60 protein-coding genes are annotated in these 50,100 nt (G+C 53.2%); 7 read left to right on the forward strand and 53 right to left on the reverse strand.

The window, feature by feature from the left end; all coding sequences use genetic code 11:
• Window positions 1-95 precede the first annotated feature (95 nt).
• Window positions 96-491, reverse strand: coding sequence for a relaxosome component, NikC family protein (locus AB9L16_RS00005; RefSeq protein ID WP_375122184.1), 396 nt, complete (start codon window positions 489-491; stop codon window positions 96-98).
• Window positions 492-1,480: 989 nt separating this feature from the next.
• Complete coding sequence (locus AB9L16_RS00010) at window positions 1,481-1,930, reverse strand: molybdopterin-guanine dinucleotide biosynthesis protein MobC (RefSeq protein WP_375122185.1); 450 nt, start codon at window positions 1,928-1,930, stop codon at window positions 1,481-1,483.
• Between the two features lie 143 nt (window positions 1,931-2,073).
• Here AB9L16_RS00010 and AB9L16_RS00015 point away from each other — a divergent pair, with 143 nt between their 5' ends.
• Window positions 2,074-2,451, forward strand: a complete 378-nt coding sequence (locus AB9L16_RS00015) for a hypothetical protein (protein ID WP_375122186.1) — start codon at window positions 2,074-2,076, stop codon at window positions 2,449-2,451.
• A gap of 37 nt (window positions 2,452-2,488) precedes the next feature.
• Here the strand turns inward: AB9L16_RS00015 and AB9L16_RS00020 are convergent, their stop codons facing one another.
• The 24 genes from AB9L16_RS00020 to AB9L16_RS00135 all read right to left on the reverse strand — a co-directional run bounded on the left by AB9L16_RS00020 (window position 2,489) and on the right by AB9L16_RS00135 (window position 24,863).
• Window positions 2,489-3,148 (reverse strand): hypothetical protein, encoded by a 660-nt coding sequence (locus AB9L16_RS00020; protein ID WP_375122187.1) that lies wholly within the window; start codon window positions 3,146-3,148, stop codon window positions 2,489-2,491.
• 2 nt (window positions 3,149-3,150) lie between these two features.
• Window positions 3,151-3,930, reverse strand: a complete 780-nt coding sequence (locus AB9L16_RS00025) for a conjugal transfer protein, TraL family (protein ID WP_375122188.1) — start codon at window positions 3,928-3,930, stop codon at window positions 3,151-3,153.
• 282 nt (window positions 3,931-4,212) lie between these two features.
• Window positions 4,213-4,728, reverse strand: coding sequence for a single-stranded DNA-binding protein (locus AB9L16_RS00030; protein ID WP_375122189.1), 516 nt, complete (start codon window positions 4,726-4,728; stop codon window positions 4,213-4,215).
• A gap of 26 nt (window positions 4,729-4,754) precedes the next feature.
• Entirely contained in the window at window positions 4,755-6,893 is a 2,139-nt protein-coding gene (locus AB9L16_RS00035; protein ID WP_375122190.1) for a DNA topoisomerase, read from the reverse strand.
• Window positions 6,894-6,917: 24 nt separating this feature from the next.
• Window positions 6,918-7,253, reverse strand: coding sequence for a TrbM/KikA/MpfK family conjugal transfer protein (locus AB9L16_RS00040; RefSeq protein ID WP_375122191.1), 336 nt, complete (start codon window positions 7,251-7,253; stop codon window positions 6,918-6,920).
• Window positions 7,254-7,304: 51 nt separating this feature from the next.
• Entirely contained in the window at window positions 7,305-8,837 is a 1,533-nt protein-coding gene (locus tag AB9L16_RS00045; protein ID WP_375122192.1) for a type IV secretory system conjugative DNA transfer family protein, read from the reverse strand.
• Window positions 8,824-9,102 (reverse strand): hypothetical protein, encoded by a 279-nt coding sequence (locus AB9L16_RS00050; RefSeq protein WP_375122193.1) that lies wholly within the window; start codon window positions 9,100-9,102, stop codon window positions 8,824-8,826. Before AB9L16_RS00050 ends, AB9L16_RS00045 begins: the two co-directional genes overlap by 14 nt.
• Window positions 9,103-9,113: 11 nt before the next feature.
• The gene (locus tag AB9L16_RS00055) at window positions 9,114-10,040 is read right to left on the reverse strand and encodes a DUF6012 family protein (protein ID WP_375122194.1); all 927 of its coding nucleotides are present in this window, start codon (window positions 10,038-10,040) and stop codon (window positions 9,114-9,116) included.
• A 184-nt stretch (window positions 10,041-10,224) separates the two neighbouring features.
• A complete protein-coding gene (locus AB9L16_RS00060) occupies window positions 10,225-10,566 on the reverse strand; it encodes a hypothetical protein (protein ID WP_375122195.1) in 342 nt (113 codons plus the stop codon).
• A gap of 8 nt (window positions 10,567-10,574) precedes the next feature.
• Window positions 10,575-11,627 (reverse strand): P-type DNA transfer ATPase VirB11, encoded by a 1,053-nt coding sequence (gene virB11, locus AB9L16_RS00065; protein ID WP_375122196.1) that lies wholly within the window; start codon window positions 11,625-11,627, stop codon window positions 10,575-10,577.
• Window positions 11,628-11,636: 9 nt separating this feature from the next.
• Window positions 11,637-12,926 carry a TrbI/VirB10 family protein gene (locus AB9L16_RS00070; RefSeq protein WP_375122197.1) on the reverse strand — a complete coding sequence of 430 codons (1,290 nt, stop codon included), beginning with the start codon at window positions 12,924-12,926 and terminating at the stop codon, window positions 11,637-11,639.
• Window positions 12,913-13,704 (reverse strand): TrbG/VirB9 family P-type conjugative transfer protein, encoded by a 792-nt coding sequence (locus AB9L16_RS00075; RefSeq protein ID WP_375122198.1) that lies wholly within the window; start codon window positions 13,702-13,704, stop codon window positions 12,913-12,915. Before AB9L16_RS00075 ends, AB9L16_RS00070 begins: the two co-directional genes overlap by 14 nt.
• On the reverse strand, window positions 13,697-14,485 hold the full coding sequence (locus tag AB9L16_RS00080; protein ID WP_375122199.1) for a virB8 family protein: 789 nt from the start codon (window positions 14,483-14,485) through the stop codon (window positions 13,697-13,699). Before AB9L16_RS00080 ends, AB9L16_RS00075 begins: the two co-directional genes overlap by 8 nt.
• An 89-nt stretch (window positions 14,486-14,574) precedes the next feature.
• Complete coding sequence (locus AB9L16_RS00085) at window positions 14,575-15,099, reverse strand: Soluble lytic murein transglycosylase (protein WP_375122200.1); 525 nt, start codon at window positions 15,097-15,099, stop codon at window positions 14,575-14,577.
• Window positions 15,096-15,533 (reverse strand): type IV pilus biogenesis protein PilM, encoded by a 438-nt coding sequence (gene pilM / locus AB9L16_RS00090; RefSeq protein ID WP_375122201.1) that lies wholly within the window; start codon window positions 15,531-15,533, stop codon window positions 15,096-15,098. Before pilM ends, AB9L16_RS00085 begins: the two co-directional genes overlap by 4 nt.
• Window positions 15,534-15,576: 43 nt before the next feature.
• Entirely contained in the window at window positions 15,577-16,881 is a 1,305-nt protein-coding gene (pilV, locus tag AB9L16_RS00095; RefSeq protein ID WP_375122202.1) for a shufflon system plasmid conjugative transfer pilus tip adhesin PilV, read from the reverse strand.
• Window positions 16,882-16,891: 10 nt separating this feature from the next.
• Window positions 16,892-17,869 carry an ATPase, T2SS/T4P/T4SS family gene (locus tag AB9L16_RS00100; RefSeq protein WP_375122203.1) on the reverse strand — a complete coding sequence of 326 codons (978 nt, stop codon included), beginning with the start codon at window positions 17,867-17,869 and terminating at the stop codon, window positions 16,892-16,894.
• Entirely contained in the window at window positions 17,869-18,456 is a 588-nt protein-coding gene (locus AB9L16_RS00105) for a type 4 pilus major pilin (RefSeq protein ID WP_375122204.1), read from the reverse strand. Before AB9L16_RS00105 ends, AB9L16_RS00100 begins: the two co-directional genes overlap by 1 nt.
• 11 nt (window positions 18,457-18,467) lie before the next feature.
• Window positions 18,468-19,565 (reverse strand): type II secretion system F family protein, encoded by a 1,098-nt coding sequence (locus AB9L16_RS00110; protein WP_375122205.1) that lies wholly within the window; start codon window positions 19,563-19,565, stop codon window positions 18,468-18,470.
• The gene (locus tag AB9L16_RS00115; RefSeq protein ID WP_375122206.1) at window positions 19,562-21,085 is read right to left on the reverse strand and encodes a GspE/PulE family protein; all 1,524 of its coding nucleotides are present in this window, start codon (window positions 21,083-21,085) and stop codon (window positions 19,562-19,564) included. Before AB9L16_RS00115 ends, AB9L16_RS00110 begins: the two co-directional genes overlap by 4 nt.
• A 10-nt stretch (window positions 21,086-21,095) precedes the next feature.
• On the reverse strand, window positions 21,096-21,620 hold the full coding sequence (gene pilP, locus AB9L16_RS00120) for a type IV pilus biogenesis protein PilP (protein ID WP_375122207.1): 525 nt from the start codon (window positions 21,618-21,620) through the stop codon (window positions 21,096-21,098).
• Window positions 21,610-22,923 carry a type 4b pilus protein PilO2 gene (gene pilO2 / locus AB9L16_RS00125; RefSeq protein WP_375122208.1) on the reverse strand — a complete coding sequence of 438 codons (1,314 nt, stop codon included), beginning with the start codon at window positions 22,921-22,923 and terminating at the stop codon, window positions 21,610-21,612. Before pilO2 ends, pilP begins: the two co-directional genes overlap by 11 nt.
• 3 nt (window positions 22,924-22,926) lie before the next feature.
• On the reverse strand, window positions 22,927-24,627 hold the full coding sequence (locus AB9L16_RS00130) for a PilN family type IVB pilus formation outer membrane protein (RefSeq protein ID WP_375122209.1): 1,701 nt from the start codon (window positions 24,625-24,627) through the stop codon (window positions 22,927-22,929).
• Window positions 24,627-24,863, reverse strand: coding sequence for a TcpQ domain-containing protein (locus tag AB9L16_RS00135; RefSeq protein WP_375122210.1), 237 nt, complete (start codon window positions 24,861-24,863; stop codon window positions 24,627-24,629). Before AB9L16_RS00135 ends, AB9L16_RS00130 begins: the two co-directional genes overlap by 1 nt.
• 58 nt (window positions 24,864-24,921) lie before the next feature.
• Here AB9L16_RS00135 and AB9L16_RS00140 point away from each other — a divergent pair, with 58 nt between their 5' ends.
• Complete coding sequence (locus AB9L16_RS00140; protein WP_375122211.1) at window positions 24,922-25,062, forward strand: hypothetical protein; 141 nt, start codon at window positions 24,922-24,924, stop codon at window positions 25,060-25,062.
• Window positions 25,063-25,451: 389 nt separating this feature from the next.
• On the opposite strand, the gene AB9L16_RS00145 is transcribed toward AB9L16_RS00140, so the two are convergent.
• The 9 genes from AB9L16_RS00145 to AB9L16_RS00185 form a co-directional block, all read right to left on the reverse strand.
• Window positions 25,452-26,390 (reverse strand): type IV secretion system protein, encoded by a 939-nt coding sequence (locus tag AB9L16_RS00145; protein ID WP_375122154.1) that lies wholly within the window; start codon window positions 26,388-26,390, stop codon window positions 25,452-25,454.
• A gap of 10 nt (window positions 26,391-26,400) precedes the next feature.
• Window positions 26,401-26,727, reverse strand: a complete 327-nt coding sequence (locus AB9L16_RS00150; protein WP_375122155.1) for a hypothetical protein — start codon at window positions 26,725-26,727, stop codon at window positions 26,401-26,403.
• Window positions 26,728-26,776: 49 nt separating this feature from the next.
• Window positions 26,777-27,454, reverse strand: a complete 678-nt coding sequence (gene virB5 / locus AB9L16_RS00155) for a P-type DNA transfer protein VirB5 (protein WP_375122156.1) — start codon at window positions 27,452-27,454, stop codon at window positions 26,777-26,779.
• Window positions 27,455-27,462: 8 nt separating this feature from the next.
• Window positions 27,463-29,796 carry a VirB4 family type IV secretion system protein gene (locus AB9L16_RS00160; RefSeq protein WP_375122157.1) on the reverse strand — a complete coding sequence of 778 codons (2,334 nt, stop codon included), beginning with the start codon at window positions 29,794-29,796 and terminating at the stop codon, window positions 27,463-27,465.
• Window positions 29,765-30,202 (reverse strand): VirB3 family type IV secretion system protein, encoded by a 438-nt coding sequence (locus AB9L16_RS00165; protein WP_375122158.1) that lies wholly within the window; start codon window positions 30,200-30,202, stop codon window positions 29,765-29,767. Before AB9L16_RS00165 ends, AB9L16_RS00160 begins: the two co-directional genes overlap by 32 nt.
• A gap of 21 nt (window positions 30,203-30,223) precedes the next feature.
• On the reverse strand, window positions 30,224-30,559 hold the full coding sequence (locus AB9L16_RS00170) for a type IV secretion system protein VirB2 (RefSeq protein WP_375122159.1): 336 nt from the start codon (window positions 30,557-30,559) through the stop codon (window positions 30,224-30,226).
• Entirely contained in the window at window positions 30,531-30,881 is a 351-nt protein-coding gene (locus tag AB9L16_RS00175; RefSeq protein ID WP_375122160.1) for a hypothetical protein, read from the reverse strand. Before AB9L16_RS00175 ends, AB9L16_RS00170 begins: the two co-directional genes overlap by 29 nt.
• 16 nt (window positions 30,882-30,897) lie before the next feature.
• Window positions 30,898-31,122 (reverse strand): hypothetical protein, encoded by a 225-nt coding sequence (locus tag AB9L16_RS00180; protein WP_375122161.1) that lies wholly within the window; start codon window positions 31,120-31,122, stop codon window positions 30,898-30,900.
• 84 nt (window positions 31,123-31,206) lie between these two features.
• Complete coding sequence (locus tag AB9L16_RS00185) at window positions 31,207-31,740, reverse strand: transcription termination/antitermination NusG family protein (protein WP_375122162.1); 534 nt, start codon at window positions 31,738-31,740, stop codon at window positions 31,207-31,209.
• A 260-nt stretch (window positions 31,741-32,000) separates the two neighbouring features.
• Between AB9L16_RS00185 and AB9L16_RS00190 the strand changes: the two genes are divergently transcribed.
• Both AB9L16_RS00190 and AB9L16_RS00195 read left to right on the forward strand, forming a co-directional pair.
• Window positions 32,001-32,348: a helix-turn-helix domain-containing protein gene (locus AB9L16_RS00190; RefSeq protein WP_375122163.1), complete on the forward strand. Its 348-nt coding sequence runs from the start codon at window positions 32,001-32,003 to the stop codon at window positions 32,346-32,348.
• A 163-nt stretch (window positions 32,349-32,511) separates the two neighbouring features.
• Window positions 32,512-32,958 carry a DUF6392 family protein gene (locus tag AB9L16_RS00195; protein ID WP_375122164.1) on the forward strand — a complete coding sequence of 149 codons (447 nt, stop codon included), beginning with the start codon at window positions 32,512-32,514 and terminating at the stop codon, window positions 32,956-32,958.
• Window positions 32,959-33,091: 133 nt separating this feature from the next.
• Here AB9L16_RS00195 and AB9L16_RS00200 read toward each other — a convergent pair whose 3' ends face one another.
• The 4 genes from AB9L16_RS00200 to AB9L16_RS00215 form a co-directional block, all read right to left on the reverse strand.
• Complete coding sequence (locus AB9L16_RS00200) at window positions 33,092-33,454, reverse strand: hypothetical protein (protein ID WP_375122165.1); 363 nt, start codon at window positions 33,452-33,454, stop codon at window positions 33,092-33,094.
• A gap of 87 nt (window positions 33,455-33,541) precedes the next feature.
• Window positions 33,542-33,781, reverse strand: a complete 240-nt coding sequence (locus AB9L16_RS00205; protein WP_375122166.1) for a hypothetical protein — start codon at window positions 33,779-33,781, stop codon at window positions 33,542-33,544.
• A gap of 86 nt (window positions 33,782-33,867) precedes the next feature.
• Entirely contained in the window at window positions 33,868-34,338 is a 471-nt protein-coding gene (locus tag AB9L16_RS00210) for a hypothetical protein (protein WP_375122167.1), read from the reverse strand.
• A gap of 856 nt (window positions 34,339-35,194) precedes the next feature.
• Window positions 35,195-35,830 carry an SOS response-associated peptidase gene (locus tag AB9L16_RS00215; protein ID WP_375122168.1) on the reverse strand — a complete coding sequence of 212 codons (636 nt, stop codon included), beginning with the start codon at window positions 35,828-35,830 and terminating at the stop codon, window positions 35,195-35,197.
• Between the two features lie 158 nt (window positions 35,831-35,988).
• Here AB9L16_RS00215 and AB9L16_RS00220 point away from each other — a divergent pair, with 158 nt between their 5' ends.
• Window positions 35,989-36,417 carry a LexA family protein gene (locus AB9L16_RS00220; protein ID WP_375122169.1) on the forward strand — a complete coding sequence of 143 codons (429 nt, stop codon included), beginning with the start codon at window positions 35,989-35,991 and terminating at the stop codon, window positions 36,415-36,417.
• Window positions 36,407-37,690, forward strand: coding sequence for a Y-family DNA polymerase (locus tag AB9L16_RS00225; protein ID WP_375122170.1), 1,284 nt, complete (start codon window positions 36,407-36,409; stop codon window positions 37,688-37,690). Before AB9L16_RS00220 ends, AB9L16_RS00225 begins: the two co-directional genes overlap by 11 nt.
• Before the next feature lie 44 nt (window positions 37,691-37,734).
• Here AB9L16_RS00225 and AB9L16_RS00230 read toward each other — a convergent pair whose 3' ends face one another.
• The 8 genes from AB9L16_RS00230 to AB9L16_RS00265 all read right to left on the reverse strand — a co-directional run bounded on the left by AB9L16_RS00230 (window position 37,735) and on the right by AB9L16_RS00265 (window position 42,259).
• On the reverse strand, window positions 37,735-38,073 hold the full coding sequence (locus AB9L16_RS00230) for a stability/partitioning determinant (RefSeq protein WP_375122171.1): 339 nt from the start codon (window positions 38,071-38,073) through the stop codon (window positions 37,735-37,737).
• A gap of 2 nt (window positions 38,074-38,075) precedes the next feature.
• On the reverse strand, window positions 38,076-38,759 hold the full coding sequence (locus tag AB9L16_RS00235) for an AAA family ATPase (RefSeq protein WP_375122172.1): 684 nt from the start codon (window positions 38,757-38,759) through the stop codon (window positions 38,076-38,078).
• Between the two features lie 315 nt (window positions 38,760-39,074).
• The gene (locus AB9L16_RS00240) at window positions 39,075-39,500 is read right to left on the reverse strand and encodes a type II toxin-antitoxin system HicB family antitoxin (protein WP_375122173.1); all 426 of its coding nucleotides are present in this window, start codon (window positions 39,498-39,500) and stop codon (window positions 39,075-39,077) included.
• A 52-nt stretch (window positions 39,501-39,552) separates the two neighbouring features.
• Window positions 39,553-39,732 (reverse strand): type II toxin-antitoxin system HicA family toxin, encoded by a 180-nt coding sequence (locus AB9L16_RS00245; protein ID WP_003229979.1) that lies wholly within the window; start codon window positions 39,730-39,732, stop codon window positions 39,553-39,555.
• Between the two features lie 120 nt (window positions 39,733-39,852).
• Window positions 39,853-40,956: an acyltransferase family protein gene (locus AB9L16_RS00250; protein ID WP_375122174.1), complete on the reverse strand. Its 1,104-nt coding sequence runs from the start codon at window positions 40,954-40,956 to the stop codon at window positions 39,853-39,855.
• A gap of 180 nt (window positions 40,957-41,136) precedes the next feature.
• Window positions 41,137-41,418, reverse strand: coding sequence for a hypothetical protein (locus AB9L16_RS00255; RefSeq protein WP_375122175.1), 282 nt, complete (start codon window positions 41,416-41,418; stop codon window positions 41,137-41,139).
• 89 nt (window positions 41,419-41,507) lie between these two features.
• Window positions 41,508-41,918, reverse strand: a complete 411-nt coding sequence (locus tag AB9L16_RS00260; RefSeq protein ID WP_375122176.1) for a hypothetical protein — start codon at window positions 41,916-41,918, stop codon at window positions 41,508-41,510.
• Window positions 41,919-41,971: 53 nt separating this feature from the next.
• Window positions 41,972-42,259 (reverse strand): hypothetical protein, encoded by a 288-nt coding sequence (locus AB9L16_RS00265; RefSeq protein WP_375122177.1) that lies wholly within the window; start codon window positions 42,257-42,259, stop codon window positions 41,972-41,974.
• A gap of 255 nt (window positions 42,260-42,514) precedes the next feature.
• Between AB9L16_RS00265 and AB9L16_RS00270 the strand changes: the two genes are divergently transcribed.
• Window positions 42,515-43,114, forward strand: coding sequence for a recombinase family protein (locus AB9L16_RS00270; protein ID WP_375122178.1), 600 nt, complete (start codon window positions 42,515-42,517; stop codon window positions 43,112-43,114).
• A 1,653-nt stretch (window positions 43,115-44,767) separates the two neighbouring features.
• On the opposite strand, the gene AB9L16_RS00275 is transcribed toward AB9L16_RS00270, so the two are convergent.
• The 6 genes from AB9L16_RS00275 to AB9L16_RS00300 form a co-directional block, all read right to left on the reverse strand.
• A complete protein-coding gene (locus tag AB9L16_RS00275; RefSeq protein ID WP_375122179.1) occupies window positions 44,768-45,121 on the reverse strand; it encodes a hypothetical protein in 354 nt (117 codons plus the stop codon).
• A 33-nt stretch (window positions 45,122-45,154) separates the two neighbouring features.
• A complete protein-coding gene (locus AB9L16_RS00280) occupies window positions 45,155-45,334 on the reverse strand; it encodes a hypothetical protein (RefSeq protein WP_375122180.1) in 180 nt (59 codons plus the stop codon).
• Between the two features lie 181 nt (window positions 45,335-45,515).
• A complete protein-coding gene (locus AB9L16_RS00285) occupies window positions 45,516-46,787 on the reverse strand; it encodes a replication initiation protein (protein ID WP_375122181.1) in 1,272 nt (423 codons plus the stop codon).
• A gap of 222 nt (window positions 46,788-47,009) precedes the next feature.
• Window positions 47,010-47,231, reverse strand: a complete 222-nt coding sequence (locus AB9L16_RS00290) for a ribbon-helix-helix domain-containing protein (RefSeq protein ID WP_375122182.1) — start codon at window positions 47,229-47,231, stop codon at window positions 47,010-47,012.
• 106 nt (window positions 47,232-47,337) lie between these two features.
• Window positions 47,338-47,781, reverse strand: coding sequence for a hypothetical protein (locus tag AB9L16_RS00295; protein WP_375122183.1), 444 nt, complete (start codon window positions 47,779-47,781; stop codon window positions 47,338-47,340).
• Window positions 47,782-47,844: 63 nt separating this feature from the next.
• A complete protein-coding gene (locus AB9L16_RS00300; protein WP_375122212.1) occupies window positions 47,845-49,746 on the reverse strand; it encodes an LPD7 domain-containing protein in 1,902 nt (633 codons plus the stop codon).
• Between the last annotated feature and the right edge of the window lie 354 nt (window positions 49,747-50,100).

Here is a 50,100-nt window from a genome sequence, read left to right on the forward strand (position 1 = left end):
GCCCGAACGCTTCAAGGGATCGAACAAGCGTCGCCCGTAGTCCTCGATGTCATTGATGCTGCGCACCCGGTTAAGGTTGCGAACAAAGGGAGGCGCTACGTCACCAGTTCGTCCTCGAACTGATCGGGATCGCTTTCTGCCGGATCCAGAACGGGCTGCGCTTGTTCCTGTGCCTGCTCCAGACGTTGCTGTCTCAGAAACGGCGGAACGTCCTCCTCGTCCTCCAGTTCCTCCTCGTCCTCCTTCTCGTACAGGCGGTCGCAGTCCAGGATCTCCTCCCGGGTTTTGCTGTCCCAGGTGAACGTATGCATTGCCTGGCAATAGTTGCGCACCGTCAACTTGTCCGGTTGGTCGGGCTTGCCCGTGATCTGCCACATCGCTGAAGGACAGGTCTTGCAAGCCATCGGTAGTTGATCCAGATCTTTCGGCGTCAGCTTCAGCAGAACTTCGCTGACGACCACCCGACCGCCCAGGGGTTCGATGTTCGACATTTTTTGGCTCTCCATATTTCTCATAGAATGCTTGTTCACAACGAACTAGCAGTTTTGCTTTTTCTTGAACTGACGCCTCTTTGTAGCGCTCCCTAAACTTTGGTGAAGCCTTGTGTACGTATTTAATTTCTCGAGCACGTGTAGGCCAATCCGCTAACCGCTCCTGTATTAGATGCTTCTCCAAAGGCGGTCTACTAAGCTCACGCCTGACAATGAAGTCATCTTGAAATATCGTGTCCTTGAGATTTGTGTACTTCGCATCTCCCGGCAACTTAACAGCGATGTATTCAGTGGGCTTACCGGCGTTTCGGATTCGAGTTTCACCATGCGTTTCAACTAAGGAGTAGAAATCCTGTCGCGTCGTAACGTTTTGCTCGACCACCTGTTTCACCAGGTCTTGCTTAAACTCACGGTTTTTCCCATAAAAGTCGTCGCCCTTGTAACGCGATAAAACACTGGCTGCGTCCTGCGGGTTGACTCGGATGTGTTCGCGAGGTGAAGCCAAGTCGTATTTCTGATTTAAATACTCCTGAAAAGCCTCGAAGTATTTTTCGTGGTGTAGATAAACACCGACCGGATTTGCTTCATTGCCGCTCAATAGGTTTTTGCGAGGAATAATCACATGAATGTGTGGTTTCCGCTCGATCATCGCTCCTGTCTTCTTGTCGCGCACCTGCTTTATTTTTGGAAGATGAGCCTCAGCGTAGAAGTTGAATTCTTCTTCCTTATAGGCGTACATGAGGAACTGCTTGAACTCCAATGTAACTGCTTGCAATGTTTCATCAGAAACGTTGTCCTCACGAAAACCCATCGTAAAGGTTAAATACCGATCTTGGCCTCGATCCGGAATGCTCTCGTAAATCATCCGGGTTAGGTCTAAATCGCCGTCGATAATTACGCGCTCGTCCAGTTCATCCCGAGAAAATTCACGCCCTGCTTTAGCACCTTTCTCAAGATACTCTTGGGCACCAGTGTTATAGCCGCCGGATCTAATCAGCATGATTAACCCCGGCGCTAAGCAACTCACGAATTAAAACCAACTCGTTGATCGCCCTGATATATAATGATTCGGAGATGATTCCAGACTTACGATACGCGCTGTTAACCTTGTAAGCCAATTGGTTTAAGTTATTGCTCGACTTGTTATACAGAAATAACAGGCGCTCATAGTCTCTAGATGGCGCCTGAAAAGTTGCGTTCGAGTTAAATAAAACTTCGCGGAGGAACTGCGATTTTTTCACGCCTGAATCTTTTAGCTTCCTCTCGTATTCCGCGAATACCTCCTCGGAGACCCGGAAGGACACGACGCGGGTTTTGTCTTTCGCCATGCCATCACCTCCTAACCAACCATCAACAACCGACAACATCAAGGGCCGGCAGGCCCCCGCTGTGCGGGGTTTCAAAGGGGATTCCCCTTTGGCACGGACGATTGTTTTCAAAAGGCGAAGCTCTTTTGTAAACAATCGGTAACGTGCCTGTTTTTAAAAGCGACTTGCTCTGTTCGGCTCTAAATTGCTCTGATTTGCTCTAAAGGCCCCGATTTGCTCTAATTTGCTCAAACCTGCTCTGTGAGGCCGAAGAAATGAACGAATGGCGAAAAAAGCCCAGGATCGGAAAAAGCGAGTTCATGCCACTTCTTCCGGAGATACTGAAACGGCTCGAAATGGGTGAAACCTACAAACAGATGCATGACGATCTGACGGCGAGCAAACGCTTGAAAATCGGTTACGACCAATTTGCGAGATACATACGCAAGCATCTGCAAAAGCAACCTGCGAAAAGAACTAGCCAGATAACCCCGCCTGTTCCGAAGGAAAGGCCGGTAAATAAAGCGCATCCGTTTTTCATGGGGGATCAGAAACCAGGTGACGGAGAACGTCGTCGTAACGCAGATAGCGAACTACATAGTTCCGTTCCCAACCGTGAAAGGATCTACGGCACTGCAACCAACAAGGAATAGGCAGCACCACTGCAAGAGTGGTGCGCCTTTTGCGGATTTAGCCGGCCTTTTGATTTATCTCAAACTGCTTTTTGAGCGCCGGCGGCAGCGTGTTGATTATTCGCTGTTGTTGACTGTACTCGTCGCGCCAGAAATCAGCGGCTTTGCGGTTATCATCACCAGCCTTGTACAACATATACAGGCCCACGCCGAAAAAGCTCATCAACACAACAAGGCCGGTAGCGAGCGCAATACAAAGAGTCATCGCACGTTTGTCACGATAACCGCTTGCCACAGACTTAACCTTTCCCTCAATGGCGCTGAGTTCCGATTTAAGCCGCACTACAGACTTGCCTAGGGCTTCGTCCACACTTTTCTCAATCGCTGCTCCAATGCGCTGATGAACGCCCTCAAGTTCGAGTTTCGCGAGAGCGAACATATTGCTTTTGGTTTCAGCAACGAGCTTGCCCGTTGTGTTCTCTGCTTCCTCAACTGCCTCCGCGATTATCTCAACGCTTTTTTCAAGCGCACTCGGCAATGATTCAATCGCGTCAGAAACCGGCTTTGAAAACGTGCGCATGGCTATTTGGTTTGCAATAACCATTGCGAACAATGGATCTAGATCCGAAACTTTGACACCAAGTTGGCTGAAGATTTCGAGCTTTATTTGCTGAAACAGCTCGACGTTTTGCACTTCATCATCAGCGGATTCTTCCATAGTTAAGCCGCCTTCTTGATATCAAACACACGATCAAGCTCAGTGTAAATATCATCAAACACACGATTGATACGCGACTTAGCCATAAATCCGAACTCGTCGGATTCTTTGACCTGCTTAAGCGTCATATGTTTTTCGTTCATCAAACGGATATCCGTACTGAACGCATCGCTGTTGCGATCAACGATAGGAACAATCCCCTGAATGATTGAACTGTTCTCCTGAATCCACGGCATATCTGATAGAGGCGTGCCGTTGAATTCGGGGATCCCCCAAAACTCATTTTGCCATACGACAATTTTGGTATTGGTGTTCGACTTCTTAACGATGTCGATCATCGACAGCAGGCCTGTAACAGTATCGTCTTTGGCCTGTCCACCAGTAACGATAGAGTGGATATATACCTGCTTACCATGTTCCTGCATCGCTTCGAGAATAAAGTTCGAACTGATGAATTTGGCGATCGGCAGGAACGTCGAAGCGCCGTTATCAACAACCGATACACGCTCTGTACTTAGAATCGACTCGAAAAGAGGGTCAAACAACCGCTGCAATACTGTTCCGCCTTCAGTAATTGGAACCAGCATAACGTCGAGTTCTTCCATTCGGTAAAACGTGCTGTTCACAGGATCGGTGTCAGCACACGCCGGCTCGTAACCGCGAGAATGGAAATACTGCGCAAGAATTGTCGATAAAAACGACTTACCGACACCGCCCTTACCTTGGAGCGTCCAGTGAGTGGTATTCAACAACTGATTCAAAATGCTGAGAGTAGCTTTCATAAATTAATACCTCTGATGTTCGCGCACGTAAAAGCCGCGAACAAATGAAAGTTCGGTGGAGTTAGTTCGATCTAAACACCAAGGGCGCTGCCCTTGTCATCCTGCAACGGCCGCGTTGACCTCAGGAGCGTGGGGGAAAAGCACCCCCACACTCCCGAGGTAAGCCTTTCTTTGTCCGTGTGCCGTCAAGTGTTCGCTTCGCCCGTGCTTCCGTTCGCCGGAACGGTGAGGCTGTTCCGACGAGCCGGGAGCGCGGCACCTGACGGATCCGCTACGACGTTTTCAGACCATCATCCAGATGAAGCGGTAGGGATCCATGAAGGGGATGTCGTCATCGAAACTGTCAAAGTCCGGAGCAGGCTGTGGGGCCGACTGCGGCGCGGCCTGCTGAGGGGCTGGCGTCTGCTGCTGCGATCGAGGACTGGACGCTGGGCGAGGCTGCTGGTCGCCCTGCTCACGCTTGCCGAGCAACTGCATGGTGCCTTGCATATCCACTACGATTTCCGTGGTGTAGCGCTTGATCCCGTCCTTTTCCCACTCGCGGGTTTGCAACTTGCCTTCGATGTAGACCTGGGAGCCTTTGCGCAGGTATTCGCCGGCGATTTCCGCGACCTTGCCGAACATCGATACCCGGTGCCATTCGGTTTTCTCAACCTTTTGTCCAGTCTGTTTGTCTGTCCACTGCTCACTGGTCGCCAGACTGAGGTTAGTTACTGCGTTGCCGTTGGGCAGGTAGCGAACCTCTGGATCTTGCCCACAGGTGCCGACCAGGATCACTTTGTTTACTCCACGAGCCATGTTGTTACCCCTTTGTCATTCGGAAATTAACGGTTAAAAACCATCTTCACTTTGCCTTCGCCATCGAGCTTCAGCGCCGCATCGAAGGACTTGCCGGCACCACTCTTGAATCCTTTGATAACGCCCGTTTTCCCCTTCGTAAGCAGGGCTTGGAGCTGGGTAGAGGTGAGTGTTTTGCTGCTGATCTCAGGCCAGAGCTTGAAGGTGCAGCTGAGGCACCCAATCACCCGCTGCGTCACTTTGAGTTCCCCGCCATCCATAGGGCACTTGGCGTCGATCTGGAAGGCGGCTTGCTGCTGAATGTTGCCCACGTCCACGTTGCGGATCTGGTCGGCGATGAACACCTCCAGTTCGTCCAGGAATTCGTTAACCGTCAGTTCACCGCGCTCGATCCTTTGCTGTTGTTCATGCCATAGCGCCGTCATGTCAGGAGTTGTCGCGATTTCCGGAAGTGCCGCAATGAACTCCAATCCCAGCGGCGTGGGAACGAGCTTTTTCTTTTCGACGGTGTAGAACTTGCGATCCTGCAGCTTGGCGAGCATGGCGCCCCGGGTTGCCGGCGTTCCGATCCCACCGTTTTCGCCGGCCGCCTTGCCCTGGTCGCGATCGAGGAGCAGTTGTTTGATACGAGGATCTTTGACGTACTTGGCGACTCGCTGCAGATCCTTGAGCAGCGTAGGCTCGGTATAGAGTGGAAGTGGTCGTGTTTTCTCTTTGGTAACGGTGACGGCCTCGCACAATCCACTTGTTCCGATCGCGAGCGCTGTCAGTAACTCGAATGGGCTTTCGTCCTGCGCGCCGTCTTCGCCATCCTCCTCTTCGTTCACTTCAGCCGAGATTGCGATCGTCCAGCCCGGTACGGTTACTTTGGTGGATCTGGCGACAAACTCGTTGCCGGCAACGTCAAAACGAACCTCGGCGGCCAGATGGCGTTTTTCGGGCATGAACTGAGCCAGGTACCGCTTCACGATCGCCAGATAAACCTTCAGCTCGTCAGCGGTGAGCTGGGCGACATCGAAGTTGGCTGCCGTTGGAATGATCCCGGTGTGCGCCGAAACCTTGCTGTTGTTGAACGCCCGACTTTTGCGCTCGGACTTGACGTCGGCAAACACGTAGCTCAGATCCGGCAGTAACCGGGCCAATGCGGCAAGTGTCGCCGGCGCTTCCTCGAACTGCTCGTCAGTCAGATAACTGCAGTCGGATCGGTTGTAGGTAATGGCTTTGTATTTCTCGCGCAGCGCCTGAGTGATCGCGAGAGTTTTTTCGGCGTCGATCCCATGCTCACGGCTGATTTGTACCTGCAGATCCAACAGGGAAAACGGTAGAGGCGCAGCGGTCGTCTTTTCGGTCACGTCCGCCAGTTTCACTACTGCTGCAGCATTGCGGCAGCGTGCAGCCAGGCTCTCGGCGTACTGCTCCTCGATGATCCGCCCTTTGTCATCTACTGGAGCGTCCGCCGGCACGACCAGGCGCGCTCCGATCCGACTTGCGGCAAAGGCGAGCGTCGAAGTCACGCTATGAAAATGCGCTGCAGCATGGCTCCTGTTCGCGAGGTAACGGTTGACGATCAAACCGAGAATTACTGTCTGTACACGGCCCACCGACAGCACACCTTTGATGCCCTTTGCCTGCGCTGCCAAGGTGTAAGCCCGGGTCATGTTGAAGCCGTAAAGCTGGTCGCCAATGCTGCGGCCCAGGGCTTTTTGGGACAAACCATAAAACTCAGTGTTGTCCCTGAGATTTTCCAGCGCTTTGCGCGCAGCGTTGGCGTTCAGGTCGTTGATCAGCACTCGCTTGACCGGACTACGGTTGCCGTAATACAGCAACACCTCGTCCACCAGTAGTTGCCCCTCATCGTCAGGATCGCCGGCGTGTACGATTTCTGTAGCCTTGCCGATCAGCTCACCCACAATCTTGAGCTGGTCTTGCGTGGCCGGGATCGGCAGGTATTTTTCCGGTCGCAGCTTCAGCGGCAGATCTGCCGCGTTCCACTTCGCATAGGCAGGGTTGTGTACCTCCGGGCCAGCCAATGCCAACAAGTGGCCGACGCACCAGGTCACGATGTCTGGCCCGCACTCGATAAAGCCGCCTCGGCTGCGACCGTTGCCCAGGGCTTCGGCGATCACCTTGCCGAGCTGTGGTTTTTCCGCAATGAAAACTCGCATAACAGTGTCCTCTCAGGTGATTTTTCAGCCGCTCGACTTGCCGTACTTGTCGTTGATCAGCTTGTTGTGGCCTTTGTCAGATCCGGGACAACTGTTGGTGAAGCTCAGCCGCTGTTTGGCGGTTGAGTTCCAGTCGATCCGTTTTTTCTTCTTGTAAACAACAATGTCGAAATGCTCCTGGATCGCCTCATCGCATCCGGGTTGCTTCTTGCCGCTGTACAGTCCCCACATACAGAGCGCGCTCTTGCAGGGGTCTTTCGCGAAAACTGGTGTAGGTACGAGGACAGCCACTGCCAACAAGCAGGCAACGGTGTATTTGCGGGCACGCGAAAACGTCGCCGCATCAACGGTGTATTTCATGTCTGATTCCCTTGGTTCACGCCGATCGGCGCTGGTGTGCTGCAGGAGGCGTTACGGGGTGAGGCGCTTTTGCTGGGCGTCGCGCAACTGCTGGTCATGCGGAGCGGCTACGGCGACCTTTGGCTCGGCGGTACGGACTGGCACAGTCAAAGAGTCGATTTTCGAGGCATCGCCGATCGGCAACGCCGGCGTTTTCATAAATGCCCGCTCCTTGAACACTTCTTCTTCGTACCAGAAGATTTTCCGCGCGCGGATGTTCATAGGCGGTGTCGTCTTGGTGCCCTGGACGAAAACCACCTCCTCGCCGTACGGCAGTTCGTTGATTTCCTGAGGCAGCATCAACGCCCGGGGCTGCTCGGTGTAGCTGTCTGTTTTGGTGCGTTTCTCACCGCCACTGTTCACAGACAGGTTTTTGACCAGAACCGTTTTGTTGCCCAGACGCCGGCTGTACTCCTCGGCCAGTGTGATATCGCCGGTTCCGTAGACAACCTCGATGTGAAACGCCTTCATGATCCCGTTACCGGCCTGTTCACCGTAGGTACGCTCTGCGCGCATCTGATCCTTGCCTTGGAAGATGATCAAGTAGCGCAGCCCTGCACCGCGTGTCAGTGCCGGCGCGGTTTCCATAACCTTCATGCGGCCCATGATCGCGATCTCATCGATCAGGAAAAGTACCTGGTGCTTGAGCCTGAGCGAGCCATCAGCACAGTGCCCGCCCTGTTCCGGCAGGATCTTGGAGTTTTGCTGAATGGCTTGGGTAAAAAACAGGTTCATCAATGGGCCGAACTTGACCAGCGACGGCTCGGTGACACAGAAGTAGATGCTCGTTTTTTCCTCGCGCAGCTTGGAAAAGTCGATGTCATCAGCGGAAACAGCCCACGCGACCGTCTTCTCGCCATACATCGCCAATGTGTCTCGAACAATGTCCGCCGTGGTAGACCAGCCACTGCTTTTGTTCTTCGAGGCTTCGTAAACGCCGTTCATTTCACGCATGCATTCATCAGAAAGCGGTGCGCTGCCGGCGCTGCGTTCTTCCATCGCCTGCTGTGCCCAAACACCCATCGCGCTCCCCAGGGCGGCAACTTCGTAGACCTGAGGCAACGTGCAGGGCAGCTCCGGTGTTTCCATCAGGTACAGCACAATCGCCGAAAACACGTTCGCGGCTTTGTTGTACCACTCTTGGTTCTTGGGGTTGTCCGACACGAACAACACACTCGCGATGGTGCGGATCTCGCCGAGGCGGTACAGAGGATCACGGCTTAGCCTGGCTAACGGGTTCCAGCGGTGCGTTTCCAACCGCTCTGGCGAAAAACGTTTGACCTGGTGCCCCGCAGCCGCACGAAATCCTGCTGTGGTGTCGTAGTTTTCGAACTTCGGATCATTGACCACCACCGAGTCCGGGTAGCTGAGCAAGTTAGGGATCACGATACCAACACCCTTGCCGCTGCCGGGCGGCGCCGCGAGCATCATGAAGGTCTGACCGTAGGAGGCTAGAAGCGTGTCCTTCGTCGGGTGTTTCCCGAACAACAACGGCGGATACTCCTCGATGCGTTTCTGAGGGTTTTCGGGGCTATAAGCTGCCATGCGACCTCCGTTTTGTTGCTTGAGGGTTCAGTTTGTTGAGGTAATAAGCGTGGTACTGCATAGGTGTCATGCCCAGGGCCAAGCGCCGCTGATCTTCTTCCACAACGCCGATTTCGTATTGCTGCAGCGCTTCGGAGTCTTCCTTGAACACCCTGTTGAAGTCAGCGCGAACTCGCTGTGAGTCTGACTCTCTGACAAAGGCGTGCCCGAACTGGCGAGCCAGAAGCAGTTCCGCTTCGCGTGATTGCTGTGCTTCCGATTTCATCTGCCGGCACCTCAGTTTTCCCAGAATGGTGTCATGGGTATCCGCTCGCACCTGACGAGTTGCCTTTCGTGCGCTTCGTGGAATGCCTGGTAGTGAGCGATGTTCTGTTCGCAGAACAGCTCAAGCTCTGCCCGGGGCAGCTTAGGGGAGTAGATGTGTACGGGATCGGCATCGTCATCAACGAACTGCTCCATGCCGTCGGGGTACATCACCCGCCCTACACCACCCAGAAGGATTTCTACCTCGGTGGTGCAGGGGAAGTCCGCAGCCTCTTCCGGATTGAAGATCCAGATCCGGTGCTGTGGATTTGCGGCCGGAGCATCATCGACTGAGCTTCTCGCCGGGAATGCCGCCTCGATTCCGGGGATCCGCTCATTGTTCGAACAGTAATGACCATGCAAGCGCTCACGCTCGAGCGTATGCATTACAAAAGTCTCTGAGCGCTCAACGAGACAACCATGTTCATCCAAGTTGTCCACGGTCGCATCGTTGCGTTCCCTGCCCGGCCTGACATCCATTCGCGGCTGGACAACTACATGCGCGACCCCGAGGTAAAGGTCTGGAATCCGTGATTTCCAACGCTCATCACCATGGATCGCATGCCACAGCATCATGTTGTCGCTGATAGCATCAAGCTCGTCATCGAGTACCAGGTAACGAACTCGATGGGTTGCAATGTGGCTACCTTCCACGTTCCAGCGGGTCACCACAGTGAAGTCGCGGACTAACTGCGGTGTGTCAATGAGGATGCCCTGTATGGCTTTTTGACCGACCTTGCGACAGGCAACCAGATAATTCTTGTTTAAGTACGGGCGGCGAGCCGTGAGATCCGTACCGCCGATCAAGGACAGACCCAACTCAGCACAGGTCAGGTCGATCAACGTACAAGGCTCGGCAGTGCGGTGCGCGAAAATGCGTGGCGTCAGATGAATTAGCATTGCTGCCTCCAAGGGATAGTTTTTCAGTGAGCCGTGAACACCCCCCCTTTCTAAAAGGCGTGCGCTCGTAGGCCGCTACGCCTATACCGGCGCGGCACACATAAGGAATTGAGAATCAGACTGCGAGGGTGCTGCTGGTTGGATCAGATGGCGCCCGATGAGGATTAACGCGAGTTACCGCTACTCACTGATACGGCCCCTTGTATTCGAAAATGCGCAGCTCGGCGTTGTTGGCAAACCGTGCATTGCCATGCAGGTTCGAGGTTGGTTTGCGCGAGAACAGGGCCAACAATGTCAGCGCGAGGGGGAAAAAGGTGAGAGCGATCGTCGCGCACCACGCCCAAGGCAAATACATTGTGCCTCGATCGTTTAACGTCATCGACGACACATCGATTAGCGTGTGCCAAGTTACCGCGTCGATCGCCTGTCCCGTAACCAACAAGAAAAAGACACCGCCGACGTACAGCCCGGCCACGAAGAAAAAGGCCATCAAGACCAAGACTATTAACGAGATTTTCCACCACATATCGCCTCCTAGGCCGCATGGCCGTTCATTAATCGCAGCCTGTTCTCAGGCTCGTAGTGCACTTCAAGAACTTGTGTCTTCTCCATGTAAATCATGATGTCGAATGAGGTTTTCACCAGGCGCTCGATGTAGCTGTAATCCAGCCCTTTACCGACTTCCGACTGTTTAACCAACCCGCACACACGGGCGATCCCCGATACACAGTCATTGGCATGAGCTGTGGTAACGGTGCCAGGTACACCGGTGTTGAGGATCTCCATGTAATGCCATGCCTCATCGCCCGTCAGTTCGGCGAGAAACAGATGATCAGGCTTCATCCGCATGGTGCTTGCTACAAGCGCCTTTGGCGTAACCGTAGGCCCGTACAGCAGGTGAACTCGATTAGGGTGACGTGGAAGAAGCAGTTCGTTGATTGCTTCGATCGTGATCATTCGCCGATCAGTAGGAAACAGATCCACCAAAGCCTTAGCCAGCGTCGTTTTCCCTGAGCCGGGCCCTCCGAAAAGGATGATGTTCTGCTTATGCTCAATCGCCAGTTCGAAGAACTTCACCCAATCGCGCAGGCCATGCGCGGCCTTGATCTCTTGCTGCCAATTCGTGAGTTCAAGCACGGATGAGGCGAGCGCTTGCGTGGCGTCGAACCGACCAGAACGAATGTAGTCCTCCAGAGAAAATCGCTTTATCGAAGGAATCCGGATGGTCATCGAGATTGTCCCTTTCTCGACTGCCGGCGGAATCACCACTTGAGCGCGTACCCCATCAGGGAAAACATCAGGGAATTTCAGGGTGTGGATCGGCGTCTCAGGCGTCAACTGAACGTTGTTGAACACAGCGAGACTGTTAGCCACCCGCCAACACATACCGAAGTCCAGCGTAGGCACTTCTTCACGTTGGCCGCTGGGGTAGTCATCATTTGCAGTCCAGATCTCGAATGGCCGGTTTATTTTTACCTCTGTGGTGCCAGGCCGGCTCATACGATCGGTGAGGCCTGCCTGGTTAAGAAAGTCCTGCAGTAGCGTCGAATCGACCAGTTCATCAACAGCAATTGCTGAGTCTTGCATAGTGACTCCTTAACGATTCTCGAAAACCGAAGAAAAATCCACGTCGCGGGCCACGATCACAGTAATCACTGTGCCAGGCAGCAAATGCCCAGTCGGTGCAATGTTTATCGTGTTGTCCAGAGACTTTTCCGCCATGCTTTCGAAGTTCTGCTCGGTGTTGTTGATTGTGTAGCCGCCGGATCCGCTGCTGGGCTGCGTCGAGTTCGTGGCTGCTGTCAGCACGTCCTTGAAAAGCGACAGAACAAGAGCACCGCCGTAGCGTTCCTTGAGATGGTTATCGACCCAAGCTTCTGTACCGCTTGCTCCCATTGGGCCAGCACCAAGACTGTCTAGCTTGGCTCGCCCGTATTTCGTTTCCAGGTCATTCCAGGTCGTGAACACCCGAACTCGACCTTGACCCATCTGGACAGTCTGCACTCCACGAAGCCGGGCCATCGCTTCGGCCAGCACCGTCGAACCATCAGCCGAGTACAGCGGCTCTGTAAGGCGGCAATCCACGGGGCCGGGTTGTTCGGTGATGATCTCCGAGTAGAGCGCGCAGCGCGCATATGTGCCATTTCCGAGGAGATACTTTCGCGAAGGTGCCAACGTCGCTTTCGTCGGAGTGAAATCAGGGCCAGATAGATTATTCAGGTTGCCTCGCGTCGATAATCCACCGGCTCCCAGAAGCCCTTCGCCGGGATCCGCAGCATCCCCCGGGGTAGGTAGAGGTTGGCCTACTGCTGGCCGACTTGGTTTCGATTCACCACGTGCACCAGCCTGATAGCCAGAAACGTCGTTGACGGTTGCCAGCAACATGACGCCCCCGCCCAGCTTCCGTTGCGCAGCCGTTTCCACCGCAGAGGCAGTGTTAGATCCGGAGTTCGCCGGTGTTGTTTTGACGCTTGACGTAGTGGGATTTTGCTTTGCCGGCGCGCTACTGCTTTCTGCCTGTTTTTTTGCGTCCTCGGCTTTGCGCTTATTCTCCTCCTCGATCTCCTTCAGCTTCTCCGCCTTGAGCCTGGCCATGGAGTCATCAGAGGAAGTACTGGTCTTCAACGTGGCGTCCGCTACAACCGTGCTTTCGTCGACCTTGGAGGAGCCACCTCGTATTTCACCGATAACCCACGACCATATGCCGAACACAACAACCAGCAGGAACACGATTAGCAAGCCGATATAAACCCAGAATTTTGCTTTCGGCGGGCCGCTCCGTTTGCTACGGATGTCGAACGCTCCCCTAGCCTTTTCTGCCGACATTTCCACCGGCGGATCAGTAACCACGGCGCCGGCGGTATTCTCGTTGTCATTTGTCTGCACGTTTCACCTCCCGCACTTCCCCTGTAGTGGTTCCGCTGTAGTTGTAGGTGGTGCTAAGTTGCTGGGTCGGTCTTGCCTCCATGACCAAGGCATTCAAACGCAGTCGGAACAGCTTGCTCACGCCATGCACCACAAGAATGTCGTCCTCTGGCCGGGTATTCGCGACCGTTTCAGTTCCGTCAGGAAGCACCTGGTAAACATTGGGACGTGGAACGTTGTTTGGAAATCGGAAGCAAGTGAACGTGCCGTTATCCCAGATCTCCAGCGGCGCCAGGGATTTGTCCCCACGCACTTGATAAGGCCCACTGCGCAAGCCGTTGCAAGGGTCGAAAGGAACCTTTGCGATCGCGACCGGTTTCGGCACCTCTGGATGCTTGAAGCGCAGTGCGTAAGTCATCTCTGTGACAGATTTCACCAGCTTCAACTCCAGCAGATAGGTGTGCTTGCTGGTGTTAATGATCAAGTTGGTGTTCGGATCGTCGGCAGTCTGCGGCTTGATAGCAATCATGTTGCCGGAACGGTTTACACCGATTGACCAAGCTTTCGGATCACCAGCGATGATCAACCCCGATTCACCGTTAACCGTCTCGTTCTGCGGAAACTGAATCAGGGTGGTTCGTCCAATCACTGACTGGATTCTGAACACGTTGTCTGGTGAATACACTGCGGTTTGAACCCGCCGATCGAGAACTGAGCTGTCGCCCATGCTTTCCGCCGAGGCGCTTCCTACGCCGGCGAGCATCAGCACAAGCGGGAGTGCCAGAATTCGCTTATCCATTGTTTGTGCCCGCCTCTTGCACTTTGGAATAGCTCTTGATTCCTAACCCACGCGGGTTGATCCAGTCCTGCTCGCGCTTTTTGGGTGGGTTTTTGTAGTCATAGGTGATAGTTGTCTGCCATGTAGCAGGTTTAACGTTTGGATCAGGTACGCCGTTACGATCGACGACTGTCTTGATAATCCGAACCTGGGCTGTACCAGTACCGGCTTTCTCATCGCGTGCCAGGAAACCCACACCACGAATTTCCACCTTCATCTGTCGGTTGTTTCCGAGCGTTTCGGTATAGCCTTTTTTCGACATCTGGAAGTTCTTGTATTCAGTAAATGCGTCCGCGTACGACATCAACTCAACCGTTGCGTACATGGCGTCACTGTCCGCAAAGTTATATCCCTCTCGAAAGCGTACGTAGTTCGAAAGGTAGTATTCGTCATCAACTTGCTTTTGGGTCTTTGCCTGTCCGCCTGGCCTGACGATATCGGTGGCACCGGTCGCGTTATCAACACGAACAACATACGGCTCCACCGTTTTCAACGGCGTAAGCATCATCACAGCGCCGATAGCCATAAATGCCAGCATGCCGAAAAAATAGGAAAGCAGTTTCGCGCTTTTGGCTTTTTTCTGATACTCGGCAGCTACGTTTGCCTCAAACCATTTAGCCGCATTGGTGTAGGCGGCTTGTGCCAGAGAAATGTTCCGCGCAAGCTCAGGATCCAACACCAAACCGGCAGCCAACTCTTGTTCCTGTTCAATAATTTTTTGTTTACTTAGACGAAATTTCATTAAGATTCTCTCTTAAATAAATGCGCACTCAGCCCACCGGTCAATCTGAACAAGATCCCGAGGGGCGAAATAAATTGGTTATCGTTTACTTAAGTTGAGCCAACAACTTGCTTGTATTTCTTGCTGAATTTTTCCCTGTAAATCCGCGCTGGTTCACCACCAGCCGGTCGGTGATAGCATCCAGCAGCCCAGACCCAATTCTTTTCCCGTTCGTAGCACTTGCGCAGTTCGATAGCGGCAGTGTTCAAGTTGTCGCTGGGAGCTAGGGAATCACAAGGGTGAGCGTAGTGCTGTGAACCCACCCACCCCCAATTCTGTTGGGTAAGTCCGATATCAACTCCATACTTACCGTATTTCTGCAACCCCTCCAGAGCAGCGTTACAGGCTTCGGCGCGAGTAGCGAAGTATCTACCTTCGCCCTTGATATTCAGCGTCCAGGGCCAAGGGTAATAACCAATCTTGATTTTGTAATTGCTTTCGATTTTAGCAATCGTCCAAAGCACTTCAGGCGGAACAGCTTGAGCTTGAGCTGCTCGCTGATAGGCAGGGGGAGGTGTTTCGGCCTGCACATAAGCCGTTGCCACTAATGAGAGAGCAAATAGAATATTTTTCATTGCACGAGTACCACCGCACCATTCGGAATCTGCGCTGGCAGAAGAATTCCCGAATTAATTTTGTTCGGGGCTATTAACACACCATTTTGATTAACACCTACGTTCGTTGACTCTGTACGTTTAGCAAGGTGGCCCACAAGCCCCGGCAAAGACTGAGCGTAAAACACGTAACTACTGCCGGGGGAAATATAGTTTCCAAACCCCGGATTCCTAATATACCAATTTGGCAAGCTTAATGACGCATCACTAACGCTACCGGTTTGAGTTGGATTGGCTACAGCATACGAAGCCACAAAATTCCGATATAGCATCAAGCTGTCGGATACCGCTTTAACTTCGGCAGCTGTCATTCCTCGGTTTTTATATGTCTTCTCTGCTTGCGAAGAAACACTAAGTGAAAACATGAGGGCGAGCAAAAGATACAAAAGAGGCATGACAGCACCCTAAGTTGTCGTGAATGGAAGGTTGAATCGGTTTTTATTGATCGGTGAAACAGGTCGCGGCGATGGAACTGGTCACCGGCGCATTGAGCTGTATGAGCCACTGATACCGGCCCAAAATGTCCGGGCCTGCAACCGGCGTGACTTGCCCCAAAGTCATACGGTTGGGTTCGCCCTGGGCATCACCGAAACGGCTCAGGTAGCATTCAGTGTGCCAGCCAAGATCCATCGCATAATCCTGTCCTGTCACGAAGGAAGTGATACCGCCACCGGAAGGGCTCAGGGTCATTACCCTGTTCTTGCCGACGTTTAACCAGTAGCCGCCCTGGCATGAAAGCGGTCGGCCGGATGCATCACGACCAACCAGCCCGATCGGAGAACACGTTCCCCAAAGTGTCGCGACACCATTCATCTGCAGAAACTCACCGACCTCTGTACGCCCGGTCGACGTCAGTTTTCCTGCGCGCATTTCGCCTCCGGTGTACACATTCTTGTCAGCGTAGGAGCGCACCCACGCTGGATCACTCATATACCACCCGCCGCCATGCTTTTCGTTGTACCAGCCAGTGTCTCCCGTCGATCTGAACCAGCCTCCCGTGTAGGTTTCACCCGCCGTCCTGGTGTTGCCACTGATGTTGGCCGACGCTGCGTTCACGGTGCCGGCGTTGTTCAGGTTGTTGGTGTTCATATCAATGGCCGCGTGCATCGTCTGCAGCTCGGGCTGTCCTGGTACTGCATGGCGGTACAGATAGTCATTGACCAAAGCGCCGTCTTCGAAGAACAGCGCTGTGGCCAGATGCCCCGCACCAGGTGCTACGCCGTACGGCGCCAATGAGGTTTGCCACCCGCCGAAACTGCCGGTCGCGATGCCTGTATTGGATAAGGGCACATACCCCCCTTTCCCCCCCAGTTGCTTCGCGATCTCGATCAGGTGTAGTTCCTTAATCGTTTCTCCGTTCACCGTGACGATCAGTGACTGAAGCTTATTCGGAGTCGGCTCTAGGACAAGCACACGATAATCCTGCCCATATGCGTTCTGGTCAGTAAAACCCGCTTGCAGGTACCCAGTAGAGCGAAGCATTGCGGTTGTTATCACTGCAGGCGCTGTAGGCCCCGCTGCAGCCGTTACGGCCGCGTAGTTGTCTTTGATATATGCGGCCGCGGCATCGGCCACCACGCTCATTTGATCGGCAGTCACCAGGTTGGTTTGACGATCGATATAGCGTCCGTAAACCGCTGTCCCCCCTGCGGCCATGACCACCATGACCATCAGGACGATCATCGTTTCGAGCGCTGTAAACCCTCGCTGCTTGCCTCTGAAATTGCTGCGTCGTTGTTTCACGATGATCCCTCTATGTTTGTTTACTGGCTCCCCAAAATGCCCGGGCCGCTTGTTGTTCAACCTCTTGCGCAATTGCTGAAATCTGACCGCTGCGGATCTTCTCCCTGACGCCGGCAGCGACATCACCACCCACCAGCAATGTTTCGATGGTTAGCCGCTTGAAGTCCTGACCGCCCTGCCCTTTCGTGATGGTCAAGTCCTGCCAGGAGACGCCCAAGAGACTTTCCGCGAGCAACTTTGCGGCCGACGTGGTGTGTGGTTCTGCGAGTGAAATCAAACGTTCAAGGGCTTGCGGGATGCTGCCGGCGTGCATGGTGGCCGCTATCAGCTCACCGTTCGAACCGGCCTTCAGCACCTCGTAAGCCGTATCGGAATCGCGGATCTCGCCCAAGAAAATGAAGTCGACTCCCGATCGGAGTCCACGGATCAGATGTTCCCGGTACCCGCCCTTGTGACGGGATGCGTTGATCGCGATACAGCGGCCATTACCATGCAATCCATCAATGGCCGTTTCGATGGGGTCTTCGATAGCCAGTGATACACCGCCATGCAACTTGTGCCGCTCAACAAGCCAGGAAGCGCCTGTGGACGTTTTACCGACACCGAACCCTCCGCAGATCAGCATCAAACCGCACGCTTTCGGATCAAGCATCGCTTCGGCGTAATGGGCAGGTATGCCCAAACCCCGATAGTTCCTGATTTGTGCTTTGGAGCGGCGCAAAACGTACGTGCCGCCTGGCTCAGTGCTATCCAGATGCGTGACCCGGTACACCGACTTTTCATGCAGAATCGAAAACTCAGGCCCACCGGCGTCCAACTGACCTTTCTGGCACAGCACCAGGATTTCTTGAATGTCGTTTTTCCAGCTTTCCGGAACCGGCACGCGGGAGTTTGCGGCTCCCGCGAGGTCGGTTACGTCTGCAAAGCTGTTACTGACATACAGATCCAGCCAATCGCTTGTCGATATGACGCTTTGCAGACCAGTCATCAGCGACCAGACCAGGACAACGTGTTGGTTCCGGAGGTGCAGGCGGACGTCGCGGCGATTGCGGTGACTTCACCGGTAATCGCTGTTCCGCCATTGATACGCACACTCATGGAGTTGCTGTTGGCAGACTTGGAGGCGAGGAAAATGCAATTCGAGTCCGGCACGCCGGCGTAAGTCATGGTGTAACCAGTGCCGGTCGAAACGTTCGTCACGGCGCCGCCCCATACGTTAGAGACGGTGCCACCACTTTTCTGCATGTTTTCCGGAATCCCCTCGCCGGCGATCAATACCGGAATCAGGTTGGTTCCTGTCGGCCCGTAGCCGCTTTGGGTTTTGAGTTGACGGGTGTTGGTGATGATGCTGGAAATGTTCTGCAGCTCCTCGTTGTTGTTCGAGGTGTTCGTCAGTTTGGAGTACCAGGCAATCGCCCCGATGATGGCGAAAAGTCCAACAACGATCGCGATCATTACTTCCAGCGCGCCGAATCCCCCTTGTTTGGGGCTTCGATGCCCCAACTTGCGCGCATGTGGCAAATCAGAGACAGCCGGGTTCGCGGCGGTGTTTACAGCCGTTGTTTCGGTTTTCATACGTTTTTTCCTTAGGGTTTTACGACTTTGGATGCGGTCTTGTTGACGGACTGTTCGAAGCTGTTCTGCATGTCTTGAGTGCCCACCACAATCAGCGCCATTGCGGCTCCGAGTAGCAAAATGGCAACGGAGAACGAAATTTTCGCCATGCGCTGAATGCTCTTGATGCTCGTTTTAAGCCAGCGCTCTGAGTAGTTGTTGATTGCGCCCGAGAAACCTTCTCTGGCAGCGAGGATCCGGATGAACTGGATGGCTTTCTTGTCCGGAAAGTTGTGTCCTGCGTCATCCAGGGCCACGCCGAGATTGCTCCCCATCCGGATGCCGTACAGCGCACCGCGAATCCTTTCCTTCAGCCACGGGTTGGCGTATTCACCGAGCATTTCCAGCGCAACGTAAGGGGCGATGTTGGCTCGCATCATCACAGCCAGGTTCAATAAAAACGTTGAGCCGTGAACCATGCGGTACGTTGAGTAAAAAGGCCCTCTGTCGAACACCATCCGAACAGATCCAGTCCAGCGCGGAAGACTCCATACGAACGCGACAATCAAGACCAGGAGCGCCACGACAGTGACTGCACCGTAGCCCGTCACGAAGTTCGCAAGCTGGTATAGCGTCGCGGCGGCGCCCGTCCAGTTTTCCGGCGGAGAAACGCGGGCCATCGGCGGAACAAGCTTTGTGGCGACCAGCCACAAGACCATCGACAAAGGCACGCTGAGAAACGCCGGGTAGACAACCGCAGAGGTAACGGCGCCGAAGATCTGCTGCTTAGCGGTGATGACCCGAACGATGTCATCGCAGGACTGAACCAGCCTTGCGCCTTGTTCGCCGGCAGCCAGAAGGGATGCTTCCTCGTATGGCACCCATCGAGATAGCGCCCGACTTAGCGGCGTCCCGTTGCTGAGCTGAATCATCAGGTCACGGGTAACGATAGCCAGTGGCTCACCGTTTTTCTTCCCCCCAACGCTCCAGATCTTGTGCAGCTCCTTGAGCGAATCGTTGACGCTCATGCCGTTCTCGACAAGGTTCTGAAATCCCTCGTAGAAATCGATGCGAGTTCCGCCGGAATACTTCATAACGAGTGCAGCCCATGCTGCGCCGAAAGCATTCATGACCTGACTCCGACAATTGCCACGTCCTCGTCCAGCGCGCAGATGTCCCGCTCGCCATGCGAGGGGTCGACCATTCCTTCGTTGATGCGCTTCAGCAAATGGGCGTTTTTGGTGACGCCGCCTTGTTCATTCACCCAAAATGCCTGTGCTTCGGCTTTGCCGTGGTCGCGAAACTTCCGCATGAACGCAAGATCCGGCTGGATGATTTCAGCGATTGCTGTTCGACCGACAACGCCACGCCCGTTGCACTCTGAACACCCGTCGCCCTTCATGAAGACCTGTTCGACAATGCAGTGCGTCTGAATGCGTGTTTTCAAGTCCGCTGAAATAGGCCCTTTGAAGCGTTCGAATGGCACTTTGCAGGCTTTGCAAAGCACCCGAGTAAGCGACTGATTGACCAATCCCTTCACCAAGCTCGGGTCGTACGCCAGACTATCCTCGACGCCCAGGTCATGAAGCCGCTGAAGGCTTGCCGTCGCCGAGTTGACGTGGAGCGTCGACCAAAGGCCGTGCCCCGTTAGGGCCGCTTGGAACGCAGCCAGTGCAGAGGCCGTATCACGCATTTCGCCGATCAAAGCCACGTCGGGATCGAGGCGCATCAAGTTCGCGATCGCTTCGGCCCACTCCTCCTTGGGGCCTTTGGGCGTTTGGTTCGCTCCCTTGATTCGATACTCCACCGGGTCTTCAAGCGTGACCAGGTTGATCGTGTAGTTCACCGACTCAAGCAACATGCTCAGAAGTGTCTGAATGCTCGTCGACTTGCCAGAGCCAGTGGTGCCGGTCAGCAACACCATTCCGTCAATGCGATGTACTAGACGGGTCAGCGCCTCGATCTGCGTCGGCAGGTAACCCATTTGATCCAAGGTGAGGATCATGCCGCTGTCGTACAGCAAACGCATCGCCATCCAAGGGCCATTCAGTGTCGGACGTGTCTCCAAACGCGCACCGAACAGACCGCATTCCGTGACGAACTCGCTACGCAACCGGCCGCCTTGGCTTTCACCAGGGCGATAGTTGGTGCCCGTCGATTCGCTCATGGTTTCGTAAATGGTGGACAACATCGCCTCACCATCACGTCCAGCGAATGACGCCGCTGGCTCAAGCTCACCGTGAACCCGAAAGCTCAATTGATGACCTTTGGGCGTAGCGAAAAAATGAATGTCACTAGCACCGGCCTCTGTCGCTGAGCGCAGTATTTTCACGACATCATCCTGCTTGCCGCCGGAGGCTTCATTGCCAACGTATTGCTGGCCTTGTCGACTGCCGACAACAGCACCGCCATAGCCTCGATAGAGCGCCTGCAGGTGTTCAGGTTTGACATACTCCGTCGAGTGGTTGAAACGCGCCCGACGCAAGCGCTCAACGAACGCCATGACGAAGTGATTGCCGCCGTAGCCGTCTACGACATGCAGAACACCGTCATTTGTCAGACACAGCTTCTCGCGCAGTTCTGCATCGACTTCCCAGGTCTGACCTGGCGCAGTGAGCGGCACGGGAGTCAATATCGCAAGTGAAGTCATGGCTCGTTCCTCAACGTAACGGGAGTGTTGCCGGCAATGAGGCCGGGGCACTGAAGCCCGGTAATTGCACGGGCATTGGTTGTTGCACCGGCGCGGCGGAAACACCAAATTGCAGCGGAATTCGCCGGTCACCGCGGGTTAACACCACGCGATCAATGCCAACCTCGGCAACACGAAATCCGCCGGCGATTGACTCGCCCGATTTGGATGTGACCGTTGTGCCGTTTGCGTAGCGAAAGGTGGCGTATAGACGGCCAGCAGCACCGGAGATACCTGTCACTGTTGGCAGATCGGCAGCCACCACTGCCACGGGCGCACCGGATTGGGCCTTTTCGAACTGGGGATCATCACCGGCCTTCGCCGATAGCTCCTGCATTTTCGCCTTGGATTCGGCGCGTTTTGCCTGAGCATCGAAGATGATGGTTTCACTCTGGATCTCAGATAAATCGCCGACCGTGGCGAGCGGTTTAACTGCGGCACAGACAGCGAATGACTGCAAAGCAAGTGCGGCAAACAGTAATGGGCTAACGCGCATAAATTTCTCCCTTGATACTCCAGCTGAGCTGGTGCCCTTCGCGAACGACGGTCATTTCCACCAGGCGTACACCTGGCAGATTCAGGCCAGCGAAAATGAATTTCGGTGTGTAGGGCGAGGTCAGCGAAAAGCTGTACGTCTTCCAGTCGGGCAACGGAGGCGGTGGTGCATGCTCCTGACCTGGTAGATTTGCAGGTAGCGGCGTAGCCGGTACCTCAACCAATTCCGCCTTCAGATCCAGCTTCTGCATGTGGGATGTAAAGTTCGCCTGAACAACGGCGAAGCCCGACAGCTCGTCATCCCCCCCCACACCCAACTTGATTTCATCACCAAAGCGCGCCCGTTCTCCGCCCTCCATCAAAACAGGTGGAGCAGGAAAACGGCCTTGACCTGCAGCGATAAGGTCGTTGAATGTCGTACCGGATCGCTTGTAAACAGGCTCGATGATCGCCGTGTTGCATAACGCTGACTCAAAAGGCCAGCCACCCAATGAAAGTGCCTGTGAGTCAATCGCCCCTTGGCATGCATTGAGAAAGTCCTCGATGCCAGGAATGGATGCCCACGGGTGTTGCAATGCCTGAAAAGTCTGCTCAGCACCGGCGAGAGCATTAAGCTCGGCGAGTTTCGCTAGGCGCTCTGCTTCTAGGCGTGCGGCCTCTTTGATTGCTTCCTGACGTTGGTAGTCCGTCCATTGGGAGTACCCGATCAGCGCAATGACCAGGGCCAAGGTCGTGCAACCGATGGTGATGATTTCCCGTTTGGTTAACCCGAAGGTCAAAGGCTTGAGCGCGTAGTCCTTCAGCTTTGCGCCGCTCGGTAGCACCTCCTCGATGTCAAGGGGGGCGCCGCGATAACCGAAGTCCTCAGGGTGATAAACCTTGTCGAACTCCATGATTCGGCGCTGGCTGTCCTTCTCAACCAGCAGATTGAAAATCTGGTCTTTTCCGCCGATGACATCGCAGCCAGGGACGATCAGCCCACCATGGACAGCAACGAGCGCGTACAAACCGTTGGGGAGCAAGAAGGCGCCAATCCACGATTGCTCGCGGATCTGTCCAGCCAGTGCGGACGCCAGGGAAAACATCCCTTTGGTGACGCCATTGCCCTTTTGAACGAACCCGGCCTGAATCATGCTCAGGCCCAGCCGGATCGCAACAATGTCCATTGAGTCGCGTTTGCCGATCTCCCGAGCCTCAGCCATGTATGACCTTGGTCGAGACAGCGGCTGCCACATTAGCCCTGATACGAAGTCCTTGCCGTTGATCTTGACGATGCTGATGTCACTGATTGGGATAGGTGGCATAGGTCACCCCAGAATGATCGGAGTGAGCAATAGCACCAGTACCTCACGATTTGTCTCACGAGTACCGCCGCCTCCAAAGAACCAGTTCCAAGCGGCTCCAACGCCTGACTTGCTTGCGTTCTCGGTCGTTTGATCGAAGCCGCTCAACACTAAGGTCTGACCAGATTCAAGCTTGACGGTCTGGTCGAAGATCTGCAGGTCATAGCTCGGCACCTGAGCTTTTGCATCGCCACTGGTGAAGTTCACCAGCTCAGGCTCGGTACTCATGTTGATCGCGATCTTCATCAACAACTCGTCAGCCGGCATAACAATTGGCGAAAGCGCCATGTTGAAGCCGGAAGTGATCGCAGCCGGTACCAGTGAGCTTGTAGTGCCCACGTTGGCTGTTTGTGTGGATCCGCTGGAGGCGATATAGCCTTTCACCCTGCCCACCTGAACCGGCGCTGTCTGCAGGTTCAACGTCGTCACAGAAGGCGCTCGCACTGTCGAAACTCGCCCCTGCTGGGTCAATGCTTGAACGATCGCTTTGGATCCCGCGAATGGTGAGCTTGCAGTGTCAAGAATGCTGATGGAGCCACCGACCGCGCTTCCATCGATCCCCGGAAACTTATTGCCTAGACCGAACCCCCAATTACCGCTGACCGACTTGTAGACCAGGCTCCAATCAATGCCGTATTGATCTTTATCTGAGAGCTTCACCGAGATCACTTCGATGTTGATCAGGATCTGCTGGGTAATCCGGTGGTTCTCTTTGTCCAGGTACGCCTGCACAGCATCGAGAACGTCGGGGCGGTCAGTGATGTTGATCACGCCAGTCGCACGAGAAAACGACATTTGATCCATCGTCAGCATGTTCCTGACGTTTTTTTCAATGTCGTTCAGCACTGACGAAACCATATCGGTCTGAGTATTTTGGCTACTTCCGGACTCGCCACTCATCCCGGTAGAGCTGCTTCCTTGCCCTGCACCGCCGGATGTACCCGCCGTCGACGACATACCAGACTTAACCTCAGACTTGAAGGTCGAGGTCGTGTTGAAGGCATAGATCGGGAATTGCCGCGTTTCCAAGTAATAGATTTTGATCGCGCCGGCGGAGGTGTCGTACCGCCAAGAGAGGCCCAAGCTTCCGGTAACAGAGTCCAGCAAGGCCGATAGGCGTCCCTCGTAACGCTGAGCGCTCACGTACCGATTACCGAACGACGATGCGCTGCTAGTCGCAGCGGCGCCGAAGGAGGTGGTAGGGCTTCCAGGGAACAGATCGGAAATTGAATCGTTCGAAGCCATCGGCGCCGGCCCGGTAGTTCGAGTACCACCCTTGTTTTTCATAAAGGACGCGCCGCCGTCCAATGCGTCCGGCATGACCTGGACAGGAGTCGGGGCTTTTTCGCAAACATGGCTGGCCCACTGCGCGAACTCCTGCAGTGTTCGCGACTCGTTGTAGCCGACCTCACAGTCCCGGGTCGCCGGCAGGCCCTTCTTCAACTGCAGCGGTTGCGTGTTCACCCATTGTTCATTGGTGAACATCACCGATTTGCGGGCGTTTCCGGACTGTTGACGCAGCGACCCTGCCAAAGCGTTTGCTTTGCCCGCCGTTGAGTCGACACGATCCATCGACTCACCTACTCGCTTGGTTTCGCAGCCAGTCAACCCGACCGCGAACGTGAGCAACATCGTTAGGGCAACTGCCCTAGGACGGGTTTTCATTATGGCGCCCTCTTGCTTTTCGACTTGACGGAGTTTTCAGATACGTTCAAACGATGCTGCGCACGCCGCCCATCAACAACGAATGACCGCTCAGCTTTTTCGTACAGTTGGAAGATGCCGGCGACTGCTTCCTCGTAGCTGCCTTCAAAGCGCAGCGGAGCATCGATCGGGTAATCAAGGTCTTCCGCATCCCAGGCAACTTCATAGTTGGCTCGCTGGCTCCAGGTCTTGATCACACCGCGCAGGCTATCCCCGGGTTTCGCTTCCCAAACCGGCTTGGGGATAGGAGCGGGCTTGATTGGTTTTGCAACTGGAGCGATGACCGGTACCGGCGGCACCGGTGGGGCTGCAAAGACTTTGAGCGGCAAGGTGACCGGTTTCGCCGGTTCCGCTGTAGCGACGACAGTAGGTGGCTTCAACGGCATCACCAGCTGAGCGACAGCGGGTTTGCCTGGCGAAGTTGTTGACGGTGAGGATCCCAGCGATCCCGGGACAGTCGCAGCTAGCGGAGGCTGTGAGGCTGTATTCGCTGGCACAGTAGCCGGCCCGAAAACGATGGGCGCTCGTGCTGTTGATATTGGTGCAACCGGCATCGGCGGAGGACTAGGAGGAAGCGGTGGAACTGCTGCCCTGGGCGGTACTGGAAACGCTGGCTGATTAACTTCAACCCAGTCACCCGAGGGCAACGTTAATTTCGGCGCACTGCATCCCAAAAGCAAGGCAGCACAAAGCAGCTCACTCGCAACGAGTTTGCAATTCATGGCTAGTACCTTTTTTAAAAACGATGAAACAAGAAGGGAAACGAAGCTGTTATCGAGCGGGGATTATTTGATTTGGTTTCGATTTCTTAAACGGAGTAATTGTTTTCCAGCAGCGCCGGCCATCGAGCGCGCTGCACTGAGTCCGGATGTTTTACCAATTAACGATCCAATACCGCTGACGCCACCGGAAGGTGTACCTCCCATGATGGAGGCGGCGTAACCGGGTAACTCAGTAATCAGCATAGTAAAAGAGCCGAAAACGAGGAGAATCTTAAAAGCAGTCTTCAGCGTAATTTCCAATCCGCCATCTTTTACAATGAACGAATTAATAAAACCCATTTCAATGCCGACTATTACCGCAATCAGGATCTGCGTAAGCATGAAGCCCCCTACTACAGAAACCCACCCCCAAAACCATTGACGCGTTTGCTCAAACAGAGCGAAGGCAATAAATAGCGGCCCGATTATAAGGATAATAGTCGAGGCGCCTTTCAAAGTGATCATTGTCCCAACGCAGACTGATAGAAAAGGAACGCCGCCAATCAGATAAAACAAGACAACTACAACAGCATAAAACATTACAGACCAATCTTCTGTAAACCCGAACTTCATCAAAGAAATCAGCTTATCCAGAGAATCGATATAACTGATAATCAGCGTGTCCACCTGATTGGTCTGGTTGCCCTCTTGGCCTGACAGAATTCCGCCCATCCAAACGGGGAACCCGGTGGCGAACGGCACAATTGTTTGGATGTACCAAGACACGTTAAAAGCGAAGTACGCAATGAATGCCATCTTCCCGATGCTGATAACGATGTCTTGGAAGATGCCATCAATCCCTTGAAACAACCAGTAGATGCTCTTGACCACAAAGTGCGTAATCCAGACTGTCCCGAACAACGCACTAACACCCAGCATGACCTTAGCCATGCCACTTCCTAAGGTGCCTTTAAGTGCATCGTCTATGGCCTGAAATAGCTCGCCCGCGACCTGAAAATCCATTGAGCCTCCTTCACGATGATTTACTCAGTTCACGCCCCTTGTAGAAGAGGCGACCGTCCTGTAGGCGAAAGCTCACTGCGCCGCCTTTGGCACTCAAGGTTGAGTCCGAATCGGCCTTACCTTCGAGTTTGCTTTCAAACTCTTTGCCAAACAGGCTCTTTTTTTCATCGATGTGAAAAACGTCACCCTCTTTAGATATATCCAGAGTCATCGGTTTTGAATCGGCACTGCTTACTTCCACCCAATGTCCAACGAACGCACTTGGCTTGTCAGCACCGCAACCTGCGAGCAACGCGAATACAGCCAAACCGCAAACAGCGAGAACTTTACGAGACATACACACCCCCAAAAGACCAATTTAGATAAACCACACAAGTATAGTTTATTTAATTGTATTTTGGTACTGTTTTGCTATTACCTCGAATATAATCTTCGAATGCCTGAGAGCGCTGTTTGCTTTCCATCTTTTCCTTTTGCTCCGTTAGCATTTTCATATTTTCCATTCGTATTTGCTGATTCTGCAACTCTAACAATTCCTGCTGATATCGCAGTTGCAAGTCAGCTTTTTGTTGCGGGGTTTCCACAGCATTCAACTGCTGACGGAGTTGTTGAGCATTTTTTACCCTCTCCGTACTTGCGTTATAGTTGGTTTCGAGCATACCAGTTACAGCAAGAAGCTTATCGAACTGTTTCTGTATATCGGGATTGTCTGACTGCAAGTTATAGCGATTACGCAGATTGGGAAGATCTTTCGCATCACTGTAAACATCCTCCCACTCCGAGAGCGGCATTATTTTGTTGAGTGTCGGATTATCCAGAAAATCCCCCATATTGGAATTACCGGAAATCAGCCCTTTATAGTTCTCGTACTGTGCCCGGGCTTGTTCGATACCTTCTTTGGCTTGGTTTAACGCATCAAGTGCTTGTTGCGCTTGAGCCAAAGCGTTAGAAGTCAAGATAATGCCGGTGGCGGCATCCAGCGTTGGAATACCGGTAGCATTAACCGCCGGGACAACAGTGATCAGCGCGGCGGCTACAAGCCCCGCGAGCAAAGTCTTTTTCATTTGATACCTCAGCGCTGAAGCTTTTGCTGCGCAGTGATTTGGGCCATTTCAGCCAGGAAGGGCGGTACCCAGATTGCCGGGTCGGTGGTGTTCAGCGATTCACGGATCCTCTTTGCAACAGCAAGGTTTTCATCCGTCGAGGACAGAAGTGGCAGCCAATACTTCAGCTTCTCGTCAAGTACCAGCTTCAGCTTTACCGCCTGATTACCTTGAAGTACAACCATTTCGCGGCTCTGCGGATGCATATCAACGATTGCGTCGAACACTTTGCCTTTGATCCCGAAACGCTCGTACCCCTCACGATCGGCCTTTTTGTTTGCCAACCAGATCGACGTAATGACCTGCTGTACTACAGCGGCGGCATAAGGAGTGGCGAGCGCATCCTCTGGCGACTGCGTGTCCATGATCAGCGTTTCGCCCCGAGTCCGACCACTCTTGAGGATCTCCTTGATGGCATCTGCAGTGCTCTCGAATGAAAGCGGCGCCCAATACTCAGCCACTACGTTCAACAGCAGCGAGCCGGGTTTGGAAGCGTGCATGACACGCTTCATATAAAACAGCGTGTTCAATAGGACTTCCATCGCTTCCGGATGCTTTGAAGCAAACTCTTTTTTCAGGATTTTCGTGCAGTCGAACGCCAGACGTCGAAACGCTGCCGGATTGAACTCGTTAACTGGTGAATCCAGCACCCAGGCGTTTTGCCCTTTGTAGCCGTGAGCGAGCCTGCACCATTTTGACAATCGGGTATTCAGGCAATTGCCGCCAATCCTCGGGATGAACTGTAGGAGCAGCGACATTCCACGATTGGCGACGTTGGAGTGTTCCATCACTGCGGTGATCCCATCCTGGATTGCGCGTTGCTCATCCTCATTTGTGATGGCCTTGCCGCCTGCGCAAGTCAAGACGGTGTCGAACAGGAACTGTCGCAACTCCGGATTATCCGGGAATTGAAATGGGTTAAATCCCGTTGGGATCCCTGGCGAGATTGTGTAGTACTGCGTGCCCAAGGCCATGAGGATGTTCTGAAGAGAACGGTTGTAGTCAATGCCAAACAGCATGTTGTCAAAGCGGCTTGCAAACGTAAGCAGGATCGCCTCAAAAGTTGTCTTGCCAACCCCTGTCTGGCCGGTTACAGCCATATGGCCTGGCAGCTTTTCACCGAGGTTATTTTGTCCCGTTGGGCTGTCATGCGCGTTCAGCAGATGCAAACCATCCTTGACCGTACGCATTGGAACCAACGCAGTGCCGTCGCCGATCGGGTTACCCTTGGCCTTACCCCCCGGTGTAGCGTGCAGCGAAAAGCCACAAGCCAAGTTCTCTGTAGACTTGCTCATCGGGTACAGCACTTCTGTAGCGGCCGGGAACTGCGAATACCAAGTGTAGATGTTGCTCATCGTCGACCGAACAAACGTCGCGTCATGAACGGTAAAGACGGATTCCATCTTGGCGCCGTTATCAATAGCGGCATCGGGACTATCACCGTAAACAATCAGCGAAGCATGGTAGCGACCAAATGCCTTTTCGCCCTGGGTGATTTCCTGAATGGCCTTCTCCAGCTCGTTCGCTTGCTTTGACTCACCCTCCACCGAACCCAAGTCAGCAATGTGCTTCTTGAAGTCCGACTTCACTTTGTTCCGGTCTTCGAACAGGAACGTCTGCACTAGGGTGAAATCGAAGGGGTATTCGATTACTTCGTCCCACATGCCTGGCTCTGAACCGCCGGCGGGATAATCACGCAAGTCGTAGGTGCTAGCGAATCGTTGTCCACCCCGATTAGGACGATTTTCAACGTAATCGTAAGCCTCGAAATTCGTGACGCTATCGATGACTGCTTCACCGAGGCGCGTGTCGCTCACTAGCACATCTTGCTCATGTCCATTGAGTAACAGACTATAAAAACGGCCAATCTGAGAGAACAGCGCACCGTGTTTGTTCTCCTCCATCCCCATAAACGCGACGTCGTAATCGGCCAACATCGTTTGGGAGATAGTCAGAAGCTCCTGCATCGACTTGATGCCAGAGTCCAAATCCTTGTATTTCAGGATAAGAGCAATGGAGTAACCGACCTCACGAAACGTCCCGTTGCGGAAAGGTTCTGTGTAGGCATCAACAAAATCCTGAAGAGCCGGCAGTTCCATAGAATACTGGGTATCAAGTTCAATGCCGGTTTTTGTCACGTAGGTTTGAAGCATCAGGTTTTTGCTTTCTTTCTTACCCAACGCAACAAAATATCGATTGAGCTGGTAAAACTCTCGCTCTAGATCTTCATCACTACGTGTTTCATGTGAAATGCCTTTCAGCCGAAGAAGACTAATTAGTCGATTCCCCGGCAGAGTCACCATGTTTTCGTGTACGTGATATCGCATTAGAGGGACGAAAACCTCCGGAGACATAGCGTTTTTCAGCAAAGCGCCTTGCATAATATTGGCTCCACTTCGGATTAAAGGATGTTAATAACAGCCGCTTACCGTATTTAAAGTTGAGTCGAATCCGCCTGATCGCAAAGCGCACGCGCCGGAAGTACCGATCATCAATAGAGGAGATCAACCGGAGGGCAATCATTGCCACCACGAATGGAAACGCAAAGACCAACCCCCATATCCAAGAGAGGATAACCATGCCAACTATAAAACTTACTGCTGTGGCCATTAATAGGCCTAACAGCGGCATGATCGGTATCCCCCAGTATTTGGCTGGACGCGACATTGCGTTGTAGCTTTCAAAGATCAACTTCTTTATGCCTGACATAACTGCCCTCCAGCATTCACATCAACCTGCGCTGCCGGATCCCATCAGTTGCCATGCACCCGCCGCTAGAACCATGGAACCACCAACAGCGGCCACAGCAGCCGCTTGCTTCAGGTAGTCCAAGAAGGTGTGTGAATGATCACCGTTCGAGCGGGAAATAAGCCACTGAATGCCCGACCAAACCAGGGTGCCACCAGCGATAGTGCCGCCTAGGGTGTAAAGCACCAATCGAATGCTTCGAGCAGTGTCTTGCATCCCGCTGTCCCAGTCGGCCATAGCAACCAGAGGCGCGCAGCAGATTGCAGTCACGACCAACCGTGACAGCCGTTTATTTTTCAACAGCTTTTTTCTCAACATCGAGTTTCTCCTTTGTTTCTTTCTGATGATCTTGTTCCTTCGATTCGGATACCGAAGGAGGTGGGAGCTGTGTAAAGCGAGGGTATTGCCGCAGGACATCCCAGCTTTCATAAGTTGGCTGCACGGATTGCGGTGTTGGCTGCGCAACTTGCTGAGGGGAGTTGCTTGGTGCTACGGGAAACAGGTCGGACACCGGATCAGTGACCGTCTCAGCCGATGGGGACTGGCGAGATTCCTTTGCACTTGGCGGGATTTCTTTGTTTTTAACGATTTCCGCGCTTGTCGCATTAGTTGCGATACCGAGCGCTATCAACAACAACATGCCTCTAGCGACCATTTTATTTTTCCTCGGTTTCTTTAATTTCCTTGAGAAGTTTTTTTGCCGCAACAGGCAAATAGTTATTAATGAGGTATTGAGCGATTTGCGACGGCGTAATTTGGCGCCGGCCTTGATGACTAATATCGATAGCTTCGTCAACAAGCTTTTTGAACAACTCGCTTCCAACATGCACCACCTTGGTATTCGTCGGCCCTCCAATTTTTGGTTTTTCGTTTGTACTCATAGTTTCTCCAGACAAATGCAAACACACCGCCTTGCGCATGCAAGCAGTGTGTTCAAAGTGTTTTAACTTATTCGAGCAGTCGGTTTACCAGACTTTTTCGTTGACCTGCGGCTTCTCGATAACGGAAGCGATTCGCGAGTAGGGGCGGTTGCCCTGGGTGATTAACTCAGACTCGCTTTGCAGCAAGGAGAAAAGCTTTGTCTGCCGCTCCAACTTCGATTGAGTCAGCGCGATCTCAGACAGGGCTTTCAAAACATCAGGAGAAACATTGCGACATTCGAGGCTGGTGACCTTTTTATCGGTGCGCAGCAGCAGCGATTGCTTCAGTGCCTCGATCAGCCCATTGGAAACGGTGCTGATATCCCCGCCGAACCGAACAAATTCCTTAACGCCAGGAATATCGGAAATTTGGGATGGATGCACCAGCTCAGGGTCGAGCCGGACAAAAAGGTAGCCAGGGAACAACTGGGTCTCGGTGACCCGTACCGCGTTGCAGTCTCGGCGTTTCTTCACCTCCATTTTGGTAGGAGCGTAAACCTCAACTCCTAGCAATTTGATTTTGCTTGTAACTAACTGAAATGCATGGAAATTATGTGTTATCAAGTGCCATCGAAACATCCCTATACCCCTGTGTTCGGGCACGCGCCGCCACAAACGCGCCGTAGCCCATCCCTTTCAGCACCTTCCTTTGCGGGGGTGCCATACCGTCTATTGACGGCGGCCGATTATATGAACAGTGTTAAAAATTGCAATGGCACCATGCCAGTACGCAATTTTATTCATAAACAATAAAGTATTCAACCAAAAATGCAGAAAATGCAATTATGCCCTGTAAATTCCCGTGGCACTCCTGAAACTGACGGATTTCAGGCGGAAAAATGACCTCCCCGATCAGGACGTTCATCGGTTCAAGAATCAGATGGCACCGCAAAGCTCGGCAGATCACTCAGGCGGCGTTGGCCGAAGTGATTGGTTGCGAAGACACGACCGTAGGTCGCTATGAACGAGGGGAATACGCTCTGGATGGCGAACAGCTGGTAAAGGTCGCCGAATTCTTTGAAGTGTCTCCAATCGACTTTCTACCTGGTGAAAGCGATGTTCGATGGCAAACCGTAAGCGAGCTGAGATCAACGCTCATCGATTTGGTTTATCGCATCGACGAGCCGATTATTCTGCAGCGATTAATTGACGCTGCTCGCCCAGCAAAAAGAGCTAATCTGCGCTAAACCAGACAAGCGGTAGGATTCTATTCAGATGGTAGCTAGCACTGTGCCACGTCAAGTCTGGTAAAAAATCTGGCTTCACGGCATCTTATCGCCCCCCTACCGGGCGCGAGAGGCGTCTGGGGGGTTTTTCAACAGGTCTGAGGCGCAGATGAACTCCGTAAATATGGAACGTTTAATCAAGAACCTAGGCTGCTCTTACGATGCTCTAATTGCGAATGAAGTAATAGATAACCTTCCACTACAAGACTTGTATGAAGATGGTGAATCATTAGAGATCGAGCCGGTTCCTGGGATTGAGTTAATATTCTGGCCCGAAACCTTACGTTTCGAGGTTGTACACATAACACTGAAAGATTCTGATCTACCAGTTTATACGGGTGAGTTACCGGAGCCGTTTAAGGAAATAAAAAATCAACAACAGGTGCATAGTGCCTTTGGAGTTCCAATATTCTCCAAAACAGCGATGGAGCTTTTGGGAACCGGTTTGAACGGTTGGGATACTTACCAACTTGACCCGAGTTGGCATCCTGCAACGTTAGTTGAATTTCAGTACGTAAAAAACATGCAATTAAGCAGATTGCTTTTTTCATTAATTGACAGAAACGTTTAATGCCGAACAACCTGTAGCGTCGCACTGGCCGGCGCCTAGCGTTTTGCCTTTGTCGCCCGTTGGAGTACCCAGCTAGGCGCCCGCCTGTGCGTCCCCACCCTACTGCTGCACGACTGCGGTAGGTCGTGCTTGTTCAAGCTTTCAGACTTTCGATCACCCGAAGCCACTCATTCATTTTTTGCAGGTAGGCAACGGGTTCGTCTGTCGCGAAGTCCGCCAAGATCCGCTCCTTTACAGCGCTGTATTCTGATGGAATGGCTTCGCAAATGCCGCTCATTGCATGTTGCAACTGCAACATACGCAACACCAGCTCACGCAGCTCTTGCGCACTCGCAACCGTCAGCGTCCGTTCAGCATCCCTAAAAGCGAATACCCTGGAGCGAAGCGTCCGCATTTCCTCACCAAGATTTTGCCTGTACCCGCGAAGGGCACCAAAACGGCGATCCTCTGAAAACGCCTCAAATTGTTTTCGGTCGACAGTATTTTCAGACGCCATGGTTCTTGATCCGTAAACAGCTCATTTCGGTGATTGCCGCCAACTCATCCCTTGCAGGAGATCTGGCGGCTTCGGCTACTGCACAGGTTATTCAGCAGGCGTGTAGGGATGACGGGTAACAGAAAAACCTTCAGACCCATTCGACGAAACTTCGAAATCGAAGCCCAACTGCTGAGCCATAGCGCGGAGGGCAGTGATTTCAAGATCATCCTGATAGCTCTGACCATTCGCGTAATACGTCTTGCCGATTTCAAGAATGCGGCTCTCAATCATTTTGAGCAGGTGAGCGATGCTTTCAGTCGGGACGGTGATCTGCTTGTCAGTCATTGGTAAATCCTTGATAAATAGGCGCGAAATTACGTCCTAGTAATGCCAAAGGCCCAATTAAGGGCCGATGGTATAGCTCAGAAGTATCACTGAATTGTTTCGGTTTTTTCCACGAATTGGCCAATGAACAGCTCGTTCTCTTCAGTGAACGTCTGCTTCAGGTGATGACCTGAAAGGCCGGCGAATTCGCCTGCGCCCGTAAAAGAAATATTTGCGTACCCGCCGTCCCCGAAAGTGATGCGATGAATCGATCCGAGGCCGTTGCCGTCTGTGTCAATTGTGTAGCTAGCAACCTTGGAAATGTCGCTGATGCCCACGGCCTTAGGCGGGGTCATCAACGTGTACCCGCCATCGTCTCCCATGAGAAACTTTGTTCCATTCGGGCGGGTGATAAGCATCCCACCCTCTACTTTCTCCATTTGGGTACCGAACACATCGGCGCCGATAAGACTGCCTTGGGCGTCAACCTTTACTTTGCTCTCCCCCACGGTCAATTCAGCACCGTCCGGGCCAACGTCAATGTCGACTTCTTGATCACCTAACTGAATTTTTGGCATTTTTTATTCTCTACATGGGCAATCCCGACGGGAGCCTCCTTACCAATATGGTGGCACAGCGCCAATATCCAAGGTCAGAGAGGCTGAAAATCTATCACCTGGGGATATCTGCAGCAGCGCACCCAAAATCGAGGCGAAAAAAAACCGCCTTGATCGTAACCAAGGCGGTTCGTTTCTAGACCTTAAAGCAGGTCGTCAAGCTTGTCTTGCAGCAGTTCGGCAGCGTGTTGCACACGCATACAAACCAGCAAAACGTCCCACGCGTGTTTCAAATACTTACGCATGTTCGGCCCTCCCGTAGTTGGGCCGGCCTCCAGCACACTTATCGGTTTCGTGTACCTTCGGGATCACGTCAATGCTCCCTATGAGGCGGCTAAGCTGATGAACCCTTCTGAGTCATCCGCACGGCTTCCTAGGGCCGTGTCAGAAAGCAGTCGCACGCGGGTTTGGTTGGGGCCAAATGTGCCGCGCCGTACTGGTTGCATAGTAACGAAGTTTTTTTCGTCATGGTGCGGCACAACGGCTCATTAAGCGTTACTGCAGGGGGGTAAAATGGTTGGAAGCTAGGCGCTATAAGGCTTGCAGGAGGAAAAGATTTTTTTTCTTATTTTTCGCAGCGTATTTTTTTGTACAAAAAACAGACAAAAATAGACCTTTTAGCGGCTGAAGAACGGTAAAAACGTTAATTTATTGCGCCTCCTTGTACCAGCTTGTACTCTGTCTGCACGTCAATGCTCCCTGTGAGTAGGTCAGTCCGGCTCCTAACCGGCCTGCCATGAAAAAGCCGCCCTTCTAAGGCGGCTTTTTTTTTCCTGCAATTCTATGCAGAAAATGCGTGATTCAGTGAGTTAGAAGATTACATAGATACCTTCAAACGATCTGCAGGATATGAGCGCATGAATTCTGCACTTTCACCAGGCGCGGCCTTTAACCAATCACCATATAGGCCAGCGGGCAGTATCACCACCATGCGCTTTTCATCATGCGGCTTGTGATAATTGCGCATAAAAGAATGGTTGTCAGCGTTCACCGTGAGCATTGTGAAGCTGTGCATGGTTGCTCCCGTACCGGGTTCACGCCATTCATCCCACAACCCCGCAATCCCCATTATTTCGTCATCTGCTCGAGTAATCCGGGTGGCGATCGCCCTTCCCGTCCGCCAATCAGGCTCGTAGATCGCTGCAGCGGGAATGATGCAATGCTGACCACGACTCCATGCGTTCCTGAATGACGGCTTTTCAGCGACTGTTTCAGATCTAGCGTTGTAGGTTCGTCGGGCAATTTTTGTGTCTTTGCTCCAGAACGGAATCAGCCCAAAAGATCCTAGAACTACCTCGCTGGCCGAAGTCGGTTTTTCATCATGCAACTCAACTCGGCGAATGAATGGGCCGGCATAGCCTGGCCACAAATCCAGCTTTCCTTGCTCATACAGTTTCGTTCCAAATGTCTCCACCACCGATGCCGGCGGGGGCGCTTCGTAATGACTGCACATAACGATCATCCTGTATGCCTGTGCCTATTTTGGGCACTCGACGCTTCGAGAGTTCAACCGGCTCGTCTTCGAGATGTGAAGCCTTTGGTCTGCCAAGACCTAGGCGCGTGCCCCGCACTCGTTTACTGTATATATCAACAGTATAATAGCGGTGCACCATGAACGTCTTGTCCATCTCCCCACTTCGCGCTTCCGATCAATCTTTGCAGGTACTGGCAGGATCCGCGGCAGGTGGTTTTCCCAGTCCAGCAGCCGACTACTGGGAACCGCCTATTTCATTCGATGACTTATTGAACATTCGTGCGCCGCACGTCTGGATTGTTCAAGTCGAGGGGGACAGCATGCGTGATGTGGGTATTTACGATGGAAGCAGGTTGGTAGTCGATCGAGCCATAACCCCCTGCAGCGGCCATATAGTCTTGGCTTACGTGGACAATCAGCCTCTGATTAAGCGACTGGCGAGATCCCCCAGCGGTTGGTTGTTGGAGTCTGCTAACCCCCTCTATCCGCCGATCACCCCCGATGAATACGGCGCGGTTGAAGTATTCGGCGTGGTTACCTGGTGTCTTAATCCCCATGCACTCTGAGACTCGGCCTGTCTTCGCGTTGGTAGATGCCAACAGCTTTTACTGCAGCTGTGAACGCATTTTTCGCCCAGAGCTGCGGCAGCGACCCGTTGTCGTGCTTTCAAACAGTGACGGTGCAGTTGTGGCACGAACCAGCGAAGCGAAAGCCCTAGGCATCAAGATGGGGGAGCCGTATTTCAAAATTCGCGATTTCCTGGAACAAAACAACGTCGCCGTCTTCAGCAGTAACTACACGCTTTACGGGGAATTGAGTCACCGCATGACAATGGCGATTGCCTCGCTGACTTACGCACAAGAACAGTATTCGATCGATGAATGTTTTTGCCGATTGGACGGGCTACCGGAGCCGCTTGGTGATGTTGGTCGGGCGATACAGGCCCGCGTGTTGCAATGGACGGCGCTACCTGTAGGCGTGGGTATCGGCCACACGAAAACACTTGCGAAAGCAGCACAGCACGCATCAAAAGTCTGGCGAGAGCGAACGGGAGGGGTTGTAGATCTTCGTCGACATGATGCAGTGGAATGGTTGCTTCAACGCATGCCGGTCGAGGACGTATGGGGTATCGGTGGGAGAATGCGAGACAACCTTGCCAGCGACGGCATTAGGACAGCGTGGCAGCTTTCCCAAGCGGATGCGCGAGCGATGGGCAGGAAGTACAGCATCGTCCTGGAGCGCACGATCCGGGAGCTGCAAGGCGAGTCTTGCATGGATTTAGAGCAAGCAGCACCGGCAAAACAGTCGATTTGCTCGAGCAGAATGTTCGGGCAACGTGTGCACAGCATCGAGGAATTGCGCCAAGCATTGGCCACTTACTTACATCGCGCATCCGAGAAATTGCGTAAACAGCGATCGCTTTGCGGCGCACTCCGAATCGGCATACAGACATCGTTCCATGGTGACGGCCCGAAATATGCCAATTCAACAACATGCATTCCTGACTATCCAACTGACGATGTTCGTCGACTGACAAAATACGCGCTGCGTGCACTCGAAGAGATTTTTCGACCAGGCTTCGCTTACAGCAAAGCTGAAGTGCTCCTGATGGATCTACGCAAGCGCGGAGAATACACGCAAGATCTTTTTACGCCGAGCCAGCCAGAGCGCTCCGACACACTCATGGCAGTCATGGATCGCGTTAATCGGCGATGGGGACATGATTGCTTGCGATCGGCCGCCGTTCCACTGGCACCGGACTGGGGAATGCGTCGGGCTTTGTTGAGCCCAAGCTATCTGACTAATTGGAATCAACTTTGGCGCGTTCAGTGCCAGTAGGACGGCCTCTCCAGTTACGCTGTGAAGCGTAACTGGAGAGGGGGTTACATTCCCGCCTGCGATTTTTCCACGATAACAAGAGCATCCAGCGCAGCGGATAGCAGGTCGCCCAGCCGCACATTACGCTCCTCTGCCATATCATAAAAACGCTCATGGCATGCCTGTGTCACTTTGATGTTCAACTGAACACGCGGTTCAGCACTTTTGTGCCGTGCACGTTTTCCAGATGGAACCGAAACGGGCTGTGCTTCACGCGATGGAAATCCGTTATCTTTGGATATCTTTTCGATATCCGCAGCGTCTGCCACAGGTTGAGTGTTCGCTGTTTTTGGTTTGAACTGGCTCAGACTGGCAAAAGGGTCGACCCTTTCATCATTACTCATCATTATTCTCCAGCAGAAAGCTTCGAGATCAGCTCAGCGGCAAATGCGCTAGCGTTGGCAATCGCTTTATCGATACCTGGAGCCTCGGAAGCATTCAATGCTTCCAAAGGCTTCTGAAAAAAGAACATCGAGCGAAATGCTTCACGCTCAGTCATCACAGTTTCGAAGACGGGGATGTTCTTCGCTTCAAGGCTTTGGCGGAGGCTTGCCATGTTGCGAGTCTGGTAAGCCGGTGGAGTGCGTGTAAGCAGGATCGAGAACGGCAGCTTGTATTCCGGCAAATGACGACGCACAGCGAGTTCTTGGTCGTGAATCAGTGCAACCGCCCTCCCCGCCTGCTCAGCATCCAGTAAAGATCCCTGCATAGGTACGATTACGTAATCAGCCTCTTGCAGGGCGAGAACTACGATCTTTGCGGCAGTGCCTTCTAGATCGACAATTACAAATGGATCGATGGACGCGGCTTCTCGAATCTTTGCGGCGATGTTGTTCTCAGTCACGTCTGATAGAACTCTGAGATTCGGAGGACAGTGACCGCCTGCTGCCCATTTCTTGATCGGATAATTGGGATCTGCATCGATGATCGTAACCCCAGCGCCTTTGGCTGCTAGCTGTGTCGCCAAGGTTAAGGCGGACGTGGTTTTCCCCACCCCACCTTTCGGGCTAACAAATGCGGTAGTTGGCATGCCTTGCTCCGTTATCTAAAGGATATCCCAAGGATATCCAGAGATATCCGTTAGGTACCCATTTTAGGCGTATCTATAAGATACGCAACAGATATCTACTAGATATCTCAGAAGGTATCCCGGAGATATCTTTTTGCCAAGGGCACCAAAATAGTATCAAACAGATATCTTCGAGATAACGATGGGATATCCAAGGATATCTTAAAGTTACCGCATGGCAGGCATCGCAGATGCCTTCAGCTACCTAATAGATATCTAATAGGTAGCCGGACGGAGTAATGCAGGTAAGAAGGGCAAGCCAGTGGGATTTAAGGGTTACGCGGCTTCTACAGACACGAAGAGTCGCTTGCCGAGAGCGGACAATGCGGCTTCGAGTTGTTCGATTTTCGAGGTATGCAGAAAATCAACCAAGCGATCGCCCTGGGCTTGATGCACACCCAAAAGACGGCAAAGGTCAGCTTTCCGCATATTCCGTTCAATCATGCTGTTCCACAGCGCGATCTTCGCAACGACAACTACAGGCAAGTGGACAACGTGTTCCCCGGCTTGTGGAGCAGACGCCGGAGGAATTGCACGGCGCTGGTCAACATAGATCGATAACGTAGTCTCGATCGCGTCTAGGGCTTCGCTAGCGGCGTGATTGAGATCATCCCCATAGCTATTCAGCTCGGGAAGATCACGGCAGAACACGGCAACACCTGGTGCGCTGTCTTGCTCGAATCGAATGGCATAGTCGTACATGGTCACTCCTGGGAGGTGATTGCTCAGTTTTCAGATGCGGCGAAGGGACTCCTTAGAGTCCCAGTTGCTTTATGATCGCCTTACGGGTCGGTTCTGGCATTTCCTTACTGCCGTGATCCGCGAAGGTGCTCCTGTTGCCGTTGGGGGCGATGACTTTGAAGTGGCTTCCTTTGCCTGCTTCGAAGGTTACCCCTTGGGCCTTCAACCACCGTCTGAACTCGCTGAACTTCATCACCTCGCCTCGTTGTTTGGATAAGCCATTCTACTACATTTATGTGTTAATACAACATAAATGTTTTATTTGGTCAAAAAAAACCCGCTCGAAAGCGGGCTTTGTAATGTCCGGATTGCTTTATTGAGTAACCCGAGCTGTCAATGTTTGTCGATTTGAGACAGCAGAGCCAAATCGCATTGCCGGCAGTTCCACGTATCGGTAAGTGATCGCCGATACAACGACAGTCAACAGGAGCGTCAATAGCATATAAGCGCCAGTAGTCCAGCCTTTAATCCATTCAAACTCTGATACCTGAACCAATCTAGAAACCGAATATAGAACAACTGGGTGGAATAAGTAGATTGAGTAGCTAATAGTTCCGAGCCAGACGAGGAGGGGGAACGTAACCTTTTTACTGATTGCAAGAACTCCAAACAGAAGTACCCCCATCGCGTAAGGCACGCACAATTCCCAGTATGCAGGATTAACCGAGTACATCTTGACGGCATATAAAGCCAGACAACACCAGGCAACGACGAAGCCCACCAAGGCAAGTTTCACAACGAAGGGTAAAGCTTTGTTGTCGCTCCAAGAGCGGAATAAGGCGCCCCAAAACATGACGCCAAGGTTGAGACACATCGTGCCAAGCGCTGGATTTCGGATAGAAGGGACGGTTATCCCGACCACCGCTAAAATCGGCGGGCCAAGATGGGCAATGGTGAACAAGGCAGCTAAAGCAGCTAAGACCCATACAGACCGAAGGACTCCCGCAATGAACAGCAGCACACAAAGGCCGTAGAAAACCAGCTCGGTTTGAAGTGTCCAGTAAAGCCCCTGAATACTCGGATAACCTGCTGCTTCCTGTACCATCGTGAAGTTCCAAAAAATGGCAGGCACTGAAATATCTTTGTCCCAGATGTACCACGACGTGAACAGTCCGAATGGGATGGATAACCAATACAAAGGATACATTCGAAAAAAACGCTTAATTAAAAACGTTCTCACGCCTTCAAGCTGGCTACCTGTCAAACTTGAAGGAATGACAAAGCCGCTAATCACGAAGAAGACGACTACACCTATCCGACCAAAATCAAATAAATGAGCAATGTCGTACATCCCATCTTGTAAAGAGGGTTTAGCAAACTTCACAAATTCTTCAGAGGTGTGAAGCCACACGACTAGCAGGGCAGCTATGGCTCGCATGCTATCTATATATTCGAAGCGCTTTTTATTATCGGTCATGAAGAAAGTCCAAAGGGACAGCAGAGTAGGGCGGCAAGCCGCTTTGTAATTATGTCTGACGAGCTGCACTGGTAGGACGCCTCACCAGCTCGATCTGGATCTGTCACCCTGCCGGTTCGGTAAGGCGTCCTACCAGTGCAGTCCATCCGCACCACTCGCCCGATTGACCGGGCGGATGGATTATACGAACTTCTGATCCCTCAGGAACGAAATGGCATCAACCTCATTCCAATCCTCAGTTTCCAAATAATAGGCCGCGGTCTTGCGATCGCACTTCGTGCGCCGCATAACGATGTCGATCTGGATCTGCTCGAAGCGTTGTCGCTCGGTGAGATTTTCATCGCCGAAACGCTTGAACAAAGCCTCAGCAACGCAAAAAGGTGCAACTTCACCTGCGAACTCCTGCAGTGCCGGCAAATAAATCGGATTCGATAGCTCACGAATGGGTAACGAGCGCGTCATGCTATGATCAATCCTGGACATAACTTTCCTTCCGGTTTTTTGTGTTCAACGCCCGGGGGTGGCTGCAACCGCCCCTTGGCATCCTGCTCTCAGACCATAAAGGCCAACACAGGAATGACATCCTGTGGCACCCGGCCAGTCATCACTAAGAACTGCCTCCATACGCCATAAGGCACTTTCTTGCTGCCGTCTTTGAATGCGCGTACGCGCCGATTTGTCGAAAGCCCTAACAGATCTGCCAGCTTCTCGTCGGTGTTGTACTCTTTGAAAGTCGATTGGAATTGCCGGAAATAGGCTCTAATCAGCTTCGGGTCCGGCGGCTCCCATCCCTCGCGATCACGCAACAAGTGCGTGCGGGGAAACAAACTTTCATCGACCTCCAACGGCGTCGTTAACCTGGGCGCATTCAAGTTTTTATTAAGCTGCTCAATAGCCTCCTTCGTCGCTTCCTCAAACACCATTGCTTGCTGTGTTGCTATGTCGGGTAGTCCGATTAACATTTTCTGCAGTCCCTGATTGAGGTTAAGAACTGGGGGCTTCGCAGCCCCCACTCTCACCGTGGTGACAGCTCGATACGTCGAACGTCTGAAACACGGATGTTGACCAAACTCAGAGTTCCGGCTGCCAACATTTTCCACTGCCCTTGCTGATGTAGATGCTTGAGCGCGTAGTAAAGGTAGTCCGGTAGGAGAATGTCGGTACGGTCTACCCGGATCCCAATATGTTCTGGATTGAACACACGTCCAGGCTCGCCACATCGCTCCGCTGAGCCCCTGCGAACAATCCAGAAATGTGCTTCCGGAAAGTTCACCTGAATGGTCGCCACATCTGAAAGTCTCATCTCGTTCTCCGTGAGTGGCACGACTAGCCCCCTCAGAAGTCGAGTGGCTCTCTGCGTGCCACCAACAGAACCGATTATAGGCTCAAAGAGCCTAATAAGAAAGCACTAAATAGGCTCAAAGAGCCTTTTTGTTTCTGTCCGAAATCGATCCTTAACCGACACCCGGAAAACACCTGTCCGAAAGTGGGCCTTTGTGAATAAAGGACAGTGTACGATCCGACCACACCCATTACGGACAGCTAAAGGACGAAATACATGTCGCGCACCTTCGTGTACGCCCGGGTAAGCAAAGACGAACAGACGACCGATAACCAACTGCTGGAGATCGAGGCCGCCGGCTTCGCTGTTCAGCCACGCCGAATCGTCGTCGAACAAATCAGCGGTGGTGTTGCTGCAGCGGCTCGTCCAGGGTTTTCCAAGCTGATCGATCGCCTCGAGCAAGACGACATCCTGATCGTCACAAAACTAGATCGACTGGGCCGGAACGCGATGGATATCCGTTCCACTGTCGAACGCTTGGCAAAAGAGGGCGTAAGGGTTTACTGCCTCGCCCTGGGCGGAATGGATCTGAACAGTTCCACCGGCAAGCTGACTATGGGGGTGATTGCAGCCTTCGCCGAGTTCGAACGTGATCAGATGATCGAACGAACGAAAGCTGGGTTAGCTCGGACAGTTGCGAAAGGAACGAAGCTGGGGAGGAGGGAAGCACTTTCTGAGAAACAGAAAAGTGAAGTTCGCGAGCTGCTGGCTGCGGGTACCCCTGTCGCGAAAATTGCCCGTGATTACGCAACCTCACGGCAGACAATCATCCGCGAACGTCAGAAGGCTGAAAGCGAATGTGCTGTGCCCACATAAACGACAGGCAAAAAAAGCCCCGGCGAAGCGGGGCTTGAATCAGTTACAGGTGGTCGAGGTGATCGCGCAACCAGTTGAAGGCGCGATAAGCCTGAACCACTCGAAGCAGGGCAAAAACACCCTGCCATAAGCGGCGTATCCATTTGATCAGTCGCATATGCGGCTTCTCCAATAGAAGCCTGACCCCACTGCCTTACCGGACAGAGCAGCAGGTTGCTGAATACCGTGTCAACGTTTTCAGCGTGCCAGGTGTTTATCGACTCATGCCATTCCGGCACGTTGTCCAGACGTGGAGGCAGAGACCGGGGCAAAACTCGCCCTTGGCTTAACGTAATACCCCAAAACGTATGCCAGAAAAAAGCACTTTTGCGATTATTTGGATTTTATTTTCAGATCTATGGAAAGCCCTTGACAGGACGATCGGATAACGTTCTATGAAATTGGCACAGTCATTGCAGAATTGCCTTGAAAGGCCAGCCCTCTTGGGTTTCGCGTTCACAACAAGAAACTTCGCGAAGAAAACAATGTGGTTCGTTAGACTTTGGTGATGTACACGAACACCGAATGATCGACCGTGAGCCTCGATGAACTGTTGCGTGTTCTATTGCGCAAAGGCGAATACGTAATTTATGATCACTATGTCAACGTTTTCAGCGTACCTGCCTAACCCCACGTCCAATGGGCTGGCAAAAAAAAACCGCCCGTCCAAGGCGGTTTTTTTTGCCCGAGATTTGGCTCACGCGGTGTTCGCCGGTTACGGTTTAGGCGTAGCCTGCGCCGTGCATTCGGCAAGAAAAAAACCCGCTTTGGCTAAGCCGCAGCGGGTTCCCTTCGTCAGTCAGGTGTTAGCCGTTCCAACTATCGCGAATCGCTTCTACCAGGAGCTTTGCGAGCACCTGAATAGAAAGATTCTTTAGGAAATTTTTCATTTCCAAGCCCCTCTCGATACGGGCCTTTGTCTTTACCAGCGCTTTTCCGGAACACAGGCGCCGTCGAGAACTCGGTCAGATGATCCCAGTGAGACGTAGGCGGGGTTGATAAATCCTCGGGATTGAATCCGCGCGGATTACTAGGCCCGCGTCCCTTGGGTTTCGTTGAAACTTTTTAACGGGGGCACCCCACCCACCTTACTTTTCACATCGAACCGCAGGGGATATTACCCGGACGACGGGCTAAGTGCCATCCCAAGCGCCATCTCCAGCTACATTCACAAACGGACGAAATACTTTTCTCAGGGCGAAAAAAAACCGCCTTAGTAGGGCGGTTTTTTCCTAGCATCACGGTTAGTAGCCGTTTTGCCAAATCTCACGGGATCATCTGACTGGGATCATCTTCACAAAAGTTGACACGCGTGGCAACTCTTTTTTGAGAAACCTCGCCGTATCCTATGCTCCCCACCATGTAGTGACACCGCCAGCCTCAACCAACAAAGCCGCCACTTCCTCCTCAGTCGCCGGCTCATCCGCATTGACCGTCCAAACAGAGCCGTCATACGTCAACCAATGGTCACCCGCAACCAACGTCAGCGGGTAACTTCGACAATCAATCAGGTAAAAAAGAAGCTGCGCCTTGGGTTCGAAAATCGGCGGTGTTGGTTCGCCTGGGCGAAGGCTGTGGCCCATACCATTTTTCCCTAATTACTTTGGGATTGTACTAGCTATCCGTGTGGTCGATTTTGACGGCACCGTTCTCGTAAACGGCAAAGCTGAAATTGCGCTTCAATAGAACAGCGTCGTCCACTCCCAAAAAGCTCTCCACGGTGACAGCAGCCAATACCAGCTGAATCACTGCCTTGTCGATGTCGTCTTCACTTGAACCAGCCTTAACGACCTTAACCAGCTCTGCACCAAAAACAGGAATCGCGCCCTGGGCGAATTCCGCTCCTTTTTCTCTGAGCATTGGCAAGCGATCGGCCGCTAGCTTCAGCATATATTCGCTCGGCAGGTCTCGCTCACCGACGAACCAAGGCTTGTCTTCACTGTCGAGCAACTGGATATCACAACGCATGGGCATTCCTTTAGATGAATTAAAGAGCTGATTCTACCGGTTAGCGGTCGCTGCTTGGCGACGAACTGCTCGCACCAGGTTCAACAGCTCGAATATTGGCGCTTCCGGATCCGCTTCATTGGCCGATGCAGCATCCAGCAACATCATGATGTCGGCCAGTTGCTGTGCAGTCAGGTGCAATGGGTAGCGGGGTTCATCGTTCGAATCGGTCATGAAGCCATCTCCTCGGGTCGTTGCAAGTCACTAAAGGATCAACAACGTGCCGCACATTGAAATCTGAGTGCCACGCAGTCCCATTCCCCAGCACATTTGAATGTCATTCGAGCTTTAACGCTGGTTTTACAGGTGCTGCGGTGGTGTGGAGGAGGGCGGTGGAACTACCACTCCCCGGACACTATGAAGAGTTTTCATCTTCCCCAAGACCCCGCGGTGCCGCAGATACCTGATGTACACCATTATTAACATCGTCAGCGGCGCCGGCGGACGCCTCCGGACGGGGGCCGATCGCGCCGGCGATTGGCGCTCGATCGGGCGCTTGGGGGGCGTTAAGAACCGCCACAACTGCAGGCCGCGCAGCTTCTTTAAGCACGTGCGCGTAGGTCGCTACGGTTTGACGTGTGACTCCAGCGATCGTGGCGATCGCCGCTTGCCGAAGTTTCTCGCCACGTGCCTGCAGTTGCCGGCATGCCGCACGGATTTTAGATTCAGTCGCCTTGTGTCGGATCTCGTGCGTACGTCTGGCCGCTAGGCTCTGCCGTTCCACCAATGGCAGATCCTTGTCCAGCTGCATCGCGCCTCGATGGCACCGGCTGTCACCGCTGTATCGATCCCATGTCCACCGTGCAACAGATTTCACCGTGGCCTTGAGCGAGGACAGCGGCAGATTTTCGGAGAATCCGTGCTTTTGGAAGTTGTTGTTGTTGTGTGCGAAGGCTTCTAGGGAGCGAGTGAATGCCGTGAATGTCCCGCGCTCGCGTTCACGGTTGACAATGCTGTAGGCGAAGAACCGCAGCTGTTCGAATAGGATGCAATGCCGAGAGTGGCCCAGGTCATCGATCTGCGGGCCTTTCCCCCAGGGAGAGACTGCAAGATCAACGTAATCCGCAAGTTCGCCGAGTTCGTAGACGTGGTTGTGTAGTTCGGTGGTCGACCACCACGGATGACCAGGTGTTTTTGCCACAGGGCCGCTGTTGTATTCCTTGTCCGCATTCAGGCGAGCCGCGAAGGCCGCGTAAACGGCCTTCATGTACTGGATCGGCTTGGCCCGCGCATTCTCTGTAGTGCAAACAGAAGGGATCGCGTAGTAGAGGTGGGAATGGCCGTTTGCCCGATTGCGAACAACCAGGTTCGGTGCCGGCAGATCCTCGTCATTCCAGATCAGCGAGTTGGTGTGATCGAGGTCAAAGATCAACCATGACACCATTCCCGGGCGGTTGATCTGCATGTAGGGGTAGCGGATGGCGTATTCGCGAGGACGGATCCGCGTAGCGGTTTTGTCGTCACTGCAACGGGCGAGGTAGGGAGCTTCTTGCAACACGCGGCTTAGGGCGGTGTTGTCCTCGAAAAATCTCCCGGAAGGTGAGTACAAACTGTCTACAGACGTGCTATTTCGGCGTTCTCTACCGTCCTGACCGGACGAGCCTATAGCTTTTGAAGTCAATTCCATTTTCAACGCCTTACGGCGGAAAGCTGATTACGTTGACATTCTGCGACTTGCACGAAGCCGCAGTGCGCGCCATAATCGGCTCACCAATTGATGTGTAGAGCAGGTTTTCACCGTCGAAAGAGAAAGACCTGTTCTGATTTTCCAAAAAGCCCGGTTACCAGCCGGGCTTTTTGGTTTCTGCGATTCAGCTTTTTACACGATTGGACTCTCTGTGATGGCAGCTCAGTGCTGCTCGGACTTGCCTTCGGAATTTTCGCCCTGCAGATCTAATCGGAACTGCGGGTGTTTCACTCCTTCATCCACTTCCTTCAGATAATTCATCACCGCTTTACGGATGGTCTCGGACACCGTAGTACCTTCCAAACGCATGGCGGCATCAAATCGTCTTTTGGCTTGCTCATCGAGCTTGAAGCTGACGACAGCGGTTTTGTGTTCGGCGGTCATAGGCGGATACCAAAGTAATACGGTAATACACACCCTGCGGAGATTAGAAGTTCTACGGTAGTACGTCAAGCAGGCCCAAGAGGGTAAACCTTGGCAGCTCAAGAACTTAAAGAGGGAAGGTGCCACGTAGGGAAGTGGAGCCAGACCAATCGTCACTGTTCCAGTTGGCGATCGCCTCGATCAGTGTCGAGCCTTCACGCACAATCGCGCCATCCTCATGCGCCATGCACACAATCAGCGGGTGGCCGTCGCTGTCGGAATGCCTATCGACGTCAGGCTTCCGGCCGCAACCTGGCTCCGGGCACCCTTTGATGGTCTTGTGCACCTGTCTGGCTAAAGAAAGGCGATCGCGGCTATCGAGTCGGTCAGCCAGGCTCAGAAGATCACGTAGTGAATCGACCAGATCTTCGATGCTGCTTTTCTGGCCTGCAGGTGGATCAGCCAAAAGCTGCTCAAGTACCCCGAGCATGCTCCCTCGGCATTCAACCTGCTGAGCGCTGTAGCCCATATCGATCAGCCGCTGCTGAACGATCTTGTCCTCTGATCTCATGTTTTTCTCCGGTTCGCTTCGCGAAATCTCCTCCCCACGGAGGGGGAGGAGGGCAGCACCTGGTTAATTCATTTCGGGGCCGTGTTCTTCTTCCGGCTCCGGAGTAGAGGTGTCGGTGGTTGGCACTACAACGCCGGCAGGTGCCGGACTGTTGATGTCCTGTGCCGCTGTCTCGGACTCGCCATGCCACTGCCGGCGGTTCGCAGTGATCTTCTGGACGTTCCCGTTTTCGTCGACCTGTTCAACGGTCACAGGGCGAGTCCCGAGGTCACGCAGTGTCATCGCCTCGCCGATATTGAACTGATCGCTCTCCATCACGTCCTGTAGGCCTACGCCCCACAAAGTCCGCTCGCCGGCATCGGTTTTGAGCTTGACGAAGTAGCTGGTGTCATTACCAGGCTTGTTCTGGTAGTGCGCCGGGCCGTGTTCCAGCAAGACTCCACGAATCAATTTGCGATCGGCAGACGCCACCGCCGCACGCGCAGTTTTCAATTCAGCAGCCGGTTGAGCCGAAGGTGCAGCAGAAACCCGCGCAACGTGTTGTTGCTGCCAGGCTGCGAACACTGTTTTGTCCGCATCAGGTGCACGAGACGGAATACCGAGTGTGTCCGCTACGCGCTCCAGGAAGCCGGCTCGATCGCCGGCAGCAATACCGGTCAGCTTGTCGCCCAACTGTGCCGCTATGTCGGCGGCAGTCACGCCCAGGGCGTACGCCAGTTCGATCTCGCCGGTGATACCTTTGCCGTCCGCGAGATAGCGTGCTTGTTGGGCCTCGGCGTTGGCCCTCGATGCAGGGGTGTCGCCAACTTGATGAAGTGGCAGATCTGCAGTCTTTCTCAAATTCCGCTCGATCTGATTGACCATCTTGGCGGCAAAGGACATTGCCGGATCCAATGCCGTCACTGCTTCGGGAGATGCTTCTACAGTTTCGTAGATCTCTTCCATGGTCGATTTGAACGCCTCACGGTAGAACGGATCTTCCATGAAAGACGTCATGAGCTTCTCGGCGGCGGGGCTGAAATCGTTCGCGGCAACGAGCCAAGTAGCGTGATCGATGCCCCGGAGTTCCATCATCGATGGCGAGGAACGAATGTCATCCTCCGACAGCTCCCCGTTACCCCAGCTTTTCCGATACTCAGTCTCGCGATCGATGATGAAGCTCGGCGCGTTGTCGTCCGGAAGAATGACGTTCGATGCACCCTGTGCCGCCGGCGCCGGTGTTTCAGGCGCTGCAGGCGTGGCCGCTGCTGCAGGTGCAGCTTCAGCCCCGGGTTTCTCGATCACTTGACCTTCGCTTTCGATATCCAGCTCTGCACGGCGGGCCTTCAGGCTGTCGTTCATGGCCTTGTCAGTGAAGTGAACGTCCATTTTGCCCTTGGCAGCGGCTTCGATAACCAGGCGCTTAAATTCGGCGGTGCCGTTGATCGTCAACGTGCTGCCAAAGCGTTCCCGGGCAAGCCCGAGCGCAACAGACACGCCGGCTTCAGTGATCCCTGTACGGCGCAACGCAATAGACGTACCGGTATCGACAAACAGCGTGCGATCCGTGTTCTTGTCGATGTAATGCACGTTCTGGCTGAACTTCGCTTTGCGGGTGTAGATATCCTTCGCGCTCAGTTCTGCCTCGCGCTCCTTGGTGAGCTTCGGGTCAACCTGCAGCGCAATCCGTCGAAGAATTCCTTTGACGCGACTGCGTACCGGCGTCGGCCCAGCTGCACCAGGGCCGCTGATCGAGTACGACGGATTTTTTTCTTCTTCCGTTGTTTCTTTAACAAGACCGCGAATTTCTGCACTTCCCATATAAGTAGCCTCATGGTGTAAATCAGGGGTTTTAATTGCCTCACGCGCTTTCAATCTTTCAAACGTCAGGATTGAAACCAGTTGCTTTTTATCTAGCCGGGTTAAACGGTCATCGGAAAACACCGATCGCCTTATTTCGAAGAAACGTCGGTCAACTCTTTGCATAGCACGGCGTTGCGCCGGCAATAAGGTGTTCTGTACAACTTGCCGGCTGAAGTAAGCCGCTACTGTTGATGCACTTCGGTTTAAAACAATCTGCTTTCGAGTTGCCAACTTGAAAAGCAACTCAGCCCCAACAGACTTCTTCAACGGTTCAAAAAGCCTTCGACCTCGGGACTCAATATCGGCAACCGAGGCGACTTTGTGCGGGTTCCGAGCATGCGGCGGTAGAACCTGGTCTTTCCCTTTTCTCGCTCGAAGTGCCCTGGGCTTACGCCGCTTAGCCGTGGTGGGTTTAGCTTCAGGTCGATGCTTCACAGGCAACAAACCCGCATCGATCTGGATGACGAGCTCGTCATC

Source organism: Pseudomonas sp. LW8 (assembly GCF_041956865.1).
Taxonomy (GTDB): domain Bacteria; phylum Pseudomonadota; class Gammaproteobacteria; order Pseudomonadales; family Pseudomonadaceae; genus Aquipseudomonas; species Aquipseudomonas siliginis.

Bases quoted from the DNA above. Each gene is read 5' to 3' on its own strand.
- AB9L16_RS00040 (WP_375122191.1), bottom strand. From the start codon at position 7,253: ATGAAATACACCGTTGATGCGGCGACGTTTTCGCGTGCCCGCAAATAC.
- pilM (WP_375122201.1), bottom strand. From the start codon at position 15,533: ATGCCTCTTTTGTATCTTTTGCTCGCCCTCATGTTTTCACTTAGTGTT.
- AB9L16_RS00190 (WP_375122163.1), top strand. From the start codon at position 32,001: ATGACCTCCCCGATCAGGACGTTCATCGGTTCAAGAATCAGATGGCAC.
- AB9L16_RS00110 (WP_375122205.1), bottom strand. From the start codon at position 19,565: ATGAATGCTTTCGGCGCAGCATGGGCTGCACTCGTTATGAAGTATTCC.
- virB11 (WP_375122196.1), bottom strand. From the start codon at position 11,627: ATGCAAGACTCAGCAATTGCTGTTGATGAACTGGTCGATTCGACGCTA.
- AB9L16_RS00025 (WP_375122188.1), bottom strand. From the start codon at position 3,930: ATGAAAGCTACTCTCAGCATTTTGAATCAGTTGTTGAATACCACTCAC.
- AB9L16_RS00165 (WP_375122158.1), bottom strand. From the start codon at position 30,202: ATGTCAGGCATAAAGAAGTTGATCTTTGAAAGCTACAACGCAATGTCG.
- AB9L16_RS00280 (WP_375122180.1), bottom strand. From the start codon at position 45,334: ATGACCGATTCGAACGATGAACCCCGCTACCCATTGCACCTGACTGCA.
- AB9L16_RS00150 (WP_375122155.1), bottom strand. From the start codon at position 26,727: ATGTCTCGTAAAGTTCTCGCTGTTTGCGGTTTGGCTGTATTCGCGTTG.
- AB9L16_RS00005 (WP_375122184.1), bottom strand. From the start codon at position 491: ATGTCGAACATCGAACCCCTGGGCGGTCGGGTGGTCGTCAGCGAAGTT.
- AB9L16_RS00105 (WP_375122204.1), bottom strand. From the start codon at position 18,456: ATGAAAACCGAAACAACGGCTGTAAACACCGCCGCGAACCCGGCTGTC.
- AB9L16_RS00235 (WP_375122172.1), bottom strand. From the start codon at position 38,759: ATGCCAACTACCGCATTTGTTAGCCCGAAAGGTGGGGTGGGGAAAACC.
- AB9L16_RS00180 (WP_375122161.1), bottom strand. From the start codon at position 31,122: ATGAGTACAAACGAAAAACCAAAAATTGGAGGGCCGACGAATACCAAG.
- AB9L16_RS00175 (WP_375122160.1), bottom strand. From the start codon at position 30,881: ATGTTGTTGTTGATAGCGCTCGGTATCGCAACTAATGCGACAAGCGCG.
- AB9L16_RS00270 (WP_375122178.1), top strand. From the start codon at position 42,515: ATGTCGCGCACCTTCGTGTACGCCCGGGTAAGCAAAGACGAACAGACG.
- AB9L16_RS00145 (WP_375122154.1), bottom strand. From the start codon at position 26,390: ATGGATTTTCAGGTCGCGGGCGAGCTATTTCAGGCCATAGACGATGCA.
- AB9L16_RS00215 (WP_375122168.1), bottom strand. From the start codon at position 35,830: ATGTGCAGTCATTACGAAGCGCCCCCGCCGGCATCGGTGGTGGAGACA.
- AB9L16_RS00225 (WP_375122170.1), top strand. From the start codon at position 36,407: ATGCACTCTGAGACTCGGCCTGTCTTCGCGTTGGTAGATGCCAACAGC.
- AB9L16_RS00275 (WP_375122179.1), bottom strand. From the start codon at position 45,121: ATGCGTTGTGATATCCAGTTGCTCGACAGTGAAGACAAGCCTTGGTTC.
- AB9L16_RS00210 (WP_375122167.1), bottom strand. From the start codon at position 34,338: ATGCCAAAAATTCAGTTAGGTGATCAAGAAGTCGACATTGACGTTGGC.
- AB9L16_RS00300 (WP_375122212.1), bottom strand. From the start codon at position 49,746: ATGCAAAGAGTTGACCGACGTTTCTTCGAAATAAGGCGATCGGTGTTT.
- AB9L16_RS00200 (WP_375122165.1), bottom strand. From the start codon at position 33,454: ATGGCGTCTGAAAATACTGTCGACCGAAAACAATTTGAGGCGTTTTCA.
- AB9L16_RS00295 (WP_375122183.1), bottom strand. From the start codon at position 47,781: ATGAGATCAGAGGACAAGATCGTTCAGCAGCGGCTGATCGATATGGGC.
- AB9L16_RS00185 (WP_375122162.1), bottom strand. From the start codon at position 31,740: ATGTTTCGATGGCACTTGATAACACATAATTTCCATGCATTTCAGTTA.
- AB9L16_RS00195 (WP_375122164.1), top strand. From the start codon at position 32,512: ATGGAACGTTTAATCAAGAACCTAGGCTGCTCTTACGATGCTCTAATT.
- AB9L16_RS00115 (WP_375122206.1), bottom strand. From the start codon at position 21,085: ATGACTTCACTTGCGATATTGACTCCCGTGCCGCTCACTGCGCCAGGT.
- AB9L16_RS00130 (WP_375122209.1), bottom strand. From the start codon at position 24,627: ATGAAAACCCGTCCTAGGGCAGTTGCCCTAACGATGTTGCTCACGTTC.
- AB9L16_RS00160 (WP_375122157.1), bottom strand. From the start codon at position 29,796: ATGGTGACTCTGCCGGGGAATCGACTAATTAGTCTTCTTCGGCTGAAA.
- AB9L16_RS00260 (WP_375122176.1), bottom strand. From the start codon at position 41,918: ATGTTAATCGGACTACCCGACATAGCAACACAGCAAGCAATGGTGTTT.
- AB9L16_RS00080 (WP_375122199.1), bottom strand. From the start codon at position 14,485: ATGAAATTTCGTCTAAGTAAACAAAAAATTATTGAACAGGAACAAGAG.
- AB9L16_RS00290 (WP_375122182.1), bottom strand. From the start codon at position 47,231: ATGACCGCCGAACACAAAACCGCTGTCGTCAGCTTCAAGCTCGATGAG.
- AB9L16_RS00100 (WP_375122203.1), bottom strand. From the start codon at position 17,869: ATGACTGGTCTGCAAAGCGTCATATCGACAAGCGATTGGCTGGATCTG.
- AB9L16_RS00265 (WP_375122177.1), bottom strand. From the start codon at position 42,259: ATGAGACTTTCAGATGTGGCGACCATTCAGGTGAACTTTCCGGAAGCA.
- AB9L16_RS00285 (WP_375122181.1), bottom strand. From the start codon at position 46,787: ATGGAATTGACTTCAAAAGCTATAGGCTCGTCCGGTCAGGACGGTAGA.
- AB9L16_RS00170 (WP_375122159.1), bottom strand. From the start codon at position 30,559: ATGTTGAGAAAAAAGCTGTTGAAAAATAAACGGCTGTCACGGTTGGTC.
- AB9L16_RS00055 (WP_375122194.1), bottom strand. From the start codon at position 10,040: ATGCTAATTCATCTGACGCCACGCATTTTCGCGCACCGCACTGCCGAG.
- AB9L16_RS00085 (WP_375122200.1), bottom strand. From the start codon at position 15,099: ATGAAAAATATTCTATTTGCTCTCTCATTAGTGGCAACGGCTTATGTG.
- pilP (WP_375122207.1), bottom strand. From the start codon at position 21,620: ATGCGCGTTAGCCCATTACTGTTTGCCGCACTTGCTTTGCAGTCATTC.
- AB9L16_RS00240 (WP_375122173.1), bottom strand. From the start codon at position 39,500: ATGTACGACTATGCCATTCGATTCGAGCAAGACAGCGCACCAGGTGTT.
- AB9L16_RS00230 (WP_375122171.1), bottom strand. From the start codon at position 38,073: ATGAGTAATGATGAAAGGGTCGACCCTTTTGCCAGTCTGAGCCAGTTC.
- AB9L16_RS00220 (WP_375122169.1), top strand. From the start codon at position 35,989: ATGAACGTCTTGTCCATCTCCCCACTTCGCGCTTCCGATCAATCTTTG.
- AB9L16_RS00075 (WP_375122198.1), bottom strand. From the start codon at position 13,704: ATGGATAAGCGAATTCTGGCACTCCCGCTTGTGCTGATGCTCGCCGGC.
- AB9L16_RS00250 (WP_375122174.1), bottom strand. From the start codon at position 40,956: ATGACCGATAATAAAAAGCGCTTCGAATATATAGATAGCATGCGAGCC.
- AB9L16_RS00020 (WP_375122187.1), bottom strand. From the start codon at position 3,148: ATGGAAGAATCCGCTGATGATGAAGTGCAAAACGTCGAGCTGTTTCAG.
- AB9L16_RS00255 (WP_375122175.1), bottom strand. From the start codon at position 41,418: ATGACGCGCTCGTTACCCATTCGTGAGCTATCGAATCCGATTTATTTG.
- AB9L16_RS00245 (WP_003229979.1), bottom strand. From the start codon at position 39,732: ATGAAGTTCAGCGAGTTCAGACGGTGGTTGAAGGCCCAAGGGGTAACC.
- AB9L16_RS00015 (WP_375122186.1), top strand. From the start codon at position 2,074: ATGAACGAATGGCGAAAAAAGCCCAGGATCGGAAAAAGCGAGTTCATG.
- AB9L16_RS00045 (WP_375122192.1), bottom strand. From the start codon at position 8,837: ATGGCAGCTTATAGCCCCGAAAACCCTCAGAAACGCATCGAGGAGTAT.
- AB9L16_RS00060 (WP_375122195.1), bottom strand. From the start codon at position 10,566: ATGTGGTGGAAAATCTCGTTAATAGTCTTGGTCTTGATGGCCTTTTTC.
- AB9L16_RS00035 (WP_375122190.1), bottom strand. From the start codon at position 6,893: ATGCGAGTTTTCATTGCGGAAAAACCACAGCTCGGCAAGGTGATCGCC.
- pilO2 (WP_375122208.1), bottom strand. From the start codon at position 22,923: ATGCCACCTATCCCAATCAGTGACATCAGCATCGTCAAGATCAACGGC.
- AB9L16_RS00205 (WP_375122166.1), bottom strand. From the start codon at position 33,781: ATGACTGACAAGCAGATCACCGTCCCGACTGAAAGCATCGCTCACCTG.
- AB9L16_RS00050 (WP_375122193.1), bottom strand. From the start codon at position 9,102: ATGAAATCGGAAGCACAGCAATCACGCGAAGCGGAACTGCTTCTGGCT.
- AB9L16_RS00030 (WP_375122189.1), bottom strand. From the start codon at position 4,728: ATGGCTCGTGGAGTAAACAAAGTGATCCTGGTCGGCACCTGTGGGCAA.
- virB5 (WP_375122156.1), bottom strand. From the start codon at position 27,454: ATGAAAAAGACTTTGCTCGCGGGGCTTGTAGCCGCCGCGCTGATCACT.